The organism is Flavobacterium sp. (assembly GCF_043722275.1).
Lineage (GTDB): Bacteria > Bacteroidota > Bacteroidia > Flavobacteriales > Flavobacteriaceae > Flavobacterium.
Genome location: NZ_JAYSPC010000063.1, coordinates 115344 through 165172 on the forward strand (window position 1 = coordinate 115344; position 49829 = coordinate 165172).

44 protein-coding genes and 1 pseudogene (1 of these 45 only partly in view) are annotated in these 49829 nt (G+C 32.7%); 20 read left to right on the plus strand and 25 right to left on the minus strand.

Annotated elements, in window-relative coordinates:
- Positions 1-356: the end of a fumarylacetoacetase gene (gene fahA, locus ACHZDT_RS08935; RefSeq protein ID WP_394774282.1), read on the plus strand. It extends 928 nt beyond the left edge of the window; the window shows 356 of its 1284 coding nt (coding positions 929-1284); its start codon lies beyond the left edge, outside the window; the stop codon is at positions 354-356.
- Positions 357-625: 269 nt separating this feature from the next.
- On the opposite strand, the gene ACHZDT_RS08940 is transcribed toward fahA, so the two are convergent.
- The gene (locus ACHZDT_RS08940; RefSeq protein WP_394774283.1) at positions 626-1666 is read right to left on the minus strand and encodes an agmatine/peptidylarginine deiminase; all 1041 of its coding nucleotides are present in this window, start codon (positions 1664-1666) and stop codon (positions 626-628) included.
- A 185-nt stretch (positions 1667-1851) separates the two neighbouring features.
- Here ACHZDT_RS08940 and ACHZDT_RS08945 point away from each other — a divergent pair, with 185 nt between their 5' ends.
- Together ACHZDT_RS08945 and ACHZDT_RS08950 are read left to right on the plus strand one after the other, a co-directional pair.
- Positions 1852-3375: a choice-of-anchor I family protein gene (locus ACHZDT_RS08945; RefSeq protein ID WP_394774284.1), complete on the plus strand. Its 1524-nt coding sequence runs from the start codon at positions 1852-1854 to the stop codon at positions 3373-3375.
- 221 nt (positions 3376-3596) lie between these two features.
- A complete protein-coding gene (locus tag ACHZDT_RS08950; RefSeq protein WP_394774285.1) occupies positions 3597-4865 on the plus strand; it encodes an OmpA family protein in 1269 nt (422 codons plus the stop codon).
- Positions 4866-4996: 131 nt separating this feature from the next.
- Here ACHZDT_RS08950 and ACHZDT_RS08955 read toward each other — a convergent pair whose 3' ends face one another.
- The 5 genes from ACHZDT_RS08955 to clpB all read right to left on the minus strand — a co-directional run bounded on the left by ACHZDT_RS08955 (position 4997) and on the right by clpB (position 14128).
- Positions 4997-5884, minus strand: coding sequence for a carbon-nitrogen hydrolase (locus tag ACHZDT_RS08955; protein ID WP_394774286.1), 888 nt, complete (start codon positions 5882-5884; stop codon positions 4997-4999).
- Between the two features lie 83 nt (positions 5885-5967).
- Positions 5968-9264: a YCF48-related protein gene (locus ACHZDT_RS08960; RefSeq protein ID WP_394774287.1), complete on the minus strand. Its 3297-nt coding sequence runs from the start codon at positions 9262-9264 to the stop codon at positions 5968-5970.
- A 218-nt stretch (positions 9265-9482) separates the two neighbouring features.
- Positions 9483-9893 carry a hypothetical protein gene (locus tag ACHZDT_RS08965; RefSeq protein WP_394774288.1) on the minus strand — a complete coding sequence of 137 codons (411 nt, stop codon included), beginning with the start codon at positions 9891-9893 and terminating at the stop codon, positions 9483-9485.
- A gap of 333 nt (positions 9894-10226) precedes the next feature.
- Positions 10227-11114, minus strand: a complete 888-nt coding sequence (locus ACHZDT_RS08970; protein WP_394774289.1) for a DUF808 domain-containing protein — start codon at positions 11112-11114, stop codon at positions 10227-10229.
- 410 nt (positions 11115-11524) lie between these two features.
- A complete protein-coding gene (gene clpB, locus ACHZDT_RS08975; protein WP_394774290.1) occupies positions 11525-14128 on the minus strand; it encodes an ATP-dependent chaperone ClpB in 2604 nt (867 codons plus the stop codon).
- A 204-nt stretch (positions 14129-14332) separates the two neighbouring features.
- Here clpB and ytxJ point away from each other — a divergent pair, with 204 nt between their 5' ends.
- A complete protein-coding gene (ytxJ, locus tag ACHZDT_RS08980; RefSeq protein ID WP_394774291.1) occupies positions 14333-14722 on the plus strand; it encodes a bacillithiol system redox-active protein YtxJ in 390 nt (129 codons plus the stop codon).
- A 72-nt stretch (positions 14723-14794) separates the two neighbouring features.
- Here the strand turns inward: ytxJ and ACHZDT_RS08985 are convergent, their stop codons facing one another.
- From ACHZDT_RS08985 to ACHZDT_RS08995, 3 genes are read right to left on the minus strand one after another with little or no spacing between them, the layout of a single operon-like run.
- Positions 14795-15970: a hypothetical protein gene (locus ACHZDT_RS08985; protein WP_394774292.1), complete on the minus strand. Its 1176-nt coding sequence runs from the start codon at positions 15968-15970 to the stop codon at positions 14795-14797.
- Positions 15967-16536 carry a hypothetical protein gene (locus ACHZDT_RS08990; protein ID WP_394774293.1) on the minus strand — a complete coding sequence of 190 codons (570 nt, stop codon included), beginning with the start codon at positions 16534-16536 and terminating at the stop codon, positions 15967-15969. The genes ACHZDT_RS08985 and ACHZDT_RS08990 overlap by 4 nt, the downstream gene beginning before the upstream one ends.
- 46 nt (positions 16537-16582) lie before the next feature.
- Complete coding sequence (locus tag ACHZDT_RS08995) at positions 16583-16969, minus strand: DUF2157 domain-containing protein (protein WP_394774294.1); 387 nt, start codon at positions 16967-16969, stop codon at positions 16583-16585.
- A gap of 226 nt (positions 16970-17195) precedes the next feature.
- Between ACHZDT_RS08995 and ACHZDT_RS09000 the strand changes: the two genes are divergently transcribed.
- Positions 17196-18260: a polysaccharide lyase family 1 protein gene (locus ACHZDT_RS09000; protein WP_394774295.1), complete on the plus strand. Its 1065-nt coding sequence runs from the start codon at positions 17196-17198 to the stop codon at positions 18258-18260.
- Between the two features lie 70 nt (positions 18261-18330).
- On the opposite strand, the gene argH is transcribed toward ACHZDT_RS09000, so the two are convergent.
- The 12 genes from argH to ACHZDT_RS09060 all read right to left on the minus strand — a co-directional run bounded on the left by argH (position 18331) and on the right by ACHZDT_RS09060 (position 32612).
- On the minus strand, positions 18331-19611 hold the full coding sequence (gene argH, locus ACHZDT_RS09005) for an argininosuccinate lyase (protein WP_394774296.1): 1281 nt from the start codon (positions 19609-19611) through the stop codon (positions 18331-18333).
- A 213-nt stretch (positions 19612-19824) separates the two neighbouring features.
- The gene (locus ACHZDT_RS09010) at positions 19825-20895 is read right to left on the minus strand and encodes a M20 family metallo-hydrolase (RefSeq protein ID WP_394774297.1); all 1071 of its coding nucleotides are present in this window, start codon (positions 20893-20895) and stop codon (positions 19825-19827) included.
- Positions 20896-20980: 85 nt separating this feature from the next.
- On the minus strand, positions 20981-21754 hold the full coding sequence (argB, locus tag ACHZDT_RS09015; protein WP_394774298.1) for an acetylglutamate kinase: 774 nt from the start codon (positions 21752-21754) through the stop codon (positions 20981-20983).
- Positions 21755-21857: 103 nt separating this feature from the next.
- Positions 21858-22805: an N-acetylornithine carbamoyltransferase gene (locus tag ACHZDT_RS09020; RefSeq protein ID WP_394774299.1), complete on the minus strand. Its 948-nt coding sequence runs from the start codon at positions 22803-22805 to the stop codon at positions 21858-21860.
- A 90-nt stretch (positions 22806-22895) separates the two neighbouring features.
- Complete coding sequence (locus ACHZDT_RS09025; RefSeq protein ID WP_394774300.1) at positions 22896-23285, minus strand: GxxExxY protein; 390 nt, start codon at positions 23283-23285, stop codon at positions 22896-22898.
- A gap of 106 nt (positions 23286-23391) precedes the next feature.
- Positions 23392-24153, minus strand: a complete 762-nt coding sequence (proB, locus tag ACHZDT_RS09030; RefSeq protein ID WP_394774301.1) for a glutamate 5-kinase — start codon at positions 24151-24153, stop codon at positions 23392-23394.
- A gap of 206 nt (positions 24154-24359) precedes the next feature.
- The gene (locus tag ACHZDT_RS09035) at positions 24360-25553 is read right to left on the minus strand and encodes a glutamate-5-semialdehyde dehydrogenase (protein ID WP_394774302.1); all 1194 of its coding nucleotides are present in this window, start codon (positions 25551-25553) and stop codon (positions 24360-24362) included.
- An 83-nt stretch (positions 25554-25636) separates the two neighbouring features.
- Complete coding sequence (locus ACHZDT_RS09040) at positions 25637-26776, minus strand: aspartate aminotransferase family protein (RefSeq protein ID WP_394774322.1); 1140 nt, start codon at positions 26774-26776, stop codon at positions 25637-25639.
- Between the two features lie 149 nt (positions 26777-26925).
- The gene (gene argC, locus ACHZDT_RS09045; protein ID WP_394774303.1) at positions 26926-27903 is read right to left on the minus strand and encodes an N-acetyl-gamma-glutamyl-phosphate reductase; all 978 of its coding nucleotides are present in this window, start codon (positions 27901-27903) and stop codon (positions 26926-26928) included.
- A complete protein-coding gene (locus tag ACHZDT_RS09050; protein WP_315223318.1) occupies positions 27896-29089 on the minus strand; it encodes an argininosuccinate synthase domain-containing protein in 1194 nt (397 codons plus the stop codon). Before ACHZDT_RS09050 ends, argC begins: the two co-directional genes overlap by 8 nt.
- Positions 29090-29154: 65 nt before the next feature.
- The gene (locus tag ACHZDT_RS09055; RefSeq protein WP_394774304.1) at positions 29155-29796 is read right to left on the minus strand and encodes a GNAT family N-acetyltransferase; all 642 of its coding nucleotides are present in this window, start codon (positions 29794-29796) and stop codon (positions 29155-29157) included.
- Positions 29797-30341: 545 nt separating this feature from the next.
- Entirely contained in the window at positions 30342-32612 is a 2271-nt protein-coding gene (locus ACHZDT_RS09060) for a M1 family metallopeptidase (RefSeq protein ID WP_394774305.1), read from the minus strand.
- A gap of 187 nt (positions 32613-32799) precedes the next feature.
- Here ACHZDT_RS09060 and ACHZDT_RS09065 point away from each other — a divergent pair, with 187 nt between their 5' ends.
- The 3 genes from ACHZDT_RS09065 (at position 32800) to ACHZDT_RS09075 (ending at position 34901) form a co-directional block, all read left to right on the plus strand.
- Positions 32800-33651, plus strand: coding sequence for an aldose 1-epimerase family protein (locus ACHZDT_RS09065; protein ID WP_394774306.1), 852 nt, complete (start codon positions 32800-32802; stop codon positions 33649-33651).
- A 10-nt stretch (positions 33652-33661) separates the two neighbouring features.
- Entirely contained in the window at positions 33662-34213 is a 552-nt protein-coding gene (locus ACHZDT_RS09070; protein WP_394774323.1) for a GNAT family N-acetyltransferase, read from the plus strand.
- Between the two features lie 133 nt (positions 34214-34346).
- Positions 34347-34901 carry a DUF3575 domain-containing protein gene (locus ACHZDT_RS09075; protein WP_394774307.1) on the plus strand — a complete coding sequence of 185 codons (555 nt, stop codon included), beginning with the start codon at positions 34347-34349 and terminating at the stop codon, positions 34899-34901.
- Here the strand turns inward: ACHZDT_RS09075 and ACHZDT_RS09080 are convergent, their stop codons facing one another.
- Entirely contained in the window at positions 34902-35129 is a 228-nt protein-coding gene (locus tag ACHZDT_RS09080) for a VF530 family DNA-binding protein (RefSeq protein ID WP_394774308.1), read from the minus strand.
- Positions 35130-35341: 212 nt separating this feature from the next.
- On the opposite strand from ACHZDT_RS09080, the gene smpB reads away from it, so the two are divergent.
- From smpB to ACHZDT_RS09095, 3 genes are all read left to right on the plus strand, one after another.
- Complete coding sequence (smpB, locus tag ACHZDT_RS09085) at positions 35342-35797, plus strand: SsrA-binding protein SmpB (RefSeq protein ID WP_394774309.1); 456 nt, start codon at positions 35342-35344, stop codon at positions 35795-35797.
- A 76-nt stretch (positions 35798-35873) separates the two neighbouring features.
- Positions 35874-36515 carry a hypothetical protein gene (locus tag ACHZDT_RS09090; protein ID WP_394774310.1) on the plus strand — a complete coding sequence of 214 codons (642 nt, stop codon included), beginning with the start codon at positions 35874-35876 and terminating at the stop codon, positions 36513-36515.
- 89 nt (positions 36516-36604) lie between these two features.
- Positions 36605-37654 (plus strand): Fic family protein, encoded by a 1050-nt coding sequence (locus ACHZDT_RS09095; RefSeq protein ID WP_394774311.1) that lies wholly within the window; start codon positions 36605-36607, stop codon positions 37652-37654.
- A 35-nt stretch (positions 37655-37689) separates the two neighbouring features.
- On the opposite strand, the gene ACHZDT_RS09100 is transcribed toward ACHZDT_RS09095, so the two are convergent.
- Positions 37690-38331, minus strand: coding sequence for a protein-L-isoaspartate(D-aspartate) O-methyltransferase (locus ACHZDT_RS09100; protein WP_041518722.1), 642 nt, complete (start codon positions 38329-38331; stop codon positions 37690-37692).
- 119 nt (positions 38332-38450) lie between these two features.
- On the opposite strand from ACHZDT_RS09100, the gene ACHZDT_RS09105 reads away from it, so the two are divergent.
- The 9 genes from ACHZDT_RS09105 (at position 38451) to ACHZDT_RS09145 (ending at position 46816) form a co-directional block, all read left to right on the plus strand.
- The gene (locus tag ACHZDT_RS09105; protein WP_394774312.1) at positions 38451-39470 is read left to right on the plus strand and encodes an RDD family protein; all 1020 of its coding nucleotides are present in this window, start codon (positions 38451-38453) and stop codon (positions 39468-39470) included.
- A gap of 124 nt (positions 39471-39594) precedes the next feature.
- Positions 39595-40560: a Gfo/Idh/MocA family protein gene (locus tag ACHZDT_RS09110; RefSeq protein WP_394774313.1), complete on the plus strand. Its 966-nt coding sequence runs from the start codon at positions 39595-39597 to the stop codon at positions 40558-40560.
- An 89-nt stretch (positions 40561-40649) separates the two neighbouring features.
- Positions 40650-41543, plus strand: a complete 894-nt coding sequence (locus tag ACHZDT_RS09115) for a 3-hydroxyacyl-CoA dehydrogenase family protein (RefSeq protein WP_394774314.1) — start codon at positions 40650-40652, stop codon at positions 41541-41543.
- Positions 41544-41555: 12 nt separating this feature from the next.
- Positions 41556-42227, plus strand: a complete 672-nt coding sequence (locus ACHZDT_RS09120; RefSeq protein ID WP_394774315.1) for a YggS family pyridoxal phosphate-dependent enzyme — start codon at positions 41556-41558, stop codon at positions 42225-42227.
- Positions 42228-42405: 178 nt separating this feature from the next.
- Positions 42406-42639, plus strand: coding sequence for a four helix bundle protein (locus ACHZDT_RS09125; protein ID WP_394774324.1), 234 nt, complete (start codon positions 42406-42408; stop codon positions 42637-42639).
- A 101-nt stretch (positions 42640-42740) separates the two neighbouring features.
- Positions 42741-44102, plus strand: coding sequence for an exonuclease domain-containing protein (locus ACHZDT_RS09130; protein WP_394774316.1), 1362 nt, complete (start codon positions 42741-42743; stop codon positions 44100-44102).
- A gap of 30 nt (positions 44103-44132) precedes the next feature.
- Complete coding sequence (locus ACHZDT_RS09135) at positions 44133-44972, plus strand: ion transporter (protein ID WP_394774317.1); 840 nt, start codon at positions 44133-44135, stop codon at positions 44970-44972.
- A gap of 150 nt (positions 44973-45122) precedes the next feature.
- A complete protein-coding gene (gene miaA, locus ACHZDT_RS09140) occupies positions 45123-46040 on the plus strand; it encodes a tRNA (adenosine(37)-N6)-dimethylallyltransferase MiaA (protein WP_394774318.1) in 918 nt (305 codons plus the stop codon).
- Between the two features lie 29 nt (positions 46041-46069).
- A complete protein-coding gene (locus ACHZDT_RS09145) occupies positions 46070-46816 on the plus strand; it encodes an acyl-[acyl-carrier-protein] thioesterase (protein ID WP_394774319.1) in 747 nt (248 codons plus the stop codon).
- Between the two features lie 396 nt (positions 46817-47212).
- On the opposite strand, the pseudogene prfH reads toward ACHZDT_RS09145, so the two are convergent.
- A pseudogene (gene prfH, locus ACHZDT_RS09150) lies at positions 47213-47903 on the minus strand (peptide chain release factor H).
- Between the two features lie 12 nt (positions 47904-47915).
- Positions 47916-49307: an RtcB family protein gene (locus ACHZDT_RS09155; protein ID WP_394774320.1), complete on the minus strand. Its 1392-nt coding sequence runs from the start codon at positions 49305-49307 to the stop codon at positions 47916-47918.
- Positions 49308-49829 lie beyond the last annotated feature (522 nt).

A 49829-nucleotide genomic window follows, 5' to 3' on the forward strand; every position in this document is an offset into this window, starting at 1 on the left:
TTTCGATTAAACCTGAAGATCAGGAAGAAACTATTGTTTCTAAATCAAACTTTAAATATTTGTACTGGTCAATGAGTCAGCAATTAGCACATCATACTTCAAACGGATGTCGTATAAATTCTGGTGATATGATGGGTTCTGGAACGATTTCTGGTCCAACTCCTGATAGTTTTGGTTCTATGTTAGAATTGACTTGGGGTGGACAAAATCCAATTAAATTAAAGGATGGAAGCGAACGTAAATTTATCGAAGATAATGATACGGTTATCATCAGAGGTTTCTGTGAAAATGCTGAAGTCAGACTTGGTTTTGGAGAGGTTTGCAGTCAATTGTTACCGCCTTTTATCAGACCATGAAGAGAAGCTAGAATAAATTAATCCTTAATTGTTAATTTATATATAATACAAAACCTTGTTAGTTGTCTAACAAGGTTTTTTTATTTTTTTCCACAGATTAAAAATGATTTATTCTCATTTTTTGTCATTTCGACGAAGGAGAAATCACATCCAGTACAGACGTCCAGTTCGTCAATTTTTGGATGTGATTTCTCCCTTAGGTCGAAGATGACAAACTTTGGCATTAAACCCGACAGGTTTTAAAAACCTGTCGGGTTTACGAGATTATTTTAAGCTGGAATCTGTTGGCTCAAACAATGTAAAGTTCCAAATCCCCAAATAAAATCGATACAACTTATTCCGATTACTTCTCTGTCCGGAAAACATTCTGAAAGTATATTTAAAGCTACTCTATCGTTGCTGTCATTAAAAGTTGGAACTAAAACACAATTGTTCAGAATTAAGAAATTAGCATAACTAGCCGGTAATCTTAAAGTTTCAAAATCAACACGTTTTGGCATTGGCAATGCTACAATATTTGGCGATTTTCCATCTTCTAACTTTGCGTTTTGTAAACGTTTCAAATTGTCTTGTAATGGTTTATAATTAGCATCATTTTTATCAGTTTCTATAATAGTTACGATTGTATCTTCATTAATGAATCTACATAAATCGTCGATATGTCCGTGAGTATCATCGCCTTCAATTCCGTCTCCAAGCCAAATTACATTTGTAACTCCAAGATATTCCTTGAAAACAGCTTCGTAATCTTCTTTGGTGAAGTTTTTATTTCGAACCTGAATTGAAGGATGCATTAAACATTCTTCAGAGGTTAATAAAGTTCCTCTTCCGTTTACATCAATTGCTCCGCCTTCTACAATTACAGGTTTTCCTTTATATAGGACTTGTGTTAACGGAACATCAATAAAATCGGCAATTTTACCCGGAACAAATTTATCTAACTGATAGTTTTTATATTTTGCCCAACCATTAAAATTGAAGTTTAATGCTTCTCTTTCTGAACCATTTTTTACAATAATTGGTCCTGAATCGCGCATCCAGCTTCTGTTTGTTTTATGAATGATGAAAGAAACGTTCGCGATATTTACGCGTGCTTTTTCTAGCATTTCGGCTACTTTTTCTTTTAGTTTTTCATCGGCTACGACCAAAAAAACGGTTTCAAAAGTGGCTACTTTTTTAATAAATTCTACAAAAGCCCATTGAACGGCGTCATATTTTCCCGGCCAGTCGTTGCCATTATGCGGAAAACATAATACAATTCCCTGTTGTTTTTCCCATTCTGCTGGAAATCTTCTATTATTTGTTGACATAAAGAGGTTCTAAATTTGAAAGTGCACAAAGATAAACATTCGGAAGGATTTTAAAAAATACATCTAAAATCAAATTAAAGCTAAGCCAAAAAATCTAATAAAATTTAAGTTAAAGATTAAATAATACCTTCTTAATATACGCCGAAGTTCTGCTAATTACTTTTGGCAAAACTAAAACTATCAAAATGAAAAAACTAAGTATTTCATTATTAGCAGCTTTATCTATTATGATAAGTTGTAATAATGATGAAAATTCAAACAACACAGAACCTGAAGTTGTTGTTAATGAAAATCCGGGAACTTTTAAGGAAATTGGTTCTATCACTATTGGTGGTGAAGGTGCAGCTGAAATTACAGCTTACGACGAAAAAACAAAAAAGCTTTTTACGGTAAATAATAGCGGAACAAACCAGATTGATGTTATTGATTTATCTGATCCGACAAAACCAACTAAAATTGGTAAAATTGATTTGACTCCATATGAAGGTGCATCAAATAGTGTGGCGGTTTATGATGGAAAACTTGCTGTGGCTTTAGAATCAACTGTAAATAAACAAGGAAACGGAAAAGTTGTAGTTTTTAATACTGCTGATTATAGCTTGATTAAACAAATAACCGTTGGCGCTTTGCCGGATATGGTGACTTTTTCGCCTGACGGAAAATATATTATGACGGCTAATGAAGGTGAACCAAATACTGATTATTCGCAAGATCCAAACGGAACAATTTCTATTATCGAAGTAACTAATAATTACAATGTTACAACTTTAGATTTTGCTTCTTTGAGCGGTCAGACTGCGGCTTTACAAAAAGATGGTTTTAGAATTTCGAAATTTGCAAAAAGTTTTGCGCAGGATATCGAGCCTGAATATGTGACTATTTCTGATGATTCTAAAACGGCTTGGGTGACTTTACAGGAAAATAATGGTGTTGCAAAGGTTGATTTGACTTCTAAAACTATTACGGCGATTTATCCTTTAGGTTTTAAAGATTTCAATACTGCCGAAAATGCTATTGATGTAAGCGATAAAGATGATAAAATTGCTTTTAATCCGTGGAAGGTAAAAGGTATGTTTATGCCTGACGGAATTAGTCATTTTTCTGCCAATAATGTTCCTTATTTTGTTACTGCAAATGAAGGTGATTCGAGAGAATACGCAGCTTATTCGGATATAAAAAGGATGAAGGATATGAAGCTTGACGCAACTGTTTTTCCTGATGCTGCGACTTTAAAACTGGAAACTAATTTGGGAAGACTGAATCTGATCGCTGATATGGGCGATACTGATGGTGATGGCGATCTTGATGAAATGGTAGCTTTTGGTGCGCGTTCTTTCTCGATTTGGAACGGAAATACAGGAAAAATTGTTTATGACAGTAAAAATGATGCTGACAAAAAAACAAATGAACTTGGAACTTATGATGACAAACGCAGCGATGATAAAGGCTCAGAACCCGAAGCTGTGGTCGCGGTTAAGATGGGAAGTCAGAATATTCTGTTTGTTGGCTTAGAAAGATCAGATGCTTTTATGACTTATGATGTAACAAATCCTGCCTCGCCTCAATATTTGCAAACTGTAAAAACGGGCGACGCTCCGGAAGGAATTTTATTTATTCCGGCTTCTAAAAGTCCAACTAAAAGAAGTTTGTTAGTGGTTAGTAGTGAGGGAGATGGAACAATAAAAATCTTTCAGCCGGACTTAAAATAACTTCCAGATTGACTAATTTCAAAAACGGGCTAAATATGAATTTAGTCCGTTTTTTTGTCCCAATATTTTGATTATGTTAACTTATTTACATAAATAAAACCCAAAAGATGGGAATTATGTAAGAGCAGATACAACGCATTTTAAAACTCGTCGTATAATTTTGCTCCAGAGTTTAAAAGTAGAACTCTTAATAATCACATTAAATTAAAAATTTGGATATCATGAAAAAGAAATTAGCTTCAGTATCGCTTTTATTATTAACATTCGCTGCAGGTGCACAAAACATGGCAACAACAACAGCTCAAACTACAATTGAAAAACCTGCTTATAATAAATGGTCTATTGAATTAAATGGTGGATTAAACAAGCCACTTAGAACAATAACTCCTGGTTACTCTACTGAATCTCTTAGTCCGTTTCACGCAGATTTAGGTGCAAGATATATGTTTAATCCTAAATTTGGTTTGAAATTAGATGTTGGATATGATCAATTTCAGGAACGCAATGACACTCCTGAATTCGAAAGCAAATATTACAGAGCAAGTTTACAAGGGGTAATTAACCTTGGTAGAGCTTTAAACTTTGAAACATGGACTAACACATTTGGTTTATTAGCACATGGTGGTTTTGGTGTTTCTCAATTAAGTTCTGATGACGGTTTTGACGGTAAAGATTACATGGCTCATGGAATTGCTGGTTTAACAGGTCAAATCAGATTAAGTAATAGAGTTGCTTTAACTGGAGATCTTACCGGTATTGTGAACGGAAGACAAAATCATAACTTTGATGGTCAAGGAACTACAAGTACTGGTTCATTAGATGGTGTTTTATTAAATGCGTCTGTTGGTTTGACTTTTTACTTAGGTAAAAACACGAAACATGCTGACTGGTATTCTGAAGAAAATGAAAGATTAAATAAATTAGAAGACAGAGTTACAACTATTGAAACTAATTTAATTGATACTGATAAAGATGGTGTTGCTGATCTATATGATTTAGAACCTAATACTGTTTCTGGAGTTGCTGTAAATACTAAAGGACAATCTATTGATAATAATCAAAATGGTGTTCCGGATGAATTAGAAAGCTACTTAGATAAAACTTATGTTAAAAAAGGTGGAGAAACTGCTGCAACAAACAATACTGTTGAAGAATTGATTAACGGTGGATATGTGAATGTATATTTTGACTTTAACTCTTCAAAACCAACAAATGCTTCTTTATCAGGTGTTGATTTCTTAGTGAAATACTTGAAAAATAATCCTGGTAAATCTGCAGATATCATTGGATATTCTGACGAAATTGGAAGCTCTGCTTACAATACTGAATTATCAAGAAAAAGAGCTGAAGCTGTGAAAAAAGTAGCTGAAAATGCTGGAATCGATGCTTCAAGATTGAATGTAATTGCGAACGGTGAAGATACTTCTGTGAATAAAAATTCTAAAGAAGCGCGTCAAATCGTAAGAAGAGTTACTTTTCAGGTGAAATAATCTTATTATATATTTTTAAAAATCCGCTTCAGAAATTCTGAAGCGGATTTTTGTTTTATAAAATGCAGGAATAAAATAAAAAAAGGACGAAATTTATATTTCGTCCTTTTTTTATTTATAAATTAACTGAATTAGTCAATGGCTCTTTTTGTAATATCTCCAAAAGCATCGATTCTTCTGTCTCTGAAAAACGGCCAGTTCTGACGTACATTTTCCTGAAGATCTAAATCTACTTCGGCAATTAGAATTTCTTCCTGATCGTGAGATGCCTGAGCTAAAATTTCACCTTGTGGTCCTGCAATAAATGATGCTCCCCAAAACTGAATTCCTTCGGTTCCTTCAATATATTGTTCTAAACCAATTCTGTTTGCAGCGGCAACAAAAACTCCGTTTGCAACGGCGTGACCTTTCATTACGTTCATCCACGCACCGTATTGGTTTTCACCGTATTGCTCTTTTTCTTTTGGATGCCATCCAATTGCTGTTGGATAAAATAATACTTCAGCACCTTTTAATGCTGTGATACGCGCTGCTTCCGGATACCATTGATCCCAGCAAATTAATGTTCCAATTTTTCCTTTTTTAGTTTCAATTGCTTTAAAGCCTAAATCACCCGGTGTGAAATAGAATTTTTCGTAGAAATGAGGATCGTCCGGAATATGCATTTTACGGTATAAACCTGCTTCTGTTCCATCTGTATCAATAATATAAGCGCTATTGTGGTAAATCCCTGCCATTCTTTTTTCGAAGAATGGAACTATAATTACTACGCCCAATTCTTTTGCCAATGCACTAAATGCAATAAACGAAGTGCTGTAAAGTGGTTCTGCTAATGCAAAATTATCTACATCTTCGCTTTGGCAAAAATAATGGCTGCTATATAATTCTGGTAATAAAATAACTTCTGCTCCTTTGTTGGCGGCATCTTTTACCCAGCTGATGCATTTTTTAAGATTATTTTCGGCAACGTCATTTAGGTTTAACTGAACAACGGCGATTTTATATTTTCTTTTCGGCATGACATAAAATTTAGAGTGCAAAAATAGTAAATTTTAAAAGGATTTTAGAAAATCTATTTTAGATTTTATCTTACACAAAATTTTTATTTAACTATGACCTTTTTATTAATGACTGAATTATCATCCATTATTATTTTAAGATAATATATGCCTGTAGATTTTCCTGAAAGATCAATTTTCTTTAAATATTGTGTTTTCAGGTCATTCCTGTAATTAAAAACTTTTCCTAATTCATCACTAACAATAATTGAAATGATATTTTTATTATCAGGCAAATCAATATTCACAACTCCGCTGGTTGGGTTTGGATATAAAATGACTTTATTTTTTAAATCAGATATTTCAACTCCTAAAGCTTGTGTACTAAATGATACTATATCTGAATATACAATTGTATTGTTTCCATCTAAACCTTTTAGTCGGTAATAATATGTTTCTCCTTTTAAAGGATTATCTAAATCCGCACTAAATGTGTTGGTTCCATATCCGAATGCATAATTAGGATTAGTTTTAATACTTGAACCTAAACTTGGAGTTGTACCGTATTCAAATTCAATATCCACTAAATATCCACTTGTAGTATTTATATATCCAGTTAATTTAAGTGAATTACCATTATCAATTGCATTTCCTGCCTTTAAAAATATTTGTTGTGACGTATTTAGTATACCTTCTTTACTATAGATAACATTTACTCCATTCAAGGCTTTTAATCTGTAGAAATATATTTTACCAGGATCTAAATTAGCCAACGAGGTTGATACGAATCTTGCAGAACCAGCAGAAACCAAAGCTACGTTTGCAGCAATACTATTGTCATAATTTAGAACTCCGTACTCAAAAACCATATTGGTTATGTCCTTACTATTTGCAATTACATAAGCGGATAATGTTGCATTATTCCCTACAATATCAGCATTATATAAGTTTATTTCGTACTCTAATGGCGTTACAAAATTACTAATTTCACTATATATTTCTTTGGTTTCATACTTTGCCCTAATCCTTACATAATAAATAGTTTTAGGCTTTAAATCAGATAAAGAACTGATTATGTTCTCGGTTGTATTTCCTTTAACAATACTATTATAATTGATAACGCTATAATTTGAAAAATTTTGTTGAGTACAATATTGAAATTCAACATCAGTAATATCATATTTATAAGAAGTTAAGCTTGCATTTATTTGTGCTTTATCTGCTAAAATAGTATTGATGTTATTTATTTGCAGCAAATAATCTTCCTTTGTTCTAAAAGCATTCATTTCACTATAGTAAGGAACATTATCACGCATTGCAACAATTCTGTAATAGTAAGTTGAATCAGGATCAAGATCTGATATTGGGAAAGAAAAGTCTAACGACTCGTCAGCATTTATCTTGTTTGTTGAAATATCCACTGTATGTATAACCGCAGAATTGAAATATTCAAGACGGGCACTATCAAAATAATCTTTATTTACACTTACGTTACCGGATAAAACTGCGCTGCGGCTCAAAATATTTTCTGCCGGATTTAGTTCTAAATTGAATGGTTGAAAATCTATTTCACTTTTTAATATTTTACCATTTGCTCCTGATAAATAAATATCTTTCTCAAAAATTGTAATGCTATTGGTAAAAAAACCAGATGGTAAATTAAATATGTTTTTCCAGCTACTGCCTCCATTTTCTGTTTTATATAGTATACCATCTTCATCAAAAAGATAACCCACATTTTTAGAATAAAACTTAATAAAGGTATAATATTCATAAGGAATTGAAAGTTTTTTCCAATCTGTTCCTCCATTGTTTGTTTTAAAGATCAAACCATTAGAACCTACAAGATAGCCATTGTCTTTATCCAGAAAATCTATTGATTTTATCTCTTCCTGAGCTGTAAACATGACAGTCCAATTAGTTCCTCCATCAATTGTTTTATAGATTTTTTTATCATAATTATTATGTGCATAACCTATATTTTCATTTAGAAATTGCATTTGAGGAAAGCTATAACTTGAAAGTTTTACCCAACTATTTCCGCCATCTGTGGTTTTTACTACTTGTGGCTGATTAAAACCTCCGGAAATTACAATCGTATTTTCAGAAATAAGTGATATTGAATTAATTCCTTCACTAGTAACATAATTTCCTTTATTCAATATGTTCCAGGTTACTCCTCCATCTATTGTTTTAAAAATATAACCTCCATATGAGGCACTAGTTGCAGCGTATCCTACATTTTCATTTACAAACTTAAATGTAGATACTGAGTGATATCTATCATAGTTTATGGAACCTACAACATTCCAGGTTGCACCTGAATCATTTGTTTTAAAAAATGAATTTCCAACCTGAGCAAAACCTTTTTCTTTTGTTACAAATTGTAATTCACTGATAGCATCGTAAGTGGGAGAATTTTCTATCCAGGTTTTACCACCATCAATTGTTTTTATAATTCTGCCTCTTGCCCCTGTCGCAAATCCTTTATTACTATCTAAAAAGTGTATGCCGTAAATATGAGTAAAATCATAAAGTCCATCCTGAAATCCTGCCGAAGTCCAAGTTATACCACCATTTTGTGTTTTATAAATTACCCCATATTCTCCTGCCGCATAACCTACATTTTCATCTAAAAATGAAAATGCAAATATGGCATTAGTAATCGTAGTCATTTCTGTCCAGGTTTCCCCTCCATCAATTGTTTTATAAAGGTAACTATGTTCACGAGTTGCAAAACCTACATTTTGATTTACAAAGTAAACAGTAAAAAAATCAGACGGAGTTACATTAGAAGTCATCGTGGCATACCAGGTAACTCCCCCATCAACTGTCTTTAACATTTTACCATTATTACATGCTGCATGCCCGATTAATGGTGTCGTAAAAAAAGATTTGTTGACGTTAGCATTAGGAATATTAAAACTTGTCCAGGTAGTTCCTCCATCTAAGGTCTTAATTATACTATTTGCGCTTGAAATAATTATGGTTGTTTCGTTAACTATATTTACTGTATTAAAGTCTACTATAAAACCTAAGTTTACTTGTGTCCATGAAGTACCAGAATCAAGTGATTTTAATATATAACCATTGTTTCCAACGATATAACCTATATTATTATAAAATTTTAAATCATTACCGCTATAAATATCCTGCTTCTTTTTCCAGCTGAAACCAGAATCTGAAGTCTCCAATATTTCATTATCGTTTATTATATATCCGGTATTTTCAGATACAAATTTAATTTCCTTACCCGTTTTATATGAAGGTGTCGGATTTAATAATTTCCAATTATTCTGAGAAATTATAATTGGCGTGAAACAAAAAAAGGAAAAAAATGCTATTATGCAGATGTGTAAAGTTCTTATCATAAGTGGTGAAATGGTTAATATATTTCTCAAAAATAAACAATTAAAATATAACAAACCTATTTTTAAATTAACCTATTTTTTCATACAAATAACAAACTTCAACCTTTAGAATATAATCTAATTAGCTTAAAGATTTTCATTTTATTATTATAACCAAAAGTTAATCATAATAAAAACCATCTTACAAATTTCATAAATCGAAATTTGCAAAATGGTTTCTTACCTAAACTTATCAATCAATAACCTGATTATTCAATAACTACTTTTGTTGTAATAAATTCAGTTTCTGATTTTTTGAATTTGATTTCAAAAGTTCCTTTTGTTGCTGACTTAAATTTATAAACTGTTTTTTTAGGATCCGGAACTTGTTGTGTACAAACTTCTGATGGATATTTTGCCTCTACTTGTAAACCTTTTACTGCTCCAATTGTTGTTTCGCTAATTTTACTAAATTCTCCACATGCATTATCTACAATAAAAGTCACATCATAACTCAATTCATCATTTACTTTTCCAGTTGCAGGACCTTTTACTTCTGTTACCAGCGCCACTTTTGTAGTTGGATTTGTAACAGGTTTATCATCGTCGTTGCTACATGAAATTAATACTGTTGCCAAAAATAATACTACAAAAACTGATTTAAATCTAAAATTTTTCATATGAAATAATAATTAATTGTTAATTACTATGAAGATGTAAATGTATTGCTTTGGTTGCTTTGAGAAATTGTTAAATAATTCATCTAAATGATTAAGCATTTGTAAATCAAAAACTTATTATGATAAAAAAAATTACGCTATAACAGTTATTTCTTATAAAATAAAATTTCTAAACTAGCCGCGATGGAAACGGCATCCTTTTTATTCGCTTTTTTGCGGATTAAAAGATATAGTTGACAGCGGGACAAATCGTGTTTTGAAAATGATTGTTTTGCTCCAAAAAAAAACACCAATCTTTCAATTAGTGTTTTATACTTTATATTTATTAAGTTTTTAAGCTTGTTTTTTCTTTGAAAATATCTTTTTGAACAGGTTTACAAATGCCAAAACGATAAACCCTAATAGTAAACCAATTACGAACTCTTTTATAATGGAAGGGATATTAATTTTAGGTACTAAATGATGGAAAAACGGAATATAATGTACAAATATTCCTCCGGCAACTAAAAGTAATGCGATTGTACCAATAATGGTTAATCCTTTGATGACTAATGGAAGCGCTTGCACAAGTAGGTTTCCGATTTTTTTGAGTAAACTATTATCTTTTTTACCAAGTTGAATTAGTTTAAGCCCTACTTCGTCCATTCTGACAATTACTGCTACAATACCGTAAACGCCAATAGTGGCAATTAATGCAATGATTGAAGTTACAATAATTTGCTGAAGAAGAGGCTCACTAATTACTGTTCCCAAAGCAATTATTACTATTTCTACAGATAAAATAAAATCTGTTACAATGGCTGATTTTACTTTTCCTTTTTCAGCTTCGAGAATTTCTTCTTCAGTTAAGATTTCATCTGTTATTCCTGCCGATTCTTCGTGGCTGTGCGGAAATATATATTCGTATATTTTTTCGGCTCCTTCGTAGGCTAAAAATAATCCTCCAAGTACTAAAATTACAATTATGGCAGTGGGTAAAAATGCGCTTAATAAAAATGCAATTGGCAAAATGATTATTTTATTAAGTAGCGATCCTTTACTGATTGCCCACAATACCGGAAGTTCTCTTGATGATGCAAATCCTGACGCTTTCTCTGCATTTACTGCCAAATCATCGCCCAAAATTCCAGCTGTTTTTTTTGCTGCAATTTTGCTCATTACTGCAACATCATCCATTATTGCTGCGATATCATCTAATAATACAAAAAAACCTGATGCCATTATACTTATTTATTTTAAAAAACTTCGTAATTAACTGGCTTTGAGTGTCCAATTTAATTAATCTGTTTTATTATTTATGAGCGCTAATCTAAGACTTTTTTATTGATTTTTTTATCTAAAAAAATTAACTGCACTGCCCTAAAAGTACCCAGATAATTATAAAAACGAAGATGGTTCCAAAACATCCTCCGCCTAATTTTTTCGCTCCGTAACCTGCTAATAATCCTCTAAAAATATTATTCATAGTGTTTTTGTTTTTTGTTTATATTGTTATGTAAAGTTGACAATTTAATGTGCAACAATTTTTATATGACTTTTAAAAAAAGTTTCATGATTTACGGATTGGACTTTTACAAAAAAAGCACCAGCCTTTCAACTGGTGCTTTCTCTCTCAAAAAAATAAAACCAAATTATTCTACGGTTTGTGTTTGATTTCTAAAAACCAACTGACCGTCAAAAGCATCTAATAAAATAATGCTGTCTGTTGTTATCTTTCCTGCCAAAATTTCTTTCGACAACTGATTCAGTACTTCTCTTTGAACTACTCGTTTTACCGGTCTTGCTCCAAACTGCGGGTCGTAACCTTTATCAGATAAATATTTAATAGCTTCCGGCGTTGCATCCATTGCAATACCTTGTAATGCAAGCATTTTTGTAACGCTCTTAAGCTGTAAACTAACAATTTTAGAAATATTCTCTATCGTTAAGGGCGTAAACATTACAATTTCGTCGATACGGTTTATAAATTCCGGACGAACCGTTTGTTTCAGCAATCCTAAAACTTCGGTTTTTGCCGCTTCTGTTGCCGCTTCAACACTTCCTTTTAGGTTTTCAAACTTGTCTTGTATAATCTGACTTCCCATATTAGATGTCATGATGATAATTGTGTTTTTAAAATCAGCAAGTCGACCTTTATTATCTGTCAAACGACCTTCATCAAGAACCTGCAATAAAATATTGAAGGTATCAGGATGGGCTTTTTCAATCTCATCTAATAAAATTACAGAATACGGCTTTCTACGAACAGCTTCGGTCAATTGACCACCTTCGTCATAACCAACATATCCCGGAGGCGCACCAACTAAACGGCTCACGCTGTGACGTTCCTGATATTCACTCATATCTATACGAGTCATAGAATTTTCATCATCAAAAAGATATTCGGCTAAAGCCTTTGCTAATTCTGTTTTACCAACTCCTGTAGTTCCTAAAAATAGAAATGTTCCAACTGGCTTTTTCATGTCCTGCAGACCTGCGCGGCTTCTGCGAACGGCATCACTTACGGCTTCGATCGCTTCTTCCTGGCCTACAACACGTTTGTGCAATTCGTCTTCAAGATGCAAAAGTTTTTCACGTTCTGTCTGAAGCATTTTCATTACAGGAATTCCTGTCCATTTTGCCACAACTTCTGCAATATCTTCACGTGTAACTTCTTCTTTTATTAATGAAGTACCTAATTGATATTCCTGCAATTGTTTTTGCAAAACATCAAGGCGTTCTTGCGCTTCTTTTATTTTTCCGTAACGAATTTCCGCTACTTTTCCGTAATCTCCATCACGTTCTGCGCGTTCTGCTTCGTATTTAAAATCTTCAATTTCTAATTTAACAGCCTGGATTCCGTCAACAACATCTTTTTCCGATTTCCATTTTGCATAGATTTCATTGCGTTCTTCTTTTAAGTTCGCCAAATCCATGCGAAGGATTTTCAGTTTGCTTTCTTCTTTTTCACGTTTGATCGCTTCAATTTCAATTTCCAATTGCATGATTTTACGATCCAAAACATCTAATTCTTCTGGTTTTGAATTGATTTCCATACGCAGTTTTGAAGCTGCTTCATCCATCAAATCGATCGCTTTATCCGGTAAAAAACGATTCGTAATATAACGTTGCGAAAGTTCTACTGCTGCAATAATTGCCTCATCTTTAATTTGAACTTTATGATGCGTTTCGTACTTTTCCTTGATTCCGCGTAAAATCGAGATGGCACTTTCCGTATCGGGTTCATCGATTAATACTTTTTGAAAACGACGTTCCAGGGCTTTATCTTTTTCAAAATATTTTTGATATTCATCTAAAGTTGTTGCGCCAATCGCTCTTAACTCACCACGAGCCAAAGCCGGTTTCAGGATATTAGCCGCATCCATTGCGCCTTCTCCTCCACCTGCGCCTACAAGTGTATGAATTTCATCTATAAATAAAACAATATCACCTTCGGCAGCTGTAACTTCTTTTACAACTGATTTTAAACGTTCTTCAAATTCTCCTTTGAATTTAGCGCCGGCAATCAACGCTCCCATATCTAGGGAGAAAACGATTTTATCTTTTAAATTATCCGGCACATCGCCATCAACAATTCTATGTGCTAAACCTTCGGCAATGGCGGTTTTACCAACTCCTGGTTCTCCCACTAACATTGGGTTATTTTTTGTTCTTCGTGTTAAAATTTGTAATACACGACGAATTTCTTCATCACGACCAATAACAGGATCCAATTTTCCGTTTCGTGCTAATTCGTTTAGGTTTTTAGCATATTTATTTAACGAATTGTAGTTTTCTTCTGCCGAAGATGATGTGACTCTTTCTCCTTTTCGAAGTTCTTCAATTGCTGCTTTTAACCCTTTTCCGGTAACGCCCTGATCTTTTAAAATTTGGGAAACTTTACTTTTTGAATCGAAAATTGCTAAAATTAAATGTTCAATTGAAACATATTCATCGTTCATTTTCTGAGCAATAATCTCCGCTTCGTTCAACGCTTTGTTTGCATCTCTGGAAAGTAAAATATCTCCTCCGGAAACTTTTGGAAAACTTTGAATAGTTGAATCTAATATTTGTAAAAACAACGGAACATTTACATTTAGTTTTTTCAAAATAAACGGCGCAACATTTTCATCTACTTCAAAAATAGCTTTAAAAATGTGTTCGTTTTCTATTTGCTGTTGTCCGTTTCGTTGCGCCAATTGCTGTGATAGCTGAATGGCTTCCTGCGACTTAATTGTGAATTTATTTATGTTCATATGTGTTTGATTTGATTGATTTTACTTATAAATGCGATACCATTAAAATTACAATTTATTGGATTAAATTTTTAAGTTTAAATGATATAACTTTGTTTCAGATTAGTCAAAACATATTCCATAGTAAAAATAAAGACAAAATGACATTAAAAATCAGTTTTTAACTCATTTTAAGCGTCAAAAAGTCACAAAACAAGTCAAATTATGAGTTTTTTAAATTCAATCTTCGGAAGTTCAGAGAATTCAGATTCTCCAAAAAGCAATGTTAATTGGACAGAATTAACAGATATTATTCAATTAAATGAAATTGAAGCCATTTCGAAAGAAAAACCGGTTGTCATTTTTAAACACAGCACCAGATGTAGTATTAGCCGAATGGCTTTGAAACAATTTGAGCGTGAATATGATTTAAATGAAACGGTTGATGCCTATTTTTTAGATCTTATTGAGCACAGAGATATTTCTAACGGAATCGCCAGTAAATTTGGTGTATACCATGAATCTCCACAATTAATTTTAATCAAAAACGGAAAAGCGGTTTATGATGTTTCACACAGCGATATTGATGCTGTGGCTTTGAAAGAAAAAGTATAAAGTTTTTTGCCACAGATTAAAATGATTTTATAGATTTTTCAATCATTTTAATCCTTTAATCTGTGGCAACTTTTAAAAAGTTCCTTCTGAACCTCCACCACTAAATCCTCCTCCACCATATTCCATTGGAGAAATTGGTGCTTTTACTTCTGGTTTTATTCCAAAAGCTGAAGCAACAATTAAAGCTTCGGCATTTAGAATCGTATTCGAATTATTGATTCTGTCCGGCTTAAATGTCAATCCTGCTTCGTTATCTTTCAGTTTTTTTATCGAAAAATACGCTATTGCGAATAAAGCTAATCCGCCAAGGGTTAAAGCAACTTCTATTGGTAAAACTGAATAATAAAATCGTATTGTATAAATCGAAAATCCAATCGCTAAAAAGCTGATCCAAAGCATGATTCTATCTTTTGTTTTTAAAGCCTGAACCAAATACACCATCGGAACGATAAAAGTAAAAGCATAAAAGAAAATAGCAAACGGAATATCAGTTTCCGGAAGAATTTCATTTCCTAAAAGTTGTACCGAAAGTTCTCTGACTACTAAATAATTACACGAAAGATAAAACAATATCAGGCAGAAACTATTGGCTAATAATACTCCGTTATAGTAATAACTTTGTTTAAGTGTATTTAAAATTCTTTTTGTGAAAAAGTAAAATACAGCCGAAACCAGCATTACAACAAACGGCAAAATAGATTTTGCGATTCCGCCCAATTCAAACATTCCGTAAAATAAAACTGCCGAAGCTGCTAAACAAAAAACCAACAATGACAATAAATGCAAATATCTTCTATACATTACAAAAGCTGCGATTGCTGTAAAAAGTGCAATCTGTAATTCGTAACCTTCGGTTGTTATGGCAATTGCACAACCAACATTTAAAATAGCGCCTAAAATAAAAGCATCGTCTAAACCATGTCCGTAATATTTATTATTTGCCAGAATTTCTGCCCCACCAAAACCGACAGCGGCAAAAATATAACAGCAAATCTTAAAAAAAGTATTTTCAGAATTTGAACCGGTTAACCCTAATAATGCAATTACGCCACAAACAGACAAATACAAAAATGCACCTAATAAAAAGAATCCTAATCGTACCAGAATATTGCTTTGTCGTTTAAAAGCAGGTAATTCTTTCTTGATTAAGTTCTTTTGTTCTTTACTAATAAATCCCGCAGATTCTAATGAATTTGCTTCGTCAACTAAGGCTAAATTGTCTAATAAATTTTTGTCGTATACTATCATGCTGCAACTTCTTTATTGAAGGTTTTAATCAATTTTATAAACATTATTATAGAGCCAATAAAATATACCGGAAGTAACATAATAAATAACATCCAGACATCAGAGAAATTAATGTTTTCGAAAATTCTCATAATGAATATATTTAATCCAATATAAGCGTAGATAATCATAAAAACATATAACGAGATTGCCTTTAGTTCGTGGCTTATTTTGTAGAAATAATAGGAAGATGCAGCTAAAACGACCACAAAAAGTAACCAGATTCCCTGCTCAAAATATTCTACGAGACTACTAATTGTTGCAATGCTGATGATATGCAAAGCAAATGTTAGATAGATAATATTAAAATGTGTTTTTAGCTGAATTCGGTTACTGTAAATCGTCCATAAAATAAGTAAAACTCCCAAAACTATTGCCGAGTAACTTAAAGTCTGATCTTGGTGAAAATTAATAGTATTTAATAAATCCTGAGGCGATACCGAAAGTCCAACGTAAGCTGCTAATCCAGTAATGGCAATAGTTAACACACTCTTATTATCGAAATAATACGCACAAAAAAAACTCACAACCGTGGGGATTAAAGTTGCTAATCCGTAATGTGTCCCGAAAGGTTTATATTGAAATTGTAAATATCCTATAAATATACAGGTGAGAATATTTGCTGCTAAAACTAAAATATTCTAAAACAGGATGGTCGAAAGTAGTTTCTGATTTCTGAAATCCTTTAGAATTTTTAAAACAGAAATAAAAACAAACTCCTATAACAATTAACAGAAGCGACAGAATCGCAATATGACCAATGCTATCAATATTATTATAAATTAAAACGCCTATTCCTGAAGTAAATAATAAAATAGATAAATACAGGAACAATTTTAATTCTGCGTTTAAAGAGAAAATATTCAAATTTCTATAGGAACTGATTTCCTGATATTGATTCTCTGTAATAAGATTTTTTTCTAAAAGTGCTTTAGCAGCCTGATCATCAAACTTATTCATATATTATATTTATCGCCGTACAATCAAAAATAGTGTTTTTAGTTTGAAAAAAAACTCTAGCAGTAAAAAAATCCCTACTAAACATAAAGTTGCTCTATTATAATTTTATTGCTAATTATAATATTTTACTAAAATTATTGATCGTATGCTTTTATAATTTAAATTCGTGCAATCGATTACATTAAAACTATCTAAGACTAAAACCACAAAAAAATCAACATTTAAAATGAAAAAAAATCTCATTCTGCTCTTTTTATTATGGAGTATTTCAAATCTTTTTGCACAAAACTATTATATGCAATCTCCGGAAGGATTTGGCGCGCAAACAACTGGCGGAGGAAGTGCAACTCCTGCTATAGTAACATCTTATGATGAATTATTAACCAAAATTAAAAGCAATAATCCTGAAGTAATTTTAGTTTCCGGAACAATTACAATTCCTGCCGGTAAACCCATACAACAAGTTGTTTCAAACAAATCTATTATAGGATTATCAGGCGCAAAACTTGTAAACGAAAACCAATCAAATCCCGGAGCAGGAATTTTATATCTTAAAACTGGTTCTAATAATGTAATAATTAGAAATCTGACTTTTATTGGTCCCGGCGCTTATGATATTGACGGACAGGATAATTTAACTGCTGATTGTACAAACCTTTGGGTAGATCATTGTGAGTTTCAGGATGGTCAGGATGGGAATTTTGACAATAAAGGCAAAACCGATAATGTGACTATTTCGTGGTGCAAGTTTACCTATTTAAAAGCTCCAAAATCCGGTGGTTCCGGCGGAGCAGATAATCATAGTTTCAGTAACTTAATTGGTTCAAATAAAAATGATTTTCCTATGGATGGACATTATAGTATTACTTTTAAAAATTGTTTTTGGGCAGAAGGCTGTAAACAAAGAATGCCTCGTGCGAGAAATGCCGAAATCCATATTATAAATTGCTATTATAATACCTCAGAATCTGGTTCTGTGGCTATTGGTTTAGGCGGAGGAGTTAAAAATTCAACTTGTTATGTTGAAGGAACTGATTTTGCCAATGTTGAGAAAGTTTTTAAAGAATACATAAGTACTGATGGCGGAACTGTTGGAATTGCATTTTCTAATTGTCGTAAAGTGCCAATGGATTTTGGTTCACCAGCCAATAAGCCTACTTATAAATACACAACTATTCCACTTGGCAAAGTAGAAGAATATGTTACAAATAAGTCCTGCGGTGCCGGAGCTACATTACAAGTTAGTTCTACTGGCTTAATCTCTAGTAATTGCAATAATAAAGCTAATTAAAATCTAATTTTCATAAAAAAGGCCGATTTGTATTTGATACAAATCGGCTTTTTTTGTGGATGAAAATACTTTAAAAAGCTGCTTTCATTTTATCTTTAATTGCATCTAAACATAAGTTGTTGATACTTCCTTCGTGCGTGTGTTTGGTTTCTTTTGGCGATTGATAAGTTCCCGCTTCCAGTTGTTCTGCAACCGCTTTGTATGCATCTCTAAAAGGCATTCCGGCAACAACCATTTCGTTTAAAGTATCAACTGTAAACAGATAATCGTATTTTTTATCTTTTAAAATATTGTCTTTTACTGTGATATCTTTTACCGAGAAAATCGCAATATCTAAACATGCTTTCAGGTTTTGAAGTGCAGGAAATAAACCTTCTTTTAAAAGCTGTAAATCTCTGTGATAACCGCTTGGTAAGTTATTTGTAATTAAGGTGATTTCGTATGGAAGTGCCTGAATCTTGTTGCATTTTCCTCTGATTAATTCAAATACATCCGGATTTTTTTTGTGTGGCATAATGCTGGAACCTGTTGTAAGATGTGCCGGCAAACTGATAAAATCAAAATTCTGGCTCATATATAAACAAACGTCCATTGCAAATTTAGATAATGTTGCTGCAACGCTGCTCATCGCAAAAGCAACCGTTTTTTCAGCTTTTCCACGGCTCATTTGAGCTGCAACGGCGTTGAATTTCAATGTTTCAAAACCTAATTCTTGTGTGGTAAATGTTCTGTTGATTGGGAAAGAGCTTCCGTAACCAGCTGCAGAACCTAACGGATTTTGATCTACAATTTTTGAAGCTGCATTTAACATCGTAACATCATCTATTAAACTTTCGGCGTAAGCTGAAAACCACATTCCGAATGATGATGGCATTGCGATTTGCAAATGTGTGTATCCTGGCAATAAAACATTTTGGTGTTTCTCCGCCGATTCCATTAGCAAATCAAAAAGCGTTTTTACTTGTTCTTTTATAGCTTTTAATTCATCTTTTAAATATAAATGAACGTCTACCAAAACCTGATCGTTACGGGAACGTGCGGTATGGATTTTCTTTCCGGCATCGCCTAATTTGACAGTTAGCAAATATTCTATTTTAGAATGTACGTCTTCAAAACTGTCTTCGATTTCGAAGTTTCCTTTTGCAACGTCAGCGATGATTTCGTTTAAAGCATCAACCAAGGAAGTGGTTTCTTCCTGAGTTAATAATCCTATTTGCCCAAGCATTTTAGCGTGTGCAATTGAACCTAAAGCATCGTATTTTGCGAGAACCAAATCAAGTTCACGGTCATTTCCAACTGTGAAATGTTCGATTTGTTTGTCTGTTGCAATTCCTTTTTCCCAAAGTTTCATAAGCTGTATGTTTTTTTGTTTCACAGAGTTTCTCGAAGAAAAAATCAAAGATTCACAAAGTTTTGTTTTATTATTATGTTTCTTAATTCCTGAATGTCCTAGCCCCGATAGCAATGGAAATCCTTTTATTTTTTTTCTTTAAAAAAATAAAAGATTGGAACGGATAGCGGGAAATAGCTCCTTATCCTTCGACTCCGCTCAGGATGACAAGGATTATAATTTAAAGAAATCGGTTAGTATTTTAATATACAAGTCGACTCCTTCTTCGATTTCGTTGATGAAAATAAATTCGTCTGCTGAATGTGACCGCAGGGTTTCGCCTGGTCCGAGTTTTAAGGATTGACAACTCAAAACGGACTGATCTGAAAGTGTTGGTGACCCATAAGTTGTTCTTCCTAAAGCTATTCCGGCTTGAACTAAACCGTGTGCAATAGGAATAGATGATGCGTTTAAATGCATGGATCTTGGTGTTACTTCGGCATTTACATTTGCTTTTACAACTTCCAAAATTTCGGTATTTGAGTAACGATCGGTTACGCGAATATCAACAACTAAATCACATTCTGATGGTACAACATTATGCTGTTTTCCTGCGCTGATTTGCGTTACGGTCATTTTTACGGGACCTAAAACATCAGAGATTTTGTCGAATTTATAGTTTTTAAACCATTCCATTACCGGAATTGATTTGTATAATGAATTATCGTCGTTTTGGTGCGCTGCGTGACTTGCCGTTCCTTTTACTTTTACGTCAAGAACTAACAAACCTTTCTCAGCGACAGCCAATTGCATTAAAGTGGGTTCACCAACAATGGCACAATCTAATTCAGGTAAATGTTTTAAAACGCTGTTCAAACCGTTTTTTCCGCTGCTTTCTTCTTCTGCCGAAGCTACAATTACAATATTATATGGTAAACTTTGATTTTCATAAAAGTGAACAAATGTCGCCAATAATGAAACTAAACATCCTCCGGCATCATTACTTCCTAAACCAAATAATTTGCCGTCTTTTTCAATCGCTTTAAACGGATCGTTGGTATAAGCTTGATTTGGTTTTACGGTATCGTGGTGTGAATTCAGTAAAAGTGTTGGTTTGTTCTCGTCGAAATATTTATTGAAAGCCCACACATTATTGTTTTCTCTTTTAAAAGGAATCTCGTTTTGATTGAACCAATTTTCTATTAAAAGTGCTGTTTGATCTTCTTCACTTGAAAATGAAGGTGTTTCGATAAGGCTTTTTAATAAACTAATTGCTTCCTGGGTAAGCGTTTCTATATTTTTCATTTTTAGTAGGTACTGAGGTACTAAGGTTCTGAGGTTCTAAGATTGCAAAAGTCTTAGTTTCTTAGCAACTTAGCAACTTTTTTCTTTATAATGTAATTGTTGTATGAAGAACATCTGGGTTTTGAAGCATTTTGTGATGCCCAATTTTGATTTTTTGAACGCCTCTTGATAAACTATTGAAACAATTATCCAGTTTCGGAATCATTCCGGAATGGATTACTTTTTCGGATTTTAGTTTATTGTATAGTTCTTCGTTTATTTCTGTTATTACAGAATTATCGTCTTCTGAATCTTGCAAAACTCCTTGTTTTTCAAAACAATATGTTAGCGTAACATCAAATACTTCAGACAATGCAATTGATAATTCGCTTGCAATTGTATCAGCATTTGTGTTTAACAATTGTCCGTTTTTGTCGTGTGTAATGGCGCAGAAAACGGGAACTATTCCTGTTTCAAGCAACGTTTTTAATAAACTTGTATTAACTTGTTTTACATCGCCTACAAATCCGTAATCAATCGTTGGATGATTTCGTTTTGTGGATTGAATTAAATTTCCATCAGCTCCGGAAAAACCAATTGCATTATTGCCTTTCGCTTGTAATTGCGCTACAATATGTTTGTTGATTTGTCCGGCGTAGATCATCACGACAACGTCTAGCATTGGAGCATCGGTGATTCGGCGTCCATCAATCATTTGAGGAACCAAACCAATGCTTTGAGCCATTTTTGTAGCCGATTTTCCACCTCCGTGAACTAAAACTTTATATCCTTCGATCTTAGAAAAATCAGTTAAGAATTGTTCTAACTCGGTTGGGTTGTCAATTATATTTCCGCCAATTTTTATTACTTTAACGTTCATTTCTTTCAAGGTTCAAAGGGACAGAGGTTCAGAGGAACAAAGATTTTTGTGACGGTTTTAAAAACCTCTGAACCTTTGCAACTTTGCGCCTTTGTACCTCAAATTATAACTTTTTTAAAATCTTTTGTAGAACTAATTGTGCCGAATACGTTCTGTTATTCGCTTGTTGAATTACGATTGAATTCTCGCTGTCGATTACTTCATCAGTCACAATTACGTTACGACGAACCGGAAGGCAATGCATGAATTTTCCGTTGTTAGTTAAAGCCATTTTTTCAGCTGTAACCGTCCAATTTGAATCTGTGTTGGTTACTTTTCCGTAATCGTTGAAGTTGCTCCAGTTTTTTACGTAAACGAAATCGGCATTTTCGAACGCTTTATTTTGATCGTATTCGATTTTACAGTCTTTTGTGATTTCGGGGCTCAATTCGTAACCTTCCGGATGTGTAATTACAAAATCCATATCTTTTTGCATTTGCATCATTTCTACGAAAGAATTGGCAACCGCTTGTGGCAATGCTTTTGGATGCGGTGCCCAAGAAAGCACTACTTTTGGTTTGTGTTTCGTTTTGTATTCTTCCATTGTAATTGCATCTGCCAAAGATTGCATTGGGTGACGAACAGCACTTTCCATGTTCACAATTGGAACGGTTGCGTATTTTAAGAATCCTGAAATCACCGTTTCGGCATAATCTTTTTCTTTATCAACCAAACCTGCAAAAGCACGAATGGCAATAATATCACAATATTGAGATACTACTTCTGCCGCTTCTTTAATATGTTCTGAAGCTCCGGAATCCATTATGGCGCCGTCTTCAAATTCTAATGTCCAGCCTTCGTTGGTAAAGTTCATCACCATAACATTCATTCCTAAGTTTATAGCGGCTTTTTGAGTACTCAAACGCGTTCTTAAACTCGGGTTAAAGAATAACATTCCTAAGGTTTTGTTTTTCCCTAAGTCTTGATTTTTAAGTGGATTCTTTTTTATTTTTAATGCGCTTTTTACCCATTTTGATAATGAGTTGATATCTTGTATTGAAATATAATTCATTGTTTTTTGTATTGTGTTTTTTTAGACGCGGATTAAAACTGATTCGCTTTGCGAAAACGCGGATAAAAACTGATTTTTTCTTTTCCTTTTTTACTTTCTTATTTTTCTACTATTTTCGAAAACTTTCCGTTTGAATTCCGGTTTCTTTCCAAAATTCAGGAGTAAACCGACCTCGCAATTTGTTCCTCTTAAATAATTTAATATTTGATTTTCGAAAGCTGCTGCAATACTATCAGCCGCTTTTAATTCAAGAATAACTGAATTTTCAACAATTAAATCTGCATAATATTCTCCCACTTCAATTCCTTTATAATAAACTTCTATTTTTCTTTGAGCTTCAACATTTAAACCTTTACTTTTTAATTCCAAGTACAGGGAATTTAAATAAACCTTTTCTAAAAATCCATATCCTAATTCATTATAAACTTCATAAAAAGTTTTAATAATGACATCAGTTAACTTTTGATGCAATAATTCCATTTTCTAATTTTGAACGAAATATACTACTTAAAAATTAAATCAAATATTAAAATCCGTGTAAATCTGCGTCTTCGCGATAGCGAATCCGTTTCATCCGCGTTCTATATTATACAATCTTTGTAAAAGCAATTTCATCATTTAACGCTTTCAAGATAAAATTATCATTCAATCCGTTGACGATCCAGGTTTCGATGTTGGCTGCTTTTGCGATTCCGGCTGCTTCAATTTTGGATTGCATTCCGCCTGTTCCGTGTGACGATTTTGATTCTCCGATTTCTTTTTCTAATACTTTTAAATCATTTACTAATTTAATCGTTTCAGGATTTTCATCGTGAATAGAATCTTTTGTATAAATTCCGTTTGTATTTGTCGCAATAATCAGAATGTCCACATTTAAAAGAACCGCGGTTAAAGCCGCTAATTTATCATTATCCCCAAACCGAATCTCATCTGTGGCCACGGTGTCATTTTCATTGATAATTGGAATGTAATTGTTTTCGACCAAAACATTTATGGTATTGACAATATTGACTTTCGATTGGTCTTTTTCAAAATCGGAATATGAAAGCAAACATTGCGATGTCAACAATCCTAAATCGCTGAAATTCTCGTGGAAAATCCGCATTAAATGTGGTTGTCCAATTGAAGCTAAAGCTTGTTTTAACGCAATTTCTTTGCCTTTGCTTTCGAGTTTTACAAATTGTTTAGCGGCGGCGATTGCTCCTGAACTTACTATTACAAATTCGTAATCTTTGTTTAAAGCGGCAATCTGCATACCTATATCTTCAATCTTTCCCCGCGAAATATGATTGGTTTCCTTAGTTAAAGTATTACTTCCTATTTTTAATAAAATCCGCTTTTTAGTCATTTTTTCTAAGTGGCTAAGGTTCTGAGTTGCTGAGGCTCTAAGTTTTTTATATTGTAAACGTTTTTTACCGCAATCCCGATAGCTATCGGACGCAAAGCTTTGTTTTTAATAAATTCCAAAATTTAAATCCAAAATTCCAATAATCTGAAATCAAAAATCGTTAATCATCAATCTACAATCTACAATCTGAACTCTAAAATCTAAAATCATCTTGTTTGTCCATCTCCGTAAACATACCATTTATTGGTTACAAGATGTTGTAAACCAATTGGTCCGCGTTGATGTAATTTATCTGTGCTTATTGCTAATTCTCCGCCTAAACCAAATTGTCCGCCATCGGTAAAACGTGTTGAGGCATTTTGATAAACGGCTGCGGTATCAACGGCATCCATAAATTCCTGTGCCACTTTATCGTCTCTGGTAATAATTACTGCCGAATGTCCGCCACAATATTTGTTGATTTTTTCGATTGCATGTTCTTCAGAATCAATGGTTCCGATTACAATTTTATAATCCAAAAATTCTTCGTACCAAATATCTTCGTTTTGAAGTGTTTCTGTGTCTTCGAAACTTTTTAACGATTCATCGACAATTATTTCTACTTTATGTTCTTTTAATTTTTCAATCAAAATTGCTGTAAAACCTTCGAAGTTTGGCAATTTAGAATCTATTAAAACTTTGTCAACGGCATTACAAGCCGAGATTTTAGAGGTTTTGGCATTCAAAATTACTTTTAAAGCCAAATCTGTATCTGCGTCTTTATGAACATACACAAAATTATTTCCACGTCCGCTTACAATTACAGGACAAGTGGCGTGTTGCTTGACAAACTCAATTAATTTTTCTCCTCCTCTGGGAACAATTAAATCAACTTTTTGAGTTGGTTTTTCTAAAAATGCCTGAGTTTCTGCACGATTATAGTTTAAATACTCTACCCAATTTTTCGAAACTTCATTTTCCTGTAAAGCCTGATGCCATAAATCAACAATTTTTAAGTTTGATTTTAAAGCTTCTTTTCCTCCTTTTAATAAAATTTTATTTCCGGATTTAAAGGCAATTCCACCAGCTTCAATTGTAACGTCCGGACGAGATTCATATATAATTAAAATTGTTCCGAATGCTGCCGTTTTATTAATGACTTTGATTCCATTATCATGAACAAAATGAAAGCGCTCCACTCCAACCGGATCTTCCTGAGAAGCTAATTGGTTTAAAGACAAAATCATCTCATCGACTTTTTTATCATCTACTTTCAGGCGTTCTTCCATTGCCAAATCTGAACCATCGTAAGCGAGCAAATCTTCCTGATTGGTGAGAATAATTTGACTCCGCTCCTGCTCGACCAGCTTTGCCATAGATCCCAAAACCAGATTTCGTTTTTCAATTGATAATGGACTCATTTTTTTGGTTTAATTGGTTAATTGTTAGTTCGTTTAATCGATTACCAGTTAAACGATTAAACGAATTAACAGTAATGGTAAACTTAGTTTTGAAGCTCTTCTAAACTTTCTTTTAAAGCTACAATAAAAGTATCAATATCTGATTTTTTCACTGTAAGTGGCGGCAAAATTCTTAACAGATTTTTGTTGTTTGCACTTCCTGTAAAAATATGTTTCTCGATAATTAGTTTTTTTCTTAATGCCGCAACATCAAAATCGAATTCAATTCCAAGCATTAAACCTTTTCCTTTTACTTGTTTGATTCCCGGAACTTGTTTGATTTGTTCTGAGAAATAAGCCGAAACTTCGTTTACATTATCTTGTAATTTCAATTTCTCTATTACATCAAGAACCGCAATTCCTGCAGCACAAGATAAATGGCTTCCGCCGAAAGTAGTTCCTAATAATCCGAAACTTGCTTCAAATTTTGGAGAGATTAAAATGGCTCCAACCGGAAATCCGTTCCCCATTCCTTTTGCAACTGAAATGATATCAGCGTTGATTCCGTGATGTTGAAACGCGAAAAATTTTCCGCTTCTTCCGTATCCTGATTGTACTTCATCTAAAATTAAAACAACATCATGTTTTTTACACGCTTTTTCCAATGCCTGAAAAAATTCTGTTGTTCCTTCATCTAATCCTCCAACTCCTTGAATTCCTTCGATAATTACTGCCGTAACATCTCCTTTTGAAAGTTCTGCTTCAACTAATTCGATTTGATTCAGCGGTAAAAAAGTAACTACTTGCTGTGCATTAATTGGCGCTACTATTTTCTTATTATCTGTAACGGCAACGGCTGCGGAAGTTCTTCCGTGAAAAGAATTATGAAAAGCTACAACTCTTGATTTTCCGTTATGGAAAGATGCTAATTTCAAGGCGTTTTCGTTTGCTTCTGCTCCTGAACTGCACAAAAATAATTCGTACTCTTCTAATCCTGAAAGTTTTCCTAATTTCTGAGCCAATTCTACCTGCAAAGGATTCTGAATTGCATTTGAATAAAATCCTAAATGATCCAATTGATTTTTTAGTTTTTCAACATAATCAGGTTGCGTATGGCCAATCGAAATTACACCATGTCCGCTATATAAGTCTAAATATTCCACTCCGTTAATGTCTGTAATTGTGCAGTCTAATGCTTTTACAGGAGTTATGTCATAAAGTGGGTATACGTTGAATAAATTCATATCTTTTGTTTGTTTTGTTTCAGGTTTCATGTTTCAAGTTATGCACAGAGTGAAACTTGGAACTTGAAACTTGAAACTATTGTTAAGCTTCGTGTTTTTTTTCAAGCTGCGTACGGAACTTGAAACTTTAAACCTGAAACAAATTTTTCCTAAAATCCGCTTGGTTTCAAATGTAAACCGGTGGTTTCTTCTAATCCGAACATTAAATTCATGTTTTGAATCGCCTGTCCCGAAGCACCTTTGGTTAAGTTATCAATGATTGAAGTGATTAAAATCCGGTTTCCTTTTTTCAATAAACTGATGATACATTTGTTAGTTTGAACGACTTGCTTCATATTGATGTTTGTCGTTGTAACGGTTACAAAAGGTTCGTTTTTATAGAACTCCTGGTATTTTGCAACGGTTTGTTCCAGGCTTTCGTCTGAAATTGTATATAAAGTTGCAAAAATCCCTCTTGGAAAATCTCCTCTGTTTGGAATAAAAAGTAAATCACTTTCGAAATCCTCTTGCAATTGAACCAAACTTTCAGAGATTTCTCCTAAATGCTGGTGCTCAAAAGCTTTATAGTGTGACATATTATTGTTTCTCCAGCTAAAATGAGAAGTTTCAGAAAGTCCAACTCCTGCTCCGGTACTTCCGGTTGTTGCATTAATATGAACGTCATTATTCAATAGATCATTTTTAGCTAAAGGCAACAAAGCCAATTGAATTGCTGTTGCAAAGCAACCCGGATTTGCAATATAATTTGCTTTTTTGATATCTGCTTTATTCAATTCGGGTAAACCGTAAATAAAATCTTTTCCGTCAAAATGAGCATCTTTATTCAATCTGAAATCATTTCCTAAATCAATGATTTTCGTGTGACTTGCAAACTGATTTTCCTGTAAAAATGAAATAGATTTTCCGTGACCTAAACACAAGAAAACAACATTTACATTTGGATTTACAACATCAGTAAAGTTCATTTCGATATCTCCCATCAAATCATGATGTGCCACAGAAAGAGGTTTGCCCGAATTGGTCGTGCTGTAAACAAAATCGATGTTTACATTGGGATGATACATTAATATTCTGATAAGTTCTCCGGCTGTGTAGCCCGAACCACCAATTATTCCAACATTAATCATGATCTAAATGGTTTACGGATGAAAATATGTTTTGGGCATTTCCTAAAATCTTAATAAATCCTTTTGCATCATCAGATGTCCAGGCGTTGTTCATTTCTCCGTATTGACCAAAACCTGTGTTCATCAAATCATTATCTGATTCAATTCCGTCAAGCGAAAAATGATATGGTTTTAGTGAAACGGTTACAACACCATTTACCGTTTTTTGTGTGTCTTGCAAGAACGTTTCGATGTTACGCATTACAGGATCTAAAAACTGACCTTCGTGAAATAACATTCCGTACCAGTTTCCTAGTTGTTCTTTCCAATATTGTTGCCACTTACCAAGTGTATGTTTCTCTAATAAATGGTGCGCTTTGATGATAATTAACGGAGCAGCAGCTTCAAAACCAACTCTTCCTTTAATTCCTATAATTGTATCTCCAACATGGATATCTCTACCAATTGCGTACGCATTCGCCAGTTTTTCAAGTGCTACAATATTATTTGAAGGTTTATCTAATTGACCGTTGATTCCAACTAATTCTCCTTGCTCAAAATGCAATCTTACTTTTTCCTCGCCTTCTTTTTTCAATTGTGACGGATAAGCGTCACTTGGCAATGGCTGGCTTGAGGTCAAAGTTTCTTTTCCTCCTACGCTTGTTCCCCAAAGTCCTTTATTGATCGAATATTGTGCTTTTTCCCATGAATAGTGAACTCCATTTTGAGCTAAATAATCAACTTCTTCTTGTCTTGATAATTTTAAATCTCTAATTGGCGTAATAATTTCAATTTCCGGAGCGATGGTTTGAAAAATCAAATCAAAACGAATTTGATCGTTTCCTGCACCTGTACTTCCGTGTGCGATGGCGCTTGCTCCTACTTTTTTAGCATATTTAATGGCTTCAATTGCCTGAAAAACGCGCTCTGCACTTACTGATAATGGATAGGTATTGTTTTTTAATACGTTTCCGAAAATCAAATATTTTATTGCTTTATCATAGTATTTATCTACGATTGTCAGGTTTGCGTGTTGTGCGCTTCCTAATTCGTAGGCTCTTTTTTCAATTGCTGATAATTCTTCTGCATCAAATCCTCCTGTATCTACAAGTACGGTGTGAACTTCATATCCTTTTTCATTTTTTAAATATTTCAAACAATACGAGGTATCTAATCCTCCACTATAAGCTAATACAACTTTTTTCATTTTTTATGATTTTGGCTAATACTTTCGTATGTAGCAAGTTTGAGATTTCTTTTTTGATTTAATTCTTAAGATAAAAAACCGAAAGACAATATTTTCCCTAAGAATAAAGCTTGTTTTATTTTTTTCAATCTTTTCAAAACAGCTTCATTGAATGGATGTCTTGGCGGATCTTTTTGTTTTTCTTTCGGGTCATACAACATTCCTGTACAAAGACACATTTTGTTGTCTTTGCTTTTTAGGATTTCATAATTGGTACAGGTTTTACAGCCTGACCAAAAACTTGGATCTGTTGTAAGTTCTGAGAATGGTACTGGTTTATATCCTAAATCAGAGTTGATTTTCATTACGGCTAAACCGGTTGTAATTCCAAATATCTTAGCATCCGGATATCTTTTTAGGGAATAATCGAAAACTTTTGATTTGATTTTTTTGGCCAAGCCCAAACTTCTGTAATCCGGATGTACAATTAAACCGGAATGTGCCACGAATTTTCCGTGCTGCCAACTTTCGATATAACAAAAACCTGCAAATTTTCCATCTGCTAAAGCAATCATCGCATCACCGCTCGACATTTTTTTCTGAATGTATTCAGGAGTTCTTTTAGCAATCCCTGTACCTCTTAATAAGGCAGATGATTCTATTGTATCGCAAATTTCCTGTGCGAATTTGAAGTGTTCTTCCTGAGTAACAACAATAGAGATTTTCATTTCAATAGTTGAAGTTAGAGTTAAAAATTAAAACGTATTGTTTAGTTTGAAATCCTGAATTCAATCCAATAAAAATAGACAAAATAGAAGTAACATTCTCAAAATCAAAAACTTGATTAAGAAAATTAAAAAAATAATATATACTTTCAGGATATGTTTGTCCAATGGACAAATTGTGTGATTTCAAAATGAAAAATGAATATAAATAAATACGCGGCGAAAAACTCTGTGAATACTATAGAGATAGTATCCGTACTTCGGGAGAAGTTACAGGTGAGTTTGTCCGTGACAAAGAAGTTATATGTAAACTTATTTTATTCATTGGTGCAAAAGTACACTATTTTTTTATTTCCAAAACAAAAAATTAAAATTCTAACAATTTTTTAATGAAATGTTGGTTTTTTTTAAAGGCGCTAAGATTGTGAGTTACTAAGGTTCTAAGTTGTTTAACTCAAAATTTAATAATCCAAAACCTGGAATTTGTAATAAAAAGAAAACCCGATAGCTATAATAACTATCGGGTGTAAACTTTGCTTTATTTATCTTTATTTTTTAGTAAACGGTATTACTTGTCCGCTACCTAAAATAATCATATCGAATCCTGTTTTTGCTTCATTAAATTTAAATTTCAATCCTGCACTAGTTGACTGAAAAGTATCTTTTTCGTTTTCTACAGCAGTTACACTAAACTTAGGAAAGTTTGTAATTTCGACATTTAGTGTTCCATTTTTTTCGGTAAAATCAATTTTCAAAGGTGCTGTTGAAGTTGAATAGTTTCCTAAATAACCATCTAAAACAACATCTTTCTCTACTTTACCGTTTCCCAATGTCCACGTATTATTTGCTTCATTATTATCCGGAAAAAGGTGTTCAGGATCAAGTGTTATACTTTCAATTTCTTCGGTAGAATTATGTTTAAATGTCCAAACGGTATTACGTTGCCAAATTTCTACTGGCAAATTAACTCTGGTAACTTTTCCGCTTTTAGTTTTTATATCTAAAATAACCGGCATTGGCATTTTATCAAAATTTTCAATCGTAATTGCTACTCCTTTTGCCGGATCGTTTTTGATATATTTTATCGAATTAATTCCCTGATCAAAACGCCAGTTGTTTACAAACCAGCTTCTCCAGAACCAGCTTAAATCTTCGCCGGCAACGTTTTCCATCGATCTGAAAAAATCATCAGGTTGTGGATGTTTGTATGCCCAACGTTCTATATAAGTACGGAAAGCAGTATCAAAACGCTCTTTTCCTAATACTTGTTCTCTTAAAATTATTAAGGCTGTACTTGGTTTAAAATAACATAACATACCAATATTAGCTTCCTTCATATTATCAGGAGAACTCATTATAGCTTCTAAATTTGGTCTTGTAAATGATTCTGCTCCTTTATGAAAATCTGTTGGTTCTTCAATATATTCACCTTTATTAAATTCTGCAGTACTTAATGAATTAATAAAAGTATTGAAACCTTCGTCCATCCAACCGAATAATCTTTCGTTTGAACCTACGATCATAGGAAACCAAATGTGTCCAAATTCATGATCTGTAACTCCCCATAAATCTTTTCCTTTAGATTCCCATCCGCAAAAAACGATTCCGGGATATTCCATTCCGCCTTCATTTCCTGCTACGTTTGTCGCTGCCGGATAAGGATATTCAAACCATCTTTTAGAGTAATTTTCTATAGCTGCTTTTACATATTCAGTAGAACGTCCGTAAGCATCTTGCCCAGCACTTTCTATCGGATAAGCAGATAGGGCCAGTGATTTTTTACCACTTGGCAAATTAATTTTTGCTCCGTCTAAAATAAAAGCTGGTGATGATGCCCATGAAAAATCACGAGCATTTTTTATTTGATAATGCCATGTTTTTTCGCCGGTTGCATTTGTATTTGCAGTTGCAGCAACTTCATCAGCAGAACGAATCATGACGGTTTTATCACTTAAAGAAGCTTCTTTATAGCGTTTGAACATTTCTGCCGGCAATACTTCTGAACCATTCAATAATTCTCCTGATCCTACAACAAAATGATTGGCAGGAACGGTAAGTTTTATATCGAAATCTCCATATTCTAAATAAAATTCCGAAGCTCCTAAATATGGCGCAGTATTCCAGCCTTTCACATCATCATATACGCACATACGCGGATACCATTGTGCAATGGTGAAAATTTTACCATTTTTAGTATCTAAAACTCCCATTCTGTCTGATCCTTCAAGAGGAGCGATGAACGAATATTCGATTTTTATTTTTACAGCTGCTCCTTTTGATGCTAATTCCTCGGGAAGGAATATTTGCATTCTGGTATCTGTAATTACATATTTTGCCTCAATTTCAGTTTTTTTCTTTCCAACAGAAATTACTTTTACGGATTTGATTTTATTTCCTCCGTCAAAAAGCTGACCCTGAGCTCCGTTACGACTTCCTGTTAAAGGTACAACTGAATTTCCTCTTGAATCTTCTTTGAATAAATTCTGATCCAGATTCAACCAGACAAATGACATTTTATCAGGACTATTATTGGTATAAGTGATTTCATCTGTACCAGTAATTTCATTTGTAGTTCCGTTTAATTTTGCTGTTATCTGATAATCAGCTCTGTTTTGCCAGTATTCAACTCCTGGCTGACCACTTGCAGAACGAGTTGGCGTTCCGTTTTTTGTATAAAATTGCGGTCCAAACGCATCATGATAATTGTAGTTATTAACTGGTTTTACTGCTGTTGTTGCAGGCGTTTGTTGCGCCCAAACAGAAGAAATTCCAACAAACAAAGCCATCGTTAATAGGGCTTTTGACGATTGTATTTTCATATTTTTTAGCTGTTTATCTAGCAAATTAATGAAAAAAAAAGCTATTTACAGAGAAAACAAGATTCATAAATTTAATTTTAGCAAAATTTTATCAGAAAAATAATTTGAAGCATTTTCCTGAAAAACTAAAATTTATAAAATATATTTACATCAATCTAAAAATTAATTCATTTCAATTATACATACTTTGAATACAACTATTTCAAATTCAACACTAAGTGCTTCTATTAAACATTCCGGAGCCGAATTATTTTCGCTGAAAGACAATCAAAATAAAGAATATATTTGGGAAGGTAATCCCGATTTCTGGGGGAAACATTCTCCAATCCTTTTTCCAATTGTTGGCACTTTAAAAAATAACAAATACACAATCAACGGAACAGAATATCAATTACCAAGACATGGTTTTGCTCGTGATATGGAATTTCAGCTGATTAATAAAACGGATAATAGTGCTGCTTTTTCATTAAAATCTGATGTGGAAACGTTGAAAAAATATCCTTTTGAATTTGAATTACAATTAATTTATACTCTTGAAGAATCTTCATTAAATATTGAATATAAGGTAATCAATAAAGCTGAAGGGAAAATGCCTTTTTCAATTGGAGCTCATCCCGCAATTGCTTTGCCTGAAAATTTCGAAAATTATGCCTTTGAATTTGAAAAAGAGGAAACTTTAAAATATTATCTTTTAGAAAGTGATCTAATTTCTAACAAAACCAAAGTTTTAGAAACAAAAGATAATTTAGTTCCTTTAAATTATAAATTATTCGAAAACGACGCTTTAATTTTTAAAACTTTAGAATCGAAATCATTGACTATTCTTGAAAACTCAAAACCTTATATTAAGGTTGATTTTGAAGATTTCCCCAGCTTAGGAATCTGGACTAAGGAACAAGCTTCGTTTATTTGTATTGAACCTTGGTTGGGATACTCTGATACTGATGAAAATTCAGGAGATTTATTCGAAAAAGAAGGAATTTTGGTTTTGGATAAAAATAAAACTTTCCATGCAAAATTTACCATCACAATATTATAATTTCAGACAAATGTTAGAATTTAACTTTACTCCGTTTCCTGTAATCGAAACTGAACGTTTGCTTTTAAGACGAATAACAAACGATGATATAAATGAAGTTTTCGAATTACGTTCGAATCCGGAAACGATGAAATATATCCCAAGACCATTGGCTAAAAATCCAGAAGATGCATTAGCGCATATTGCTATGATTGAAGATAAAATTGTAACAAATGTGGGTATCAATTGGGGATTAACGCTAAAAGGTAATCCTAAATTACTTGGAATAATTGGGTTTTACAGAATGCAGCCTGAAAATTTTCGCGCTGAAATAGGCTATATGTTATTACCTGAATTTCATGGAAAAGGGCTTATTCCTGAAGCTGTAAACCGATTAATTAAATATGGATTTGAGGATTTAAAATTACATTCGATTGAAGCTGTAATTGATCCTGAAAATTTTGCTTCTGAAAAAGTATTACAAAAATGCGGTTTTGTTAAAGAAGCGCATTTCAAGGAATCTGAATTTTATGAAGGACGCTTTCTTGATAAGGTAATATACTCATTATTAGAACCTAAGTAATATTAATTATTACACACAAAAAATATTCCTATTAATTTAATACATTTTGATAATAGTAACTAATGGTTTACGTTATATTTGCACGCGAAATAAGCGGTAAAGACTTATTTTTTATACCACGAAAAACTATTTTATGAAAAAATTTCTAATTGTAATTGTTCTTTTCTTTTCGATTCAATCTCAAAGTCAGACTTTTATTAAATTTAATGCTGCAACAGCTTTACTTGCAATACCTAATGTGGGTATTGAGACAAGCATTGGAAAAAAATTGACTTTTAGTGTTGATGTTATGGCTTCGTTCTGGGAATCTTTTAACGGACATAGTCCAATGAAATTTTACACATTAACTCCTGAATTACGCTACCATTTTAAAGAAAAATACGATGGTTTTTATGTAGGTGGTCATGCTGGTCCGGATATTTACGAAATTCAAAAATGGAATTATTGGGATACTAACAAATATGAACATGGTTTTGGTTACCGTTTAGGTGTTACAGTTGGATATAATATTAAAATAAGTGATAAATTTTTACTTGACGTTTTTGCCGGAGCAGGTTGGCATCAAGGTTTTTATCATGGTTATTATAATGACGGAACTCCAGGAAGATATGAAAAAGCGCCAAACTGGAATAAAAGCGGCGAATGGCTTCCTTACCGTGGTGGGGTAATGCTTTCTTATAAATTATAATTAATTACTTAATTTAGGTAGTGATTTTAAGTATAAATCTTCTACTTTTTTTCGAGCCCAATCGGTTTTTCTTAAAAAAGTCAAGCTTGATTTTACACTTGGATTTGATGTGAAACATTTTATCGGAATTAATTCTGCTAAAGTATCAAACCCGTAATGATCTACTAATATTTCTACTATTTTTTGAAGTGTAATTCCGTGTAAAGGATCTTTTGATTGATTTTGCATTTTTATATTTCTTTTATAATACTAAAAGACCGTACCCAAAAAGTACGGTCTTTCTTTTTTTACAAAACTAGTAAATTGAAATGTAAATAATCCAATTATTTAACAAACTTAGCCCAAAGCTCTTCTTTGAAAATGATTAAAATTCATAGATTAAACAATGTTTAATTATCTTTGATTGCGCCAAAGTTTTTATTTTACTTACATTTGCACTTATGTTAAAAACAGTCAATATACTTAATAAAAGAGCTCGATTTGATTATGAGATAATCGATACTTATACTGCTGGAATTGTTTTATCCGGAACTGAAATTAAATCAATACGATTAGGAAAAGCGAATATCACAGAAAGTTTTTGTGAGTTTAGTAATCTGGAACTATTCGCTATAAATACTTATATAGAAGAATATTCATTTGGAAATCAGTTCAATCATAAATCAAGAAGCGAAAGAAAATTACTTTTAAATAAAAAGGAATTAAAAAGTCTTCATAAAAGTGTTCAGGCAAAAGGTCTTACAATTGTCCCGTTGAAATTGTTTACCAATGAAAAAGGACTGGCAAAATTACAAATAGGTCTTTGTAAAGGAAAGAAAACGTACGACAAACGTGAATCTCTTAAAGAACAAGACACAAAACGTGATTTAGACCGAATCAAAAAAGCCTACAACTAATATATTTTTAAGCAACAGAAGCCTTTACTTATATTTTATACGTATTTTTACTACAATAATTTAAAAAAATTATAATATGAAAAAATACTTAATTTTATTAATGATTGCTTTTGCGCTTTTCAGCTGTGGTACTAATACTTCTATTGTAAATAGTTGGAGAGATCCAAAAATTACAGTCGCTCAGGAAAATTTCAAAAAGGTTTTAGTAGTTGCATTGGTAAAAGATGAAGCTTCGCGAAGAATAACTGAAAATAGAATTGCTGCCAGTAATGAAATTTTCAAAACTTCATACCAATACTTAAACGAAGCGACCAAAAATCTTACTCAGGAGCAAAAATTAAAAATATTGCACGACGAGAATTTTGACGGAGTTATCACTTTACGTTTAGTAAGTACCGAAAAAGAAACCGAATATGTTCCCGGAAGTTATACAGGTATGTATTACGGCGGATTTGATGGTGCATACACCGGCATGTATGGTTATGGCTTTGGAAATTGGTACGGCATGTATTCTCCCAGCTTTTATGATCCTGGTTATTATCAGGAAACTACATCATATATGGTAGAAACGAATGTTTTTTCATTAAAAGAAAATAAATTAATTTGGACAGGAACAACAAAATCAGATTATGTTACTGATTTAGGATCAACCGTAGACGCAATTATGCAAACTGTGGTTGCCGAAATGAGAAAAGACGGTTCGCTTCCAAAAAAATAAATTTTAAAGCAATAATTAGTTTATTGCTTTTTTATATCGAAATAAAATGACTAAATTTGTCAAGACAATTTAAATCATAATATTAAAAAATGAAAACACTTCTTAAAAACGCGAGAGAGCAAAAAGGTTTAAAAACTCGTGAAGTGGCACAAATTCTGGGTATTGATCAGGCGCTAATAAGTAAATTTGAATCAGGAGCAAGAAAACCAACCAGAGAACAAATTTCAAAACTTTCTCAACTTTTAGAGATTGATTTTGAAACTTTGATGATTGCATGGTTAAAGGAAAAAATTCTTTATGAAATTGGCGATGATGAATTTGCCTTAAAAGCTTTATTGGTAGCAGAACAAGAAATTAAATACAATAAAACTGTTTCAAAATTAAAGATTTCAAGCACACTTGAAAATCTTTTAAAAGAAATTGATGTTTTAAAATCGAAATTAGACAGTTATCGTCAATATGACAGCTATAGAATTACCCAGGCATTAGAATTAGAATATACTTTTGAAAGTAATCGAATTGAAGGAAATACAATGACACTTCGGGAAACTGATATGGTTATTAACGAAGGTTTAACGATTTCGGGCAAAAGTATGCGCGAACATTTAGAAGCAATTAATCATCAGGAAGCTATTGGTTTTATAAAAGACCTGATGCAAAGAAACGTTTCATTAAATGAACGCGATCTTTTATCAATCCATAATCTAATTCTTCGCGGGATAATTCCGGAAGATGCCGGTCGTTACAGGAAAGTACAGGTTATGATAAAAGGCAGTACACATATGCCGCCACAGCCTTTTTTGGTAGCTAAACAAATGGAAGACTATTTTATTTGGTATGAAATCAATAAAAACAAATTACATCCAATTATTCTGGCTGCCGAAATGCACGAGAGATTAGTCACAATTCATCCTTTTATTGATGGAAACGGAAGAACTTCCCGTTTAGTAATGAACCTGATTCTATTGCAAAAGGGATATATAATTGCAAATATAAAAGGAGATTATGATACGCGCATGCAATATTATCAAACTTTAGAAACTGCCCAAACTAAAAACAACAAAGAAGACTTTTTGCTTTTTGTTGCTAAAATTGAGAAAGAAAATCTGGAGCGATACATTGGTATTATTGCTCAATAAAACAAAACCCACTAAATAATTAGTGGGTTTCTATTCTAATTTTTATCTTCTAATAAAGGAACAAATCGAAATTCTCCGAACTCATGTTTTTCAAATTGCGTTTCGTTTTTACGAATCAATAATGTCATAATCTGAACATCTTCTCCTAACGGAATAACAAGCCTTCCTCCTATTTTAAGCTGTGCCATTAAAGGCTGAGGAATAAATGGAGCTCCGGCAGTAACAATAATACTATCAAACGGTGCATAACTTGGTAACCCCTTATAACCATCACCAAAAGATAAATGTTTGGGACGGATATTTAATTTTGGAAACAAATTTGAAGTCGTTTTAAACAATTCGTTTTGTCTTTCTACACTAAAAACTTTAGCGCCCAACATACATAAAACAGCGGTCTGATAACCTGAACCGGTACCAATCTCTAAAATTTTATGCTCTTTTTTAACTTCTAATAATTGTGATTGAAAAGCAACAGTGTACGGCTGAGATATAGTTTGCCCTGCTCCTATAGGAAATGCCTTATCCTGATAAGCATAATCTTCAAAACTTGAATTTAAAAAAAGGTGTCTTGGGATTTTTTTTATCGCATCCAAAACCGCTCTGTCAGTAATTCCTTTTTGCTCCAAAGTACTTACTAATTGATTACGAAGTCCTTGATGTTTGGCAGTGTCTTTCAAAATGGGTAGGTTTTATTTTGGCAAAAATAAGAAAACAAATCATCAATTATCAAGTACTTTTTAATCATTTAATTTCTATTTTTGATTAAAAACATAATTCTAATGAATATTAATCTTTTATGAAAAAAACTATACTTGTTATATCTTTTATTTTTTCGTTTTTAGGTCTTCTTTGCTCCTTTATCTTTATATTTTTTGAGTTCAAAGACATCACAGCTTTTGTGAATTTTGTGACATTTAGTACTGAACCGTATGCATTTCAGGGAATGGATATTTATATCCCAAGGTATGTTGTTGGTGGCTTTTCAGACAATAGTAGTGTTTCTTTAGGGCTCATTAATTTATTTTTATATCTCTCTTTTCTGGCTGGAACTATCATCTATTATATTTCAAAATATAAAGAAAACAGATTATTAATTTTTAACTTTAGTTTAATATTTTTAAATTCAATAATAAAGATTCTATTATTTCTAATATTTTTTAATCAAAACAAAAATGATTCTTATCAATTTCCCAGTCTTATTATTACTTTGATTTATATATTTATGTCTTATCATTTTATAACAAAGCATCTAAATTTTCAAGATAATAATCTTGCTTACAATAACAATCAATCAGTTGACAACGATCTGGAAACCGCTTCAAATTTTAAACGTTTTTTGAATTTAATAATTGATAATTCTTTAATTATAGTTATTATGTTTTCTTTCCTTGCTACAGAAAAATACAGCGATTCTTTAAAATCCTTTTTCAATGCATTTAGATCAATTTTTGGAGAAAGATTTAGCTCTTTCGCTTTCTTTTATTTAATTAAGTTTATTTATTATTTAACATTAGAAGCAGTTTTTAAAGCTACACCGGCAAAATTCTTAACCGGTTGTTACATAACGGATGAAGAAGGAAAGGAACCGAGTTTATCGATGATTTTTAAACGAACTCTTTACAGATTCATTCCTTTCGAGCCTTTTTCTGTTTTTGTTGGGAGGTTTTTGCATGATGATTATTCACAAACTTATGTCATTAATAAAAAAAGCGATAGCAGTACTGACAACCGATACTTGCAATTTTTAGGTATTGGATTTGTATTCACTATTGTCATCTATATTTATGACCTTTTTATCCATAGTTCTTTTCATTAATAAAGAATAAAATGAAAGCATAAGTCAATTGAAGGTGAGTTCGAATTATTAAATCGCTAAATCTTTATTGCAATCACTTTTACTTTCAACAAATAAATTATATTTTTGTTTAAAATACATTCTCATGTTAAAAGTAGGAGTTTTAGGTGCTGGTCATCTTGGTAAAATACATTTACGCTTATTACAACAATCTGACAAATACGAATTAGTTGGATTTTACGACGAAAATCAAGAAAATGCCGAAAGAATTTCAAAAGAATTTGGCTATAAAAACTTCAGTACTATCGCAAAATTAATCCACGCTGTGGATGTCATTGATATTGTAACTCCAACACTTTCTCACTATAAATGTGCTAAGGTAGCTATAAAATCAGGTAAACATATCTTTATAGAAAAACCAATTGCAAATACTGTTGACGAAGCTGAGGAAATTATTGCTTTGGCCAAAGAATACAATGTAAAAGGTCAGGTTGGTCATGTTGAGCGATTTAATCCTGCGTTTATTGCAACAAAAAACATGATTGATAATCCAATGTTTATAGAAACACATCGATTAGCAGAGTTTAATCCGCGTGGGACAGATGTTCCGGTGGTTCTGGATTTAATGATCCATGATATTGATGCTATTTTAAGTGTTGTTCATTCAAAAGTAAAAGATATTCATGCAAGCGGCGTTTCTGTAATTAGTGATACTCCGGATATTGCAAATGCCCGAATTGAATTTGAAAATGGATGTGTTGCAAACTTAACTGCGAGCAGAATTTCGATGAAAAACATGCGTAAAACACGTTTTTTTCAAAAGGATGCTTATATTTCGGTTGACTTTTTAGAGAAAAAATGTGAAGTAGTTCGTATGAAAGATGCTCCGGAAACTCCGGGAGATTTTGATATGATTCTGCAAAATGCCGAAGGTGTAAAAAAACAAATCTATTTTACCAATCCTGATGTTGAGCAAAACAATGCTATTTTGGACGAATTAGAATCGTTCGCAAATGCCATCAAAACAGATACAACTCCAGTTGTTACACTTGAACAAGCTACAGATGCATTAAGAGTTGCTTATCAAATTATCGATTGTTTCGATAAATAATTCAAAAATATACTCATTATTTTTAAGGTTTAAAGTTGACAAGAAGGTCACTTTAAACCTTAACTTTTAAAATTAAAATACCAAATTAAATGAAAACTATAGCTGTAATTGGTGCAGGAACAATGGGTAACGGAATCGCTCATACTTTTGCACAAAGTGGTTTTACTGTAAAACTGATTGATGTTTCTGAAAAATCATTAGACAAAGGAATGGCAACTATTGCCGCTAACCTAGACAGAATGTTGTCTAAAGGAACAATTACTCAGGAAGATGTTGCAAAAACTATCACTAATATTATTACGTATACTGATATTAAAGACGGAGTTGTTGGCGTGGATTTAGTTGTTGAAGCTGCTACAGAAAATGTAGAGTTAAAACTGAATATCTTTAAACAATTAAACGAAGCTTGTTCTCATAATACGATTTTAGCAACAAACACTTCTTCTATATCAATCACACAAATTGGAGCGGTTGTATCACATCCTGAACGCGTTATCGGAATGCACTTTATGAATCCGGTACCGATTATGAAATTAGTCGAAATTATTCGCGGATATAATACCAGCGATGAAGTAACTAAAATAATCATGGATTTATCTGAAAAATTAGGTAAAACTCCTGTTGAAGTAAATGATTATCCGGGTTTTGTTGCAAACAGAATTTTAATGCCAATGCTAAACGAAGCAATCGAAACGTTATACAATAAAGTAGCCGGTGTTTACGAAATTGATACCGTTATGAAATTAGGAATGGGACATCCAATGGGACCTCTTCAATTAGCAGATTTTATTGGGCTTGACGTTTGTCTTGCCATTTTGAATGTAATGTACGAAGGTTTCAAAAACCCAAAATACGCGCCTTGTCCACTATTAGTAAATATGGTGAGAGCCGGAAAATTAGGTGTAAAATCCGGTGAAGGATTTTATGATTATAGTGAAAGTAAAAAAGCAGATAAAATTTCTAAGCAATTTATTCTTTCATAAAAAAGAAATATCATGTCGATACAATCGAATTTAAATACTATTAAAGGTAGTTTACCAAAGCATGTAACTCTCGTTGCTGTTTCTAAAACCAAACCAGTTTCTGATTTAATGGAAGCGTATGAAGCTGGTCAGCGTATTTTTGGAGAAAACAAAATCCAAGAAATGGCTGATAAGTACGAACAAATGCCAAAAGATATTCAATGGCACATGATTGGTCATGTACAAACGAATAAAGTCAAATTTATGGCACCATTTGTGAGCTTAATTCATGGAATTGACAGTTTGAAATTATTACAGGAAATTGACAAACAAGCTTTAAAAAACAATCGAATCATTGATTGTTTGCTTCAAATACATATTGCTGAGGAAGAAACTAAATTTGGTTTAGATGAAAATGAATTAGATGAATTATTATTGTCATCAGAGTTCAAAAAAATGAAAAACATTCGTATCTTAGGTTTAATGGGAATGGCAACTTTCACAGAAGATCAAAATCAAATTAAAAAAGAATTTACACATTTAAAATCTATTTTTGATTCATTAAAAAATATTGACGGATATGGTAAAGACCCACTGCAGTGCGTTTCGACAATCTCAATGGGAATGTCAGGAGATTACCAACTTGCCATAGAATGTGGCAGCACAATGGTCCGCATTGGAAGCAGCATTTTTGGAGGCCGTTAAATTTTTTCAATTTCAATTGCAAAAATCAATATCAAATTTTAAAAGTATAAATCAAATAATTTAAATGGAAAAAATATTCAATTTTAAAGATCGATTAGTTCGCTTTGCCGGAGAATGTATTTTCTTTAGACGTAAATTAGAAAGATTATTTGAAAATGAATATTATAAAAATTAATTAATTAGATCATCAGGAAGCTCATCTTTAAATTTTGGAGAAGCACAAGGCACAATTACTGATAAAGATTTTATATTTAAAGTTTCCTTAGTTGTAAAAGAATTAAAAGAATCCAGAAACTCATTAAAAATTCTAAATTATGTTAAAGAAGGTGATGAAGATAAAAGAAATAAGCTTCTAATTGAAGTCGAACAACTTATCGCTATTTCATCAAAAATGATAATAAATAAAAAATAACTCAATTACAATATCAATGGCAATTACAATAACAATTTTCGAAAATTGAAATTGATTTTTAAAATTGATATTGCCATTGATTTTTGAAATTGACATTGAAAATGTACGCAATACTAGACATAGAAACTACTGGAGGCCAGTTTAATGAAGAAGGAATTACCGAAATCGCCATTTATAAATTTGATGGCCACGAAGTAGTTGACCAATTCATTAGCCTTGTTAATCCTGAAATTCCGATTCAGCCTTTTGTGGTGAAATTAACCGGAATCAATAATGCTATGTTGCGTTCTGCTCCTAAGTTTTTTGAAGTTGCAAAACGAATCATCGAAATCACATCTGATTGTATTATCGTAGCACATAACGCTTCATTTGATTACAGAATCTTACGTACAGAATTTAGACGTTTGGGTTACGATTTTGAAGCCAGAACACTTTGTACTGTTGAACTTGCTAAAAAACTAATTCCGGAACAACCATCTTATAGTTTAGGAAAATTAGTTCGTGCGCTTGGAATCCCAATGGCAGACAGACATCGTGCGAGCGGTGATGCAATGGCAACGACAAAGTTGTTCAAAATGCTTCTTGAAAAAGATACAGAAAAAACTATTGTAAAAGATTTCATAAAACTCGAAGTAGAAAAAGGAATTGCGCCAAGATTTTTAGATCTTTTATCTCAAATGCCTGCTAAAACCGGTATTTATTATATTTATAATGAAGGTGGTAATCTAATTTATATTGGCAAAAGCCAAAATATCAAAAAAAGAGTTAATCAGCATTTTACCGGAATCACAACTAAAAGTAAAAAAATTCAAGCTGAAGTTTTCACCATCACTTATGATGAAACCGGAAGCGAGCTTATAGCTTTACTCAAAGAAAGTCAGGAAATCAAAATAAATCGTCCGAGACATAATCGTTCACAGCGAAAAACGATTTTTCAATATGCTTTATATTTAGAAAAAGATGCAAATGGCTATTTGAATTTGAAACTTGAAAAAGCAGACGGTCGAAAAAAAGAAATCACTTCGTTTGCAACTTTGCAAGAAGGTAAAAACGCACTTTTTAAATTCACATCAAAATATCTTTTGTGCCAAAAATTAACAGGATTGTACCAAAGCAAAAAAGAGTGTTTTCAATATAAAATAAAAGAATGCGATGGTGCATGTATTGGGGAAATTTCTCCTGAAGTTTACAATGCCAGAATACAACAATTTATATCTGAAAATAGTTTTGATAATAAAAGCATGGTTATTATTGACAGAGGAAGAAATGTCAATGAAAGAAGTGCAATCTTGATAGAAAACGGAATTTATCAGGGATATGCCTTTTATGATTTAAATTATCAAATTACAAATATTGAAATCTTAAAAAATATTCTGATTCCAATGCAGCACAATCGCGATGTCAGGAATATTATTCAAAATCATATTCGAAAAAGCAAATCGCTTAAAATTCTACATTTTTAACACAACAAAACTTTCATTATCTTCGTGGATATGAAAAAAGCAAAATCAAAATACGAAATGTTCAGGGAACAAATCAAAATCATTCTATATGGCACAAACACCATTTTAGGACGGATGTTCGATTTAGTTTTACTTGGATTAATCCTATTGAGCGTCATTTTAATCATGATGGAAACCGTTCAGGGAATCAATCAAAAGTATCACTATCAGCTTTTTATTTGCGAATGGGTAATCACAGTATTTTTTACTATCGAATACCTTTTAAGGATAATTTCGATTCAAAAACCAGTCAAATATGTTTTCAGCTTTTACGGAATCATTGATTTATTGGCCGTTTTGCCCATGTATTTATCCATATTTTTCCCTGGAGCAAGCATCTTATCTATCGTAAGAGCGCTGCGTTTCTTTCGATTATTCAAAATTCTACACATTCCGCAAATATCACATCAATCTGTACAACTTCGAGAAGCAATTGAAGCGAGCAAAGAAAAAATTCTTGTATTTATTTATTTTGTCCTTATAAGTACAATAATTATTGGCTCAATAATGTATTTGGTCGAAGGCAGAAGCTCTGGTTTTACAAGTATCCCAATGAGTATTTATTGGACAATTGTAACCTTAACTACCGTTGGATATGGTGACATTTCTCCACAAACACCTTTAGGACAATTCATTGCATCTTTAGTAATGATTTTAGGTTATGGGATTATAGCTGTTCCTACAGGAATTGTAACAGCCGAATTTGCAAAAAGCAGTCTTAAAAATAATGCCGTAAGTACTAAGAAAACGTGTAAAAATTGCAACTCTCAAGTACATTTTGACAGTGCAAAATATTGTTATGAATGCGGAACCGAATTACCAAATAATTAATATGAGGAGCTATTCCAGGTGTACATTACAACTCCTCCTTATATTTGTTGTTTTTAAAGGCATAAAAGGAGCTTCTAAAGTCGCTCTTTTATCCCAAAAAAACTAACAAATATAAGTCCGGGGTTTTCACTCCCATCTGGGCTAAAAAATATGAAAAACTTAATTACCATCGTTGGACCAACAGCTATAGGCAAAACCGCCTTAAGTATTGCTCTGGCTCAACATTTTAAATGCGAAATAATATCTTGCGATAGTCGTCAGTTTTTTAAAGAAATGACTATTGGCACCGCAGTTCCAAATCAGGAAGAATTAGCATCTGCAACACATCATTTCATTCAGAATAAATCCATTTTCGAAAATTATACCGTTGGCGATTACGAAAAAGAAGCACTTTTAAAATTAGAAGAATTATTTCAAAACAACGATTTTGCTATTCTTATTGGTGGTTCAGGATTATATGTAGATGCCATTTTAAAAGGTTTCGATGAGTTTCCTGAAATCAATCCCGATATTCGTTCTGAAGTAAATTCTAATTACGAAAAACTCGGAATAGAATATTTGCAAAAGCAATTGCAAAATTTAGATCCTGATTATTACCAAAAAATAACATTAGAGAATCCACAAACACTCCAAAACCCACAACGAATGATGCGTTTTGTAGAAGTTTGCATCGGAACTCAAAAACCATATTCCACTTTTTTAAATCAAAAGAAAAACAACCGAAACTTCACTCCTATTTTAATTGGTCTGGAAGCCGACAGACAAATTATTTATGATCGTATCAATAAGCGTGTTGATATTATGATGAAGGAAGGATTATTAGAAGAATCTAAAAATTTGCATCCTAACAAAGCGTTAAATGCGCTTCAAACCGTGGGATATAGAGAATTATTTAGTTATTTTGACGGAGATTTCTCATTGCCTTTTGCGATTGAAGAAATCAAAAAAAATACCAGACGTTTTTCTAAAAGACAACTTACATGGTTCAAGAGAAACGAAAACACAAAATGGTTTGATTACGCCACACCAAAAAGCGAAATCATCTCATTTATTGAGTCTAAAATCTAAAATCAACAATCTAAAATCTAAAATCAGTAATGCCAATATCACCAAATTTCACGTCAGTTTTAAGCAAAGACTGGGAAATCAATTTTACGCAATGTACGCCAAATGGCTTTTTAAAATATACAGACTTATGTAATATTCTGCAGTTAACTGCGGCAGCGCATTCTGAAGTTGGCGGAATCAGCTTTTTTGACATGCAGGAATTTCACCAAGCATGGGTTTTAAGCCGAATGCGAGTTGAAATCACTGCTTTACCAAAATGGCAAGATGTTGTAACTGTCAAAACATGGATTAATAGTTTAGAAAATTCACGCTCTGTTCGTGCTCTTGAAATGTATGTAAATGGTAAAAAAATAGTGGGTTGCGAAACCTATTGGGCTGTTTTTAATACACAAGCACGCCGTCCGGAACCTTTGGCTTTGCCGTACGAACATTTCGAATTATTTCCTGACAACCGCGCAACAACTGAAGGATTCTCTAAAATCAATATCAATCATGGTAAAGAAGCTATTTTCGAAAAAACAGTCTATTTATCTGATTTAGATATCGTTAATCATGTAAATAATGTAAAATATTTAGAATGGTGCCTGGATCATGTTGATGAAAAAAGAATTTTAAAACAAGAGGTGAAAAGTTTTGAAATGAATTTCATGAAAGAACTTTCGTTAAAAGATCAGGTTGTAATTCATGAAAGTGAAGATGATGACCATACTACAGCAATTTTTAGCATAACAAAAGCGGAAAAAACGTGTTTTGCTTTAGAATTACACTGGAAATAATAATTAATTTTTTTGTATAGTCCCTACAGGACAAATATTCATTTTCCCTGACAATGATTTCTACCAATATTTAATCTCTATGAGATATTCTTAAAATATTTTTTACATATATTATTAATCTGACACACGACTCCATTAGGAGTTAAATATTGGTAGAAAAAAAATCGTACAACAATAAAAATGTCTTGTAAGGACTAGATGTAATCAAATAAAACAAATAAAAAACGATGCAACTAAAATTTGAATTGCATCGTTTCTATAATTGTTCTGCCTGAATTCTTCCTTACAAACACAAAACCATTGTGTTTTTTGCATCATAAGAAAAAGCATAATCTAAGGATTCAATCGTTTCTTTAAGCGTAAGGATAATTATCCAAAGCCTGAAAAAGGTATTTATCAATTGTTTTCATTTCGTAAATCTGTTTTTAATTTCTGACGGGTTCCTTTGTAGCTCTTTTCTATTTTATTCTTTTTAAAATCTGTTCCGCTAAAAACCCTAACAGGATTCCCTCTCTGAATATTAAGCTGATTTTCCCATTGTTTTCCAACATAATTTTTAAGTTGCTGCAAAGTTTCGTCTTCTAATTTTTTTAATAATCTTTCTGTTGCCAGTTTTTTGTTTTGATGTTGCGATCGGCTATCCATCACTACAACTGCAATTCCTGTTGGAATGTGTGTTGCCCTAATAGCTGAGCTAACTTTGTTGACGTGTTGTCCGCCGGCTCCGGAACTTCGCATTGCCTGATATTGAATATCATTTTCTGAAATTGATGCATTCTTTTGCGGTTCAACTTCAAAGATACCAATAAACCAATTTTTACGTTTGTGCATTTTCCTAAACTGACTTTGACCAATCCATTGAATTGTTCCTATCCAGGAATTAGCAAACATTTCAGCATTTTTTCCTTTTACAGAAATCGTTGCGGTTTCAATCGTTCCGTTTTCCTGTCCAACTTCTCTTTGAAGCAAAACAGTTTCTAAACTTTGCTCCTGCGCTTCGTCCAAAACTTTTTTAAGCACTTGGGCGACAACCCAAGTGCATTCTGCAGGTCCGCGACCTGCTTGTTATCTGAATTATTTTTTCCACTTTTGATTTCTTTTATCGGTCCATTCTAACGATTTTTGGAGTGAAAGTTCCCAGAACTTCAACCAAATCTGTTTGATTTCCCATTACTTTTGTGATGTCTTTGTACGCCATTGGCGCTTCATCAATATTGCCGCCAATTAATGTTACATCATTAGCTTTCAACACTTTTTTAATCTCACTTTGGGTAAAGGTAGCTTTGCATTTCGCTCTTGAAAATAAACGTCCCGCTCCATGTGAAGCCGAATTTAAACTCTCAGCATTTCCTTTACCTTTCACGATATATCCCGGAGCTGTCATCGATCCCGGAATAATTCCTAATTGCCCTTTGGCGGCAGGAGTTGCGCCTTTTCTGTGCACAATGCATTCTTTTCCGTTTACGATTTCTTTCCAGGCAAAATTGTGGTGATTTTCAATTGTTACCACTACTCTTTTTCCTATCGCTTTAGCAATTCTTCTATGAATATCATCGTGACAGGCTTTTGCATATTCACCAGCCAAATTCATCGCTAGCCAATATTCCTGTCCATCATGTGTGTTCAAATCTAACCATGCTAAATGCTGAACATTTTTGGGCAACGGACATTGTTTTGTTGCCAAATATGTATAATGCTTTGCAATATTAGCGCCTAAACCACGTGAACCACTATGGGATAAAACTGCGAAATACTCGCCAACGCCTAACTTACATTCGTTTTCAGGATTGTCAATTTTTGCGATACCAAATTCTACAAAATGATTTCCTCCTCCTGAACTTCCCAGCTGTTTATAAGCTTTAGGTAAAAGATTTTTTAATAACGGAATATCCTGAAATTCACTTTTGTAAAAAACTTCGTGATCTGCTTTTGTAGCATGTGTTTCATTCATTCCAAATTTAGTATTGTCTTTAAGGATTGCCTGTAATTGATGTTCCTTTCCTTTGAAATAGGAAGCTGGTAAATCAAAAATAGACAAGCTCATTCGGCAGCCAATATCAACACCCACTCCATACGGAATAACGGCATTATCAGTTGCCAAAACACCGCCTATTGGCAATCCATATCCTGAATGTGCATCCGGCATTAAAGCTCCTGCAACTGAAATTGGCAATTTTAAAGAATCATATAACTGAAATTTGGCTTGTTGATCGATTTCATTTTCTCCAAAAATGGTGAAAGGAACTCGGGTTGTCTTCAATTGATGCATTTTTACATGAACCGGTTTTATCAATCCTTCGGCTACTTTTCCCCAAGTTCCGTGTCCTTCAAACTTTTCGGGATGAAGTAAAACATCTTTGGCTTCTGTTAGAATAGATTCTTTTTTCTCTCTTTTTCTATATCTGTTTATTTGCCCTAAGGCTATATTTATTGAATTGTTTTTAGGAAAGCCCAATTTAATCAGGTCTTTTCCGGATAATTTATTTCCCATAAATTTTTTAATTATTCTTGTTGTTTTGCAAACGAATGTTGTTCAAAACTGAAAAGTTTTAAATAACATAAGCGTGCGGATCTTTTATCCTTTTGGGATAAATAATAAAATCGATTATTCGGGAAAATTTGAAGTGTCTAGAATAAAAAAAGCCCGAAACTAAATGTCTTCGGGCTTTTTTATATATCTAAAATGAATTTCTAAGATTGAAATAAGCCACGAAGAAGCGCTGCACCAAATTTGTTTGATGTGAAGCTTTGAGATGATGATGTATGTACAAACATTTTTCTTCGTTATTAAAGGGTTATTATTTTTTCGTGTGCAAATATTGTGAATACTTTTTTAATTTTCCAAATTAATTTAAAGAAAAATCGTGTAAAAAATAATTGAACTGATTTCTGAACGTTTAAAATCTGAACTATATAATTGAAAACTAAAGCCCTAGCCCTGATGAAAGCGGCATCCTTTTTCTGGCTCCTTTAGCCAGGAAAAGATATAGCGGACAGCAGGAAATAGCTCCTG

Excerpts from the sequence above, each read along its gene's own strand:
- ACHZDT_RS08940 (WP_394774283.1), bottom strand. The coding sequence starts at position 1,666 with ATGTCAACAAATAATAGAAGATTTCCAGCAGAATGGGAAAAACAACAG.
- ACHZDT_RS08945 (WP_394774284.1), top strand. The coding sequence starts at position 1,852 with ATGAAAAAACTAAGTATTTCATTATTAGCAGCTTTATCTATTATGATA.
- ACHZDT_RS08950 (WP_394774285.1), top strand. The coding sequence starts at position 3,597 with ATGAAAAAGAAATTAGCTTCAGTATCGCTTTTATTATTAACATTCGCT.
- ACHZDT_RS08955 (WP_394774286.1), bottom strand. The coding sequence starts at position 5,884 with ATGCCGAAAAGAAAATATAAAATCGCCGTTGTTCAGTTAAACCTAAAT.
- ACHZDT_RS08965 (WP_394774288.1), bottom strand. The coding sequence starts at position 9,893 with ATGAAAAATTTTAGATTTAAATCAGTTTTTGTAGTATTATTTTTGGCA.
- ACHZDT_RS08970 (WP_394774289.1), bottom strand. The coding sequence starts at position 11,114 with ATGGCATCAGGTTTTTTTGTATTATTAGATGATATCGCAGCAATAATG.
- clpB (WP_394774290.1), bottom strand. The coding sequence starts at position 14,128 with ATGAACATAAATAAATTCACAATTAAGTCGCAGGAAGCCATTCAGCTA.
- ytxJ (WP_394774291.1), top strand. The coding sequence starts at position 14,333 with ATGAGTTTTTTAAATTCAATCTTCGGAAGTTCAGAGAATTCAGATTCT.
- ACHZDT_RS08985 (WP_394774292.1), bottom strand. The coding sequence starts at position 15,970 with ATGATAGTATACGACAAAAATTTATTAGACAATTTAGCCTTAGTTGAC.
- ACHZDT_RS08995 (WP_394774294.1), bottom strand. The coding sequence starts at position 16,969 with ATGAATAAGTTTGATGATCAGGCTGCTAAAGCACTTTTAGAAAAAAAT.
- ACHZDT_RS09000 (WP_394774295.1), top strand. The coding sequence starts at position 17,196 with ATGAAAAAAAATCTCATTCTGCTCTTTTTATTATGGAGTATTTCAAAT.
- argH (WP_394774296.1), bottom strand. The coding sequence starts at position 19,611 with ATGAAACTTTGGGAAAAAGGAATTGCAACAGACAAACAAATCGAACAT.
- ACHZDT_RS09010 (WP_394774297.1), bottom strand. The coding sequence starts at position 20,895 with ATGAAAAATATAGAAACGCTTACCCAGGAAGCAATTAGTTTATTAAAA.
- argB (WP_394774298.1), bottom strand. The coding sequence starts at position 21,754 with ATGAACGTTAAAGTAATAAAAATTGGCGGAAATATAATTGACAACCCA.
- ACHZDT_RS09020 (WP_394774299.1), bottom strand. The coding sequence starts at position 22,805 with ATGAATTATATTTCAATACAAGATATCAACTCATTATCAAAATGGGTA.
- ACHZDT_RS09025 (WP_394774300.1), bottom strand. The coding sequence starts at position 23,285 with ATGGAATTATTGCATCAAAAGTTAACTGATGTCATTATTAAAACTTTT.
- proB (WP_394774301.1), bottom strand. The coding sequence starts at position 24,153 with ATGACTAAAAAGCGGATTTTATTAAAAATAGGAAGTAATACTTTAACT.
- ACHZDT_RS09035 (WP_394774302.1), bottom strand. The coding sequence starts at position 25,553 with ATGAGTCCATTATCAATTGAAAAACGAAATCTGGTTTTGGGATCTATG.
- ACHZDT_RS09040 (WP_394774322.1), bottom strand. The coding sequence starts at position 26,776 with ATGAATTTATTCAACGTATACCCACTTTATGACATAACTCCTGTAAAA.
- argC (WP_394774303.1), bottom strand. The coding sequence starts at position 27,903 with ATGATTAATGTTGGAATAATTGGTGGTTCGGGCTACACAGCCGGAGAA.
- ACHZDT_RS09050 (WP_315223318.1), bottom strand. The coding sequence starts at position 29,089 with ATGAAAAAAGTTGTATTAGCTTATAGTGGAGGATTAGATACCTCGTAT.
- ACHZDT_RS09055 (WP_394774304.1), bottom strand. The coding sequence starts at position 29,796 with ATGAAAATCTCTATTGTTGTTACTCAGGAAGAACACTTCAAATTCGCA.
- ACHZDT_RS09060 (WP_394774305.1), bottom strand. The coding sequence starts at position 32,612 with ATGAAAATACAATCGTCAAAAGCCCTATTAACGATGGCTTTGTTTGTT.
- ACHZDT_RS09070 (WP_394774323.1), top strand. The coding sequence starts at position 33,662 with ATGTTAGAATTTAACTTTACTCCGTTTCCTGTAATCGAAACTGAACGT.
- ACHZDT_RS09075 (WP_394774307.1), top strand. The coding sequence starts at position 34,347 with ATGAAAAAATTTCTAATTGTAATTGTTCTTTTCTTTTCGATTCAATCT.
- ACHZDT_RS09080 (WP_394774308.1), bottom strand. The coding sequence starts at position 35,129 with ATGCAAAATCAATCAAAAGATCCTTTACACGGAATTACACTTCAAAAA.
- smpB (WP_394774309.1), top strand. The coding sequence starts at position 35,342 with ATGTTAAAAACAGTCAATATACTTAATAAAAGAGCTCGATTTGATTAT.
- ACHZDT_RS09090 (WP_394774310.1), top strand. The coding sequence starts at position 35,874 with ATGAAAAAATACTTAATTTTATTAATGATTGCTTTTGCGCTTTTCAGC.
- ACHZDT_RS09095 (WP_394774311.1), top strand. The coding sequence starts at position 36,605 with ATGAAAACACTTCTTAAAAACGCGAGAGAGCAAAAAGGTTTAAAAACT.
- ACHZDT_RS09105 (WP_394774312.1), top strand. The coding sequence starts at position 38,451 with ATGAAAAAAACTATACTTGTTATATCTTTTATTTTTTCGTTTTTAGGT.
- ACHZDT_RS09110 (WP_394774313.1), top strand. The coding sequence starts at position 39,595 with ATGTTAAAAGTAGGAGTTTTAGGTGCTGGTCATCTTGGTAAAATACAT.
- ACHZDT_RS09115 (WP_394774314.1), top strand. The coding sequence starts at position 40,650 with ATGAAAACTATAGCTGTAATTGGTGCAGGAACAATGGGTAACGGAATC.
- ACHZDT_RS09120 (WP_394774315.1), top strand. The coding sequence starts at position 41,556 with ATGTCGATACAATCGAATTTAAATACTATTAAAGGTAGTTTACCAAAG.
- ACHZDT_RS09130 (WP_394774316.1), top strand. The coding sequence starts at position 42,741 with ATGTACGCAATACTAGACATAGAAACTACTGGAGGCCAGTTTAATGAA.
- ACHZDT_RS09135 (WP_394774317.1), top strand. The coding sequence starts at position 44,133 with ATGAAAAAAGCAAAATCAAAATACGAAATGTTCAGGGAACAAATCAAA.
- miaA (WP_394774318.1), top strand. The coding sequence starts at position 45,123 with ATGAAAAACTTAATTACCATCGTTGGACCAACAGCTATAGGCAAAACC.
- ACHZDT_RS09145 (WP_394774319.1), top strand. The coding sequence starts at position 46,070 with ATGCCAATATCACCAAATTTCACGTCAGTTTTAAGCAAAGACTGGGAA.
- ACHZDT_RS09155 (WP_394774320.1), bottom strand. The coding sequence starts at position 49,307 with ATGGGAAATAAATTATCCGGAAAAGACCTGATTAAATTGGGCTTTCCT.